Source organism: Sphingomonas naphthae, assembly GCF_028607085.1.
Taxonomy (GTDB): domain Bacteria; phylum Pseudomonadota; class Alphaproteobacteria; order Sphingomonadales; family Sphingomonadaceae; genus Sphingomonas_Q; species Sphingomonas_Q naphthae.
The window spans coordinates 1757455-1813772 of record NZ_CP117411.1; the positions used below are offsets into that span (position 1 = coordinate 1757455).

A 56318-nucleotide genomic window follows, 5' to 3' on the forward strand; every position below is an offset into this window, starting at 1 on the left:
CGATAGCGGCCCCGAGGGCCTTGGGAAACGGACGGGCGGGACGAAAAGCGGCGATCACGGCTCGCCTTTTGGCGACTATGCGGTGGAAATCCAAGTCGCTTGTGGGCTAGGCGGCTGGGCCATGTCGTCAGAGCCCTATACCTACGCCCAGGCGGGCGTCTCCATCGCCGCCGGCAATGCGCTGGTGAAGGCCATCGCCCCACTGGTCCGCGCCACCCGCCGGCCGGGGGCCGATGCCGAGATCGGCGGCTTCGGCGGCTTCTTCGATCTGAAGGCGGCGGGCTTTACCGATCCGCTGCTGGTCGCGGCCAACGACGGGGTCGGCACCAAGCTGAAGCTGGCGATCGACGCCGGCCGGCACGAGGGCGTCGGCATCGATCTGGTCGCGATGTGCGTCAACGATCTGATCGTGCAGGGCGCCGAGCCCCTGTTCTTCCTCGACTATTTCGCGACCGGCAAGCTCGACCAGGGCATCGCCGAAACGGTGATCGCGGGCATCGCCGAGGGGTGCCGCATCGCCGGCTGCGCGCTGATCGGCGGCGAGACGGCCGAGATGCCGGGCATGTACGCGCCGGGCGACTATGACCTCGCCGGCTTCTCGGTCGGCGCAGTCGAGCGCGCGCAGGTGCTGACCGGCGACAAGGTGGCCGAGGGCGACGTGATCCTCGGCCTCGCCTCGTCGGGCGTCCATTCCAACGGCTTCTCGCTGGTGCGCCGCCTTGCCGCCGACAAGGGCTGGAAGCTGGAACGCCCGTCCCTCTTCGATCAGGACGTGCTGCTGATCGACGCGCTGCTGGCGCCGACTCGCATCTATGTGAAGAGCCTGTTGCCGCTGGTGCGCGAAGGCCGGATCGCGGCGATGGCGCACATCACCGGCGGCGGCCTGCTGGAAAATATCCCCCGCGTGCTGCCGCAGGGCCTGCACGCCACGATCGACGCCGACGCATGGCAGCAGCCGCGCCTGATGGCCTTCCTCCAGGCGCAAGGGGCGATCGAGCCGGGCGAGATGGCGCGCACCTTCAACTGCGGGATCGGCATGGCGCTGGTGGTGAAGCCCGACGCGGCGGCCGGCGTGGCGGAGGCGCTGGAGGCGGCGGGCGAGACCGTGTTCACGATCGGCGCGATCGGCGCGGGCGAGAAGGGCTGCACGGTGCGTGGATCGGACGAGACGTGGAGCGCGCGCGGCGCTTGGACCGCAACGTTTCATGGCTGAGACCAGCACGTCATTGCGAGCGCAGCGAAGCAATCCAGTTCCGCCGCTTGTGGTGAGCGCGCGGCTGGATTGCTTCGCTGCGCTCGCAATGACGGATTCGGACCTATGACCAAGGCCAAGCTCGCCATCCTCATCTCCGGGCGCGGCTCGAACATGATCGCCCTCGCCGAAGCGGCGCGCGACCCCGCCTGCCCGTTCGAGATCGTTCGCGTCCTCTCCAACGATCCCGCAGCCGCCGGCCTCGCCGAAGCCGAACGGCGCGGCATCCCGATATGGGCGCACAGCCACAAGGGCCTCAAGCGCGCCGATTATGACGCGCTGCTCGACGCCGAACTGCGCGCCGCCGGGGCCGAATATGTCGCGCTGGCGGGCTATATGCGCCTACTCTCCCCCGGCTTCGTCGCCGGCTGGGCGGGGCGGATGGTGAATATCCACCCCTCGCTGCTGCCCGCCTACAAGGGGCTCGACACCCATAATCGCGTGCTGGCGGCGGGCGATGCCGAGCATGGTTGCACCGTCCACCTCGTCACCGCCGAACTCGACGACGGGCCGATCCTCGGCCAGGCGCGCGTGCCGGTGCTGCCGGGCGACGACGAGGAATCGCTTGCCGCCCGCGTGCTGGCGGAGGAACATCGCCTCTATGCCCGCTGCCTCGCCGATCTCGTGAGCCGATGAGCCCGGACCCGCAAGCCGACCTCGCCCGCATCCGCGCCATCGCGCTCGCCCTCCCCCGCGCCGCCGAGCGGGTGTCGCACGGCCAGCCGGTATTCTTCATCGAGAAGGGCAAGATCTTCGCCTGGTTCCTGCACGATCATCACGGGATCGGCATCACCGCCGTCGCGGTGAAGACCGGCGGCGAGGAGGAGCAGGCGATGCTGATCGAGCAGGATCCCGACCTCTATTACCGCCCCGCCTATCTCGCGCCCTCGGGCTGGATCGGGATGCGGCTCGACGGGGCATCGACCGACTGGGAGCATGTCGCCGACCGGATCGGCCGAAGCTGGGACATGGTGGCGCCCAAGCGCCTGCTGGAGATGGGACGATGACCGACCGCGCGCCCTGGGAAAAGGAGCCGCCCCCGCCGACCCCGGTGCAGCAGGCCGAAGCGCGCGCCGAAAGGGCCGAGACCCGCGCCGAGAAACTCGCCGACAAGGCCGAGGCCGCCGCGATCCGCCGCCGCTGGATCACGCTTGGCGAGGTGCTGGCGGTGCTGGCGGTCGCGATCTCCGGCCTGACGCTCTGGAACAGCTGGTCCGAACGCACCCACAGCGAGGCGGAGAAGAGCGCGGCCGACGCCAAGGCCAGCGCGAAATCGATGCGGCTGGTGCTGAAGGCGGAGCTGGCGAAGGACAAGGCGAGCCTGACCCTGGCGCCGGCCGACATGACCCAGACGATCCAGAGCCAGACGATCTTCTTCCCCACGAAGCTGGACGTTTCGCCCGTGGAGACGACCGGCGACGCGCGGATCGAGGCGGGCTGGTTCGCCAGCGCGGCGAAGAAGGGCGATCCCCCGCACGACCGCAATCTGAAGGTGCCGATCGCGATCACGACCCGCTTCGTCAACGGTGACGGCGCGTTGGGCCAGTTGAGCGCGCTTTACCACCTCGGCTATCGGGTGGAGGGGCGGCTGTTCGGATCGTCGGTGGAGCTGACCGGTCTGTCGCTGATCGGCAGCGTGGTCGAGAAGGACGCGCAGAAGCGGATCGATGCGCTGACGAAGTAAGCGCTTTGTCCGCCGTCACCCCAGACTTGTTCCGGGGTCCACCGGGCGGCGGGGCACGTCTGTGAAATTCCGGCCCAAGCGACTGGGGGCCGGTGGACCCCGGCACGAGGCCGGGGTGACGGATGGGGGTTATGCCTCGGCAGCCCCCACCCTGTCGGTTCAGCCGACAATCTCTTCCGGCTTGAAGAAGTAGGCGATCTCGATCGCCGCATTCTCCGCGCTGTCCGAACCATGGACCGAGTTCGCCTCGATCGATTCGGCATAGGTCTTGCGGATGGTGCCCTCGTCGGCGTTGGCCGGGTTGGTGGCGCCCATCACGGTGCGGTTGGCGAGAACGGCGTCCTCCCCCTCGAGCACCTGCACGACGACCGGGCCGGAGATCATGAAGCTGACCAGATCGTTGAAGAACGGCCGCTCGCTGTGGACGGCGTAGAAGCCCTCGGCCTGTTCCTTGGTCATGTGGATGCGCTTGGACGCGACGATCCGCAGGCCGGCATCCTCCAGCATCTTGGTGACGCCGCCGGTCAGGTTGCGACGGGTCGCATCGGGCTTGATGATCGAAAAGGTGCGTTCGGTCGTCATGGCCGAGCGGTCTCCGTGTTATGGTGTGTGGATGGGCGCGCCACTAGGCGGGGGGCGGCGATTATGCAAGCACGGTGGTGGGTGGCGCTGGGCAAACGAAGCGTCGCCCCGGCGCAGGCCGGGGCCTCAGGTGGCCGCCACGACCGTCGCCCCAAGCCTGCCGAGGCCCCGGCCTGCGCCGGGGCGACCATCAGATTTCACGCCACTTTGACCCACTTACCGCCGTCCTGCCGCCAGAAATTGCGCGTCACCCCCTCGCGATCCTTCAGCGTCCGCCACGCCGCCCGCGCCGCGTCTACGGTGGCTTCATCGAAGAAATGAAAAGCGCGCTCGAAGCCCAGCGCCGCTTCCCGCCAGATGCCGTCGGCCAGCGCGACCGATTTCGCCTCGTTGGTCGGCACCACATCGTCCGCGATCAGGATCGGCTGGCGCGTCTCCCCCGCCCCGCCGGCGCGGCCGTGGGGGACGAAGGCGGCGGGGTCATGATCCCACAGGAAACTGTCGATCCGCCGCGCCAGCGTCTCGTCCGCCGCGACGACGAGCAGCCGTCCGCCCTGCCCGGTCACCCGCTCGGCGATGCGCAGCAGGATGCGTTCGACCGGGTCGCGGGTCAGTTCGTAGAGATCGACCTGCATGGGCGCCCCCCCGCCGCCTCTCGCTTATCGCTCGAAATTGTCGGCGATGAAGCGGTCGAGCAGGCGCACGCCATAGCCCGTCGCGCCCTTTTCGAAGAACGTGCCCGGCTTCGACGACCAGACCATGCCGGCGATGTCGAGATGCGCCCAGCGCACGCCTTCGTCGACGTAGCGCTTGATGAATTGCGCCGCCGTGATCGATCCGCCCTCGCGCGGGCCGACATTCTTCATGTCGGCGATCGGCGAGTCGATCATCTTGTCGAACGCATCCGCCATCGGCATCCGCCACAAGGGCTCGCCCACCGCCGTCGCGGCCGCCGTCAGCTCGGCCGCCAGCGAATCGTCGTTGGAGAAGATGCCGCCGAACTCATGGCCGAGCGAGATGATCATCGCCCCGGTCAAGGTCGCCAGATCGACGATCGTCTTGGGGGCGAAGCGCTTCTGCGTCCAGGTGATCGCGTCGCACAGCACCAGCCGGCCCTCGGCATCGGTGTTGATGACCTCGACGGTCTGGCCCGACATGGTGGTGACCACGTCGCCCGGCCGCTGCGCGCCGCCCGAGGGCATGTTCTCGACCAGGCCGCAGATGCCGACGACATGCGCCTTGGCCTTGCGCCTGGCGAGCGCCAGCATCGTACCGGCGACGGCGCCCGCGCCGCCCATGTCCCACTTCATATCCTCCATGCCGGCGGGCGGCTTGAGCGAGATGCCGCCGGTGTCGAAGGTGACGCCCTTGCCGACCAGCGCGACCGGCTCCCTCGTGCCGCCGCTGCCGTCATATTTCATCACGAGAAGCTGCGCCTCGCGGTCCGATCCCTGCGACACGCCCAAAAGCGCGCCCATGCCGGCTTCGCGCATCTCGGCCTCGCCCAGCACCTCGATCTCGACGCCGGTGCCCTCCAGCGCCGCTTTGGCGCGGGCGACGAAGCTCTCGGGATAGATGATGTTGGCCGGCTCGGCGACCAGCGTGCGGGTGAAGGCGACGCCCTCCGACACGCCCGCGCCATCGGCCCAGGCGGCCTCCGCCCCCTCGCCCGCGCCCACGATCGTCAGCGTCCTGAGCGTCGGCCTGGCCTCTTCGGCCAGCTTGGTGCGATAGACGTCGTGCCGCCACGAGCGCAGCCGCGCCGCCAGCGCCACCCGAGCCGCGAAGGCCGGCTTGTCTTCGATCGCGAGGCCCGACAGATCGACAGCCGCCGCAACCGTGCCCGAGGCGAGCAGCCGGGCCACCAGCGCCGACCCCAATTTGTCCGCCGCCGCCAGATCGCCCTCGCCCACGCCGATCGTCAGCGTGCGCGCGTCACCGGCCAGCGTGTCCAGCATCGTGCCGGGCTTGCCGGCGAAGCGGAACGCCGCGGCGCCCGGAAGGGCGGCGGCGTCGGCGGCCAGGACCGGGCGGATCGCCACGGCGTCCGCGGGAAGGGTATCGGCGAATAGGATGTCGATCAAAGCTCACGGTCCTTTGGGTGAAGGCGAACGACCAATGTAGGACGAGGGGGCGGGAGGATCGACCCCCTTTCGCGTTCCTCCGTTCACCGCCCGCCCGTTGCAGCGCAGCGCGCGCTGGGATAGGCGATGAAGTTCATGGGGGACGGGGCGTTGGCCCCGGCGTGCCGCCGGGAGTGACGTTTGCCGACCAATCCGTTCCTGTTGCTGACGGCGCTCCCCCTCGTGCTGGCGATGGCCGACCCCGCCTTCGCGCAGGCGCCCGCCGCCCCGGCGCTGGGCGAGGCTCGCCCTAACCTTCAGACGCCCGCCATCGCCCTGCCCGAAACGTCCGGCGCGCCCACCCCGGCCAACGACGAGGAGGTCACCTTCTCCTCGGCGACGCTCGATTACGCCAGCGACGACGATATCGTCACCGCCACCGGCGACGTGCGGATGGTGCGCGCCGGCAGCCGGCTGCGCGCCGACAAGGTGGTGTGGAACCGCAAGACCGGCCAGGTCACCGCCAACGGCAATGTCGCGGTGGTGAACCCCGGCGGTGACAAGCTGTATGGCGATTCGATCGAGCTGACCGACACGCTGAAGGACGGCGTGATCGCCAACCTGCTGCTCGTGCTGGACGACGGCGGCCGCCTCGCCGCGCGCAAGGGCACGCGCGCCAACGGCGTCTCGACGCTCCAGAACGCCGCCTACACCGCCTGCCGCGTGGTCGATTCGGATGGCTGCCCCAAGGTGCCGGTGTGGCAGATCACCGCGCTGCGCGTGGTCCACGATCCGACCAAGCATCGCGTGTCCTACAAGGACGCGCGCTTCGTGCTGTTCGGCATGCCGATCCTGTGGCTGCCGACCTTCTCGCACCCGGACGGCAGCGGGCAGCAGGGCAATTCGGGCCTGCTGGTGCCGAACCTTTCCTACAACCGTACCAACGGGTTGGAGGTCGCCCTTCCTTATTATTATAAGTTCGGGCCGAACGGCGACCTGACGGTCACGCCGCACGTCTACACCGCCGTGCTGCCCGCGCTGGAGTTCAAATATCGCCGGCTGACCAGCATCGGTGCCTATCAGATCAGCGGCATCGGCACGCAAAGCTCCAAGCTGCCGATCGGCGCGCCGGCCACGCAGGATTCGGACAAGGCGTTCCGTGGCTATCTCAACGCCAACGGCCGCTTCCAGTTCGGCCCCAACTGGACGGTCACCGCCGTCGGCCGGGTGACGACCGACCGCACCTTCCTGCGCCGCTACGACATCACCGGCGAGGATCGGCTGCGCTCCACCGTGCAGGTCGAGCGGGTCGATGCCGACAGCTATCTGCGGATCGCCGGCTGGGCGGTGCAGACCCTGCGCGCCGTGGGCAGCCAGGGGCAGCAGCCCTTCGCCCTGCCCGCGATCGATTATCGCCGCCGCATCGACGAGACCTTGCTCGGCGGCCACATCGACCTGCAAGGCAACAGCCTCGCCCTGATCCGCACCGAGGGGCAGGATACCCAGCGCGCCTTCGCCGCCGCCATGTGGACCCGCGACATGCTGACCGGCATGGGCCAGATGGTCAGCTTCACCGGCTATGCGCGCGGCGACGTCTATCACACGAGCGACACGCTCTCGACCGCGACGGTCGCCTATCGCGGCGACAAGGGCTGGACGACGCGCGGCATCGCCGCCGCCGCCGCCGACGTGCGCTGGCCCTTCATCGGCACGCTCTTCGGCGGCACGCAGCGCATCACCCCACGCTTCCAGCTGGTCGCGACCCCCGGCACGCCCAATCTGCGCATCCCCAACGAGGACGCCCGCGCGGTCGATCTGGAGGATTCGAACCTCTTCGCGCTCAACCGCTTCAACGGCTATGACCGCTGGGAGGACAGCAGCCGCGCGACATACGGCTTCGAATGGAATTACGACCGGCCCGGCGTCGCCATCCGGGGCGTGATCGGCCAGAGCTATCGCCTTCAGGCGCGGCAGGACATCCTCTCGCAGGGCACCGGCCTGTCGGATCGCTGGTCGGATTATGTCGGCCGCGTCTCCGTCCGCTACGGCACCTTCCTCGAGCTGACCGAGCGGTTCCGGCTCGACAAGAACGGCCTGAAGGTGCGTCGCAACGAGATCGACGCCACGATCGGCTCGCGCGCCACCTATTTCACGGCGGGCTATCTGCGCCTCAACCGCAACATCCTCTCCTCGATCGAGGATCTGCGCGATCATGAGGAAATCCGCGTCGGCGCGCGGGTGAAGGTCGCGCGCTTCTGGTCGATCTTCGGGTCGACGGTGGTCGACCTGACCGGGCGCAACGACGATCCCGTCGCCAACACCGACGGGTTCGAGCCGTTCCGCCATCGCCTCGGCATCCTCTATTCGGACGATTGCCTCGATCTCGGCATCACCTGGAAGCGGGACTATTTCCGCACCGGCGACGCGCGCGGCGGCAACGCCTTCCTGTTGAAGCTGGCGTTCAAGAACATCGGCCGCTAAGCCGGCATTCAGGCGCCCGCGCGTAGCGGGCATTTTCGGAACAGCGATTTGGGCGGGACGAGGGTGACGGCAGGTTTCAGACTGCGCGGGCTGATGGTCGCGGCGGGTACATTGACGGCGGGGATCGCGCTCATCGCCGGTTCGCAGATGGCGATCGCCCAGCAGCAGGCGGTGCCCCGCCAGCCCGGCAACAGCGCCGACGCGCTCGATCTACCGACCGATCTTCAGGTGTTCGGTCCGCGCGATCCCGCGATCCGCAAGGCGACCGCGATCGTCAACGGCACGATCATCACCGATACCGATGTCGATCAGCGCCTCGCGCTCGTGATCGTCGCCAACGGCGGCCAGGTGCCCGACGCGGAGCGTGAGCGGCTGCGCTTGCAGATCCTGCGCAACCTGATCGACGAGACGCTCCAGATTCAGGAGGCCGCCGCCCAGGACCTGAAAGTCAGCGCGGCCGAGATCGACCAGACGTTCAACCGCTTGGCCTCGCAGTTCAAGCGTACGCCAAAGGATTTCGCGACCTATCTCACCTCGGTCGGCTCGTCGGCCGCGTCGCTCAAGCGTCAGGTCGAAGGCGAAACGGCATGGCGCCGCGTGCTGGGCCGCAAGGTCGAGCCCTTCGTCAACGTCGGCGAGGAAGAGGTGAAGGCCATCATGGCGCGCCTCAACGCGTCCAAGGGCGCGCAGGAATATCGGATCGGGGAAATCTATCTCTCCGACACGCCGGCCACCGCCGCGCAGGTGCGCGCCAACGCCGATCGCATCGTCGAACAGGTCCGTCAGGGCGGCGCCTTCGTCGCCTACGCCCGCCAATATTCGGAAGCCTCGACGGCGGCCGTCGGCGGCGATCTCGGCTGGGTGCGGCTGGAACAGCTGCCCGACGAACTCGCCTCCGCCGCGCGCGAGATGAACGCCGGCCAGATCAGCGAGCCGATCCAGCTCGCCGGCGGCTGGTCGATCCTCGCCGTGATCGACAAGCGGCAGGTGCTGACCGCCGATCCGCGCGATTCCGTGCTGAGCCTCAAGCAGGTGTCGATCACCTTCCCCAAGGGCACCAGCCAGACCGCCGCCACCGGCCAGGTCGAGCGCTTCGCCAACATGGCGCGCGAGATCAAGGGCTGTGGCAGCGTCGCCGACGCGGCCGCCAAGGTCGGCGCCGAAGTGGTGTCGAGCGACGGCGTCGCCGTGCGCGATCTGCCCGCGCCGCTTCAGGACATCATGCTCAAGCTGAACATCGGCGAATCCTCGCCGCCGTTCGGCACGGTCGAGGATGGCGTGCGCACGCTCGTGCTGTGCGGCCGTGACGAGCCGGCGGCCGCCAGCGGCCCATCGTTCGACCAGATCTACAGCCAGCTCGAAGAGGAGCGCGTCAATCGCCGGGCGCAGCGTTATCTGCGCGATCTGCGGCGCGACGCGGTGATCGATTACCGCTGATCCGGCCTCGGCCGCGCCGCTGGCTCCGCTGGCGGTCGCGCTGGGGGATCCGGCCGGTATCGGCCCCGAGATCGTCGCCAAGGCGTGGGACGCGCGCGTGGAGCGCGATCTCGCCCCCTTCTTCGCGGTTGGCGATGCCCGCTCGATCGAGGCGGTGTGGACCGGGCCGATCGCGGTCATCTCCGATCCGGCCGAGGCGGTGGGCGTGTTCGCCGATGCGCTGCCGCTGATCCAGATCATCGACACGGGCGAGATCGTGCCCGGCGTGCCCGACATGCAGGGCGCGCGCTGCGCCTTCAACGCGCTGGAAGTGGCGGTCGGCCTCGCCAAATCGGGCGCGGCGGGCGCGCTGGTGACGGGGCCGGTCTCCAAGGCGCAGCTCTATTCGGTCGGTTTCGTCCACCCCGGCCAGACCGAGTTCGTGGCGGAACGCTGCGGCGTGTCGCCGGAAAATGCGGTGATGATGCTCGCCGGCCCATCGCTCAGGACCGTGCCGATCACCGTGCACGTGCCGCTGATCGAGGTGGTCGGCCTGGTCAGCATCGATCTGATCGTCGCCAAGGCGCGCGTCACCGAGCGCGGCCTCGTCCGCAATTTCGGGATCGAGCGGCCCCGCCTCGCCATCGCCGGCTTCAACCCCCATGCCGGCGAAGGCGGCGTGTTCGGGCGCGAGGAGATCGACCTGATCCAGCCCGCGATCGACATATTGCTGGCCGAGGGCATCGACGTGATCGGGCCACTGCCGGCCGACACGATGTTCCACACACGCGCCCGTGCGCAATATGACGCGGCGCTCTGCCTTTACCACGATCAGGCACTTATTCCGATCAAGACCTTGTTTTTCGACGAAGGTGTCAATCTCACACTCGGCCTGCCGATCGTCCGCACCGCGCCCGATCATGGCACCGCCTTCGATATCGCCGGGCAGGGTCTCGCCGATCCGGGCGCGATGATCGCGGCCATCGCGCTCGCCGCCGACTGCGCGCGCCACCGCGCCCGCTGACCCGATGGCCCTCGAAGACCTGCCACCCTTACGCGAGGTGATCGCCGCGCATGGCCTCAGCGCCAGCAAGGCGCTCGGCCAGAATTTCCTGTTCGACGGCCAGTTGCTCGCCCGCATCGCGCGGGTGCCGGGGTCGCTGGCGGGCGAGCGTGTCTATGAAGTCGGCCCCGGCCCCGGTGGGCTGACGCGCGCGCTGCTGGGCGCCGGCGCCGAGGTGGTGGCGGTCGAGCGCGACTCCCGCTGCCTCGCCCCGTTGGCGGCGCTCTCAGAGGCGGTGGACGGGCGCCTGCGGGTGATCTCGGGCGATGCGCTGGAGGTGGACGAACAGGCCGAGGCGGGCGCGGGCGCGCATATCGTCGCCAACCTGCCCTACAATGTCGGCACGGCGCTGCTGGTCCGCTGGCTCACGCTCGACGCCTGGCCGCCGTGGTGGCGCTCGCTGACGCTGATGTTCCAGAAGGAAGTTGCCGAGCGGATCGTGGCGAAGCCCGGCAGCGACGCCTACGGTCGCCTCGCCGTGCTGGCGCAGTGGCGCACGACCCCCTCGATCGCCTTCGCCGTCAACCGCGCCGCCTTCGTGCCACCGCCCAAAGTGACATCGGCGGTGGTGCATATCGTGCCGGGCGAGACGCCCGAGGGGGTATCGCCGAAGCGGCTGGGCGATCTCACGGCGGCCGCCTTCGGCCAGCGGCGCAAGATGCTGCGGCAGAGTTTGAAAGGGTTGCCCGGTGCACTCGATGCGCTGGCGGCGGCGGGGATCGATCCGGCGCGGCGGGCGGAAACGCTGTCGGTGGAGGAATTCGTGACGGTGGCGCGACTTATGGGCACGAGTTAAATTCTTACCGCAGCGTGCTCCTGCGAAAGCAGGAGCCCAGAGCCCCAAACGCTGCCCTCCCATAACCCTGGGCTCCTGCCTGCGCAGGAGCACAAAGCAGATCAGGGCTTCGTCGTCTTACCCTCTTCGCCCTTCGGCGGCACCTTGTCGGTCGCCTGCGCGGCCAGCACGGTCGCGGGCGGGCCCTTGGCGATGGCGGCGGACAATGCCGCCTGCTGCGGGCAGCCGGTCTTGCAGATGCCCTGGATGCGGACGAGGTTGGCGCGGGCGCGCTCGACGGCGCCCTTTTGCACCATCGCCTCACCTTGCCCCGCCAAGGCCTTGAGATCATTTGGATCGAGCGCCAGCGCCTCGCCATACAGGCGGATCGCGCGGCCCGGCAGCGCCTGCTGCTCGGCGACTTCGGCGAGCGCGATATAGGCGCCGCGATTGCGCGGATCGACCGCCAGCGCGGTCTCGAGGATGCCGCTCGCGTCGGTCAGATTGCCCGCCGCCTTCACCTTGGCGGCCTGCTCGACCAGCGCGACGCTCTTCGGATTGATCTGGTCGTCGGGCTTCTGGCCGATCGCGCCGCTCGCGGAAACGGCCAGCGTAAGGGACAGGAACAGGGGCGAAAGACGCATCAGTGTCTCCGAAAATCGGCCAAGAGTGCCGTTTAGCACGAGCGGATCAGGCTCGCGACGAAAAAGCCGTCGGTGCCGTCGCTTGCGGGGTTCAGCAACCGCCCCGCGCCATCGGCCTTGCCGGCGGTGAACGGCAATTCCTCGACAGTCCAGCCAGCATGCGAGGCCAGGAACGCCGCGACCCGATCGCGCCCTTCCTCGGCCAGCACCGAGCAGGTCGCATAGACCAGCCTGCCCCCCAAGCGCACCAAAGGCGCCCCCAGTTCCAGCACGCGCGCCTGCAAGGCGGTCAGCCGGGCCAGCCGCGCCTCGGTCAGCCGCCAGCGCGCCTCGGGGTTACGCCGCCATGTCCCGGTGCCCGAACAGGGCGCGTCGATCAGCACGACATCGGCCGCGCCCGCCAGATCGGCAAGCCTCTCGGCCTCGCGCGCGCCATCCAGCAGGCGCATGTCGAGCGACCCGACCCCGGCGCGATCGGCACGCGCACCCAGCCGCATCAGCCGCCGATCGACGTCGCAGGCGATCAACCGCCCCTCTCCGCCCATCATCGCCGCCAGCGCGAGCGTCTTGCCGCCCGCGCCTGCGCACAGATCGATCACCGTCATCCCCGGCGCGGCACGGCTCGCCAGCGCGATCAACTGGCTTCCCTCGTCCTGCACCTCCACCTTGCCCTCGGCATAGAGCGGTGAGGCTTCGATCGGATGGCCTTCGGGCAGGCGCAGGGCATCGGGCGAGAAGGCGCCGGGCCTCGCCTCGGGCAAAAACGCCAGCACGTCTTCGGGGGTCGCCTTCAGGCGGTTGACTCGCAGATCGAGCGGTGCCCGCTCCAGCAACGCCGGAAGTTCATCGGCGGACAGCGTCGCGGCGACACGATTATCCAGCCATTGCGGGATGATGGAAGCCTCGGCTCCCACTTCGTCCTCACCAATCGGCGCGGGGCAATGCCGCGATCCATCAAACGCCGCCACCAGCTCGGGCCGCTCGCGGGCCAGCCCGACCAGCGCCGCGCGCCCATCCACGGGGCAATCCCCCGCCCGCCGGATCGCGCCATAAACCAGTTCACGGATCGCGCGGCGATCGCCCGAACCGGCATAACGCCGCGTCTTGAAATAGCGGACGATGATCGTATCCGCCGCCGCCCCACCGGCCTTGGCAGCCGCAATGATCTCATCGAGCAGCTCAATCGCCGCCTGCGCCCGCGCGCCGGGCGTCATGAGCCTTGGATCGGTTCAGCGGTGCTGAACCGGAGGCGGCACCAGCCCGCTCGCCCACCCGGCCACCCACAGGATACTGCCGTTGGGTGGCCGGGTGGGGGAGCGGGCTGGTGCCGCGTCAGCGTAGCTGACAAGGAATCAACCCAGCGACGGATAGTTCGGCGCCTCGCGGGTGATCGACACGTCGTGGACATGGCTTTCGCGCAGGCCGGCGTTGGTGATCCGCACGAAGCGGGCGCGCTTCTGAAGCTCGGGGATGGTCGGCGCGCCGACATAGCCCATCGCCGCCTTGATGCCGCCGACGAGCTGGTGGATCACATCCTTGGCCGGGCCCTTGTAGGCCACCTGCCCCTCGATCCCCTCGGGCACGAGCTTGAGCTGATCCTTGATTTCCTGCTGGAAATAGCGGTCCGCCGATCCGCGCGACATCGCGCCGACCGATCCCATGCCGCGATAGCTCTTGTACGCACGCCCTTGATACAGAAAGGTTTCGCCCGGCGCCTCCGCAGTGCCGGCCAGCAGCGAACCGACCATCACAGTCGAAGCGCCCGCCGCCAGCGCCTTGGCGATATCGCCCGAGGTGCGCAGACCGCCATCGGCGATCACCGGCACGCCCGACTTGGCGGCCTCCTCGGCGGATTCGAGGATCGCGGTCAGCTGCGGCACGCCGACGCCGGCGACGATGCGCGTGGTGCAGATCGATCCCGGCCCGATGCCGATCTTGATCCCGTCCGCGCCCGCGTCGATCAGCGCGCGGGTCGCCTCGGCGGTGGCGACGTTGCCGGCGATCACCTGCACCCGGTTCGACAGGCGCTTCACCCGCTCGACGGCGCGCGCCACGTCGCGGTTGTGGCCATGGGCGGTATCGATCACGATCAGGTCGCATTCGGCGTCGACCAGCGCCTGCGTCCGCTCAAACCCCTTGTCGCCCACCGTGGTCGCGGCGGCGACGCGCAGGCGCCCCGACTCGTCCTTGGTGGCCGAGGGATAGTTCACAGCTTTCTCGATATCCTTCACCGTGATGAGGCCGACGCAGCGATAGGCGTCGTCCACCACCAGCAGCTTTTCGATGCGGCGCTGGTGAAGCAGCTTGCGCGCCTCGGCCGAGCTGACGCCGATGCCGACGGTGGCGAGATTCTGGCTCGTCATCAGCTCGGCGACGGGCTGGTTGGGATTGTCGGCGAAGCGGACATCGCGATTGGTGAGGATGCCGACGAGACGCCCGCCCGGCTCCACCACGGGGATGCCCGAGATATGGTGCCGGTCCATCAGCTCGCGCGCATCGGCCAGGGTCTGCGTCGGCGTGACGGTGATCGGATTGACCACCATGCCCGATTCGAAGCGCTTCACCTGCCGCACGGCCGCCGCCTGCTCCTCGACGGAGAGGTTGCGGTGGAGGACGCCCAAGCCGCCGAGCTGCGCCATCACGATCGCCATGTCGGCCTCGGTCACCGTGTCCATCGCCGAGGACAGGACCGGGATGTTGAGCCCGATCTCGCGCGTGACGAAGGTCCGCGTGTCGGCGGAGGTGGGCAGGACATCCGATTCCGCCGGGCGGAGGAGGACGTCGTCGAAGGTGAGTCCGAGCTGTATTTCCATCCTCAGGCCCCCTGCCCCGTTCGTGTGACGGGAGCAAGGCAGGATTTCAGCGTTTGCCCCCCGGAAAGGCCGCGGGATCCGCGATCCTGCGCGCCAGCGCCGCCAGAAAAGGCACATCCTCGGCCGCGCCCCCCAGTTCGAGGCCGCGCGCCTCGTCCGCCGGGCCGTGATAGGCGCCGGCGAGGAAAGTGTTGATGAGCGCCAGATCGCCATAGCTGGTGCCGGCCATCACGGTCGGCACGCCGGTGCGGGCCAGCGCCCAGCCATCCTGCCGGGTGTAGAGCAGATTGCGCTCCGTGCCGGGATCGACGGCGCGGCCAAGCGCGGCGGCGGTCGAGTCGATCAGCGGATCGAGCGGGGTCATGCCGCGCCCGATCACGCCGATCTTCGCCCCCGCCGGCGCTATCGCGACCGTATCCATGTTGAGCCCGGCGACGAGCGGCAGCGGAGGCGCCTCGGCGAAGGCGGTCGCGCCCAGCAGCCCGCTTTCCTCGGCGGTGGTGGCGACGAACAGCAGGCTGCGTGGCGCCGGCCCCCGGGCGACGACGGCACGCGCCACCTCGATCAGTTGCGCGATGCCCGAGGCGTTATCGACCGCGCCGTTGCAGATGCGATCGGGCGCGCCCTCCGGCCGGCAGATGCCGAGATGGTCCCAATGCGCTAGCAGCGCGACCGCCTGCCCCGCAGCGCTGGTGCCGGGCAGCTTGCCGATGACGTTGGCGCTGGCGAAGCGCCGCACCTCGCCCGTGGCCGACAGGCGGGCGGTGCCGAGCGGCGCGCCCTTGAAGCCCGGATCGCGCGCCGCCTTGGCCAGCGCCTCCGGGTCGGCGCCGGCCGCGCGGATCAGCCGCTGCCATGCCGAAGCGGACAGCGCGCCCTGCACCAGGGGCTCGACCTGCGATTCCAGCCCGACCCAGCGTTGATATTGCGCAACGAGATTGGGCCAGGGCGCGCTGGGGGCGATCGGAACCAGCACCGCCGCCGCGCCCGCCCTGGTGAGCGCGCGACGTCGCTCGGCCATCCCGCCGACCGTCATCCCCTTGGGCGGCGCGCCACCCAGCAGGATGACGATCGCGCCTTTCACGTTACGCCCCGCACCGTCGTCATAGCCCAGGAACAGGATCGGCGCGGTCGGCACCGTCACGCTCGGGTCGCGCGGCAGGAGCAGCACGTCGCCCTCGCCCAGCATGAGCTTGCCCGCCGTCAGCGTGCCCGCCCCCGCCTTGCGGCCAATGAGCGCGACCGATTGCAGCCACCCGCCATCCTTCGCGCCGGGGACGAGGCCGATCGTCTTCATCTGATCGACGATATAGCCGATCGTCTTCGTCTCGCCGGGCGTGCCGGGGCGGCGGCCCTCATAGGCATCGCTTGCCAAGATCTCGATATGCCGCCGCATCGCCGCCTCGGGCGCGGGCGGGGCCGCCGCCAGCAAGGGCGCGGCGAGCAGGAAGGGGGCGAAACGGGCGAGGGATGTGATGAAGGTCATCGCCGGCGCTTGCCATGGCGGACGGGCGTTCGTCCATCGCGGGCCGACCGATGGCGCCGATGCGGCGGTGGAACGTCGGGAACGTCCTGTCCCGATAAGGCTTCCATACAGGCGCACTTCCGCGCCCGACCCGAAAGTGACCCCGTGGCGCGATCCTTCCCCGACGACATGAGCCGCGCGACATGAAGGCGGTGCTGCGCGGCATCGGGATCGCCTTGCTGTTCCTCACGGTCGCGCTACTGCTGGCGCCCACGGTGGCGCGGCCGTTCCTCGACCGTATCTATTATCGCGGGCCGGTGAGCGACCATTTCGATGGCGAGCGGTTCCGCAATCCGGAAGGCGAGCAGGGCACCGGCGGATCGCGCACCGCCTCCCCGACGCGCTGGCTGGGATTCCTCGCCGGCGCGGGCCGCCCCGCGTGGCCGACGAGCGTGCCCGTGGTGCCCGCCAAACCCGCCGCGCGGGTCGGCTGCGCCGCCGACGACGACGCGCTGACCGTGACCTGGGTCGGTCATGCCACCGCGCTGATCCAGACGCGCTGCCTCAATATCCTCACCGATCCGGTCTGGTCCGATCGCGCCTCGCCGGTGGGCTTCGCCGGACCGAAGCGGGTGCGCGCGCCAGGCATCGCCTTCGCCGACCTGCCCAGGATCGACGCGGTGCTGCTGAGCCACAATCACTACGACCATTTCGATCTGGCCACGCTGGAGCAGCTCTGGCGCCGTGATCGCCCGACGATCGTCACCAGCCTCGGCAACGACAGCCTGCTGCGCGGTCGCGGCATCCCGGCGATAACGCGGGACTGGGGCGGCAGGGTGCCGCTGCGGCCCGGCATCGACGTGGTGGTCGAGCGGGTCCACCATTGGGGCTCGCGTTACGGCATAGATCGCAACCGCGCTTTATGGTCGGGCTTCAGCGTCACCTTGCCCGGCGGCAATATGCTTTTCGCGGGCGATACCGGCTGGGGCGACGGCGCATGGGTGGCGCAGGCCGCCCGCCACGGCCCCTACCGCCTCGCCATCCTCCCCATCGGCGCCTACCGCCCCCGCGCGCTGATGAGCGGCAACCATATCGATCCGGCGCAGGCGACACAGGTGTTCGCCGGACTCCACGCCCGACACGCGCTGGCGGTGCATTGGGGCACGTTCCAGCTGGCCTATGAGGAGATCGACGAGGCGCCGCGCGATCTCGCCAGGGCTGTGGCGACCCTGCCGGCGGGCAAGCGCGACTTCCGGGTGTTGCCGGTGGGTGGGGTCTGGGCGGTGCCCGAGTAAACGCCCCGGATCAGGCCGCCACCAGTTCCGCAGCCTCGGTTTCCTGGATCCAGCCGCCGCCCAGCACCCGATCGCCGGCATACAGCACCGCCGCCTGCCCCGGCGCGACGCCATATTCGGGGCTGTCGAACAGGATGCGGTCGCCCTCCATCCGCGCCGGAACGGGCTTGGCGAGCGAGCGGACCTTGGCGGTGATCGGCTCGTGCGAAGGGCCGCCGATCCAGTTCATCTCGGACAGGCGCGCGCCGCGCACCGCCAGCGCCGCGCGGCGGCCGACGACGAGGCGGCGCGTCTCGGGTTCGACGCGGATCACGTAAAGCGGCTCGGGGCTGCCGCCGACCTCGATGCCGCGCCGCTGGCCGATGGTGAAGTGGATCAGCCCGCGATGGCGGCCGATCACCCGGCCGGCCAGATCGACGATATCGCCGGGCTCGCCCGCCTCCGGCCTGAGCTTGCGGACGATTCCGGCGTAATCGCCGTCGGGCACGAAGCAGATATCCTGGCTGTCGGGCTTGGCGGCGACGCCCAGGCTCAGCCCGGTGGCGATCTCGCGCACGCGGGGCTTGGGCATATGCCCAAGCGGGAAGCGCAGAAAATCGAGCTGCGCGTCGGTGGTGGCGAACAGGAAATAGCTCTGGTCGCGCGCGGGATCGGCGGCGCGGTGGAGTTCGGGGCCGTGGGCGCCCACCACGCGGCGGACATAATGGCCGGTCGCGAGGCAATCGGCGCCCAGATCGCGCGCCACGCGGAACAGATCGGTGAACTTCACCCCCTGATTGCAGCGTACGCACGGGATCGGCGTGCGGCCGGCGGCATATTCATCGGCGAACTGGTCGATTACCGAGGCGCGGAAGGCGGTCTCGTAATCGAAGACATAATGGGCGATGCCGAGCCGATCGGCGACGGCGCGGGCGTCGCGAATGTCCTGCCCGGCGCAGCAGGCGCCCTTGCGGCCGACCGCCGCGCCATGATCGTAGAGCTGGAGCGTGACGCCGATCGTCTCCGCCCCGCTCGCGGCGGCGAGCGCGGCCACGACCGAGCTATCGACCCCGCCCGACATGGCGACGACGATTCGCGCATCCTTCAGGGGGCGATCAAGCTGGAAATCCGCATCCATCGCCGCCCCTTACGCTGACCCGAGCCCACACGCAAAAGCGGCGAACCGAGCTAAAGCCGCAGCGCCCCCGCCCGTTCTTCAGGGCATGTCCGCGCACCCGTTCACATTCGATCCCGACACCGCCACGCCCGCGCCGCTGGGCTATGCGGAATTGCGGGCGGTGCTGACCGCGCGGCAGGCCGCGAGCACCACCGGCCGGATCGGCCGGCCGGGTGCCGCCACGGCCACCGCGTTCGACGGCAGTTTCAGCCCGTCGTTCGCGGCAGGCGCGGCGGCGGACGGCGCGATCGTAACCAACGGTAAAGGCATGTCACCGGCATTTTTACCTTGGCGTTTCAACCTTCCTTAGACGCCCTTCCACTAGAGAAGAGGAACAGGGCCGCTACGCAAGACGGCCAGGGTAGCCAAAGGGTAACATGATGATCGAGAACCAGAAAATACGGCCGGCTACCGTGATCGGCCCTCTGGGGGAGTCCCTCTCGCTGGACTCGCTGCCGCCCCCCGGCACGACCCGCTGGGTCGTGCGGCGCAAGGCCGAGGTGGTCGCCGCCGTCCGCGGCGGGCTGCTCACCTTCGACGAGGTATGCGACCGTTACGGCCTGACGATCGAGGAATTCGCCGGCTGGCAGCGCGCGATCGACAAATCGGGGATGCCGGGCCTGCGCGTGACGCGCATCCAGCATTATAAATCGCTGTATGAACGCCAGCAGAAGTATTGAACCGCGGAAACGATCCGACGCAAAAGTCAAGTCGGGGCCGGAACCAGTCCATTGCCGATGCGTAATATCCCCAGCACGCCGCCGCCGCACATCGCGCGGCCGGCGGCCTAAGGAGGACGTATCATGGGACTTATTCTCTGGCTCATCATCGGCGGCGTCATCGGCTGGCTCGCCAGCATCATCATGCGCACCGATGCGCAGCAGGGCATCCTGCTTAACGTCGTCGTCGGCATCGTCGGCGCTTTCGTCGGCGGCCTGATCTTCTCGGGCGGCTCGATCAACAATGCCGGCCTTACGCTCTACTCGTTCATCGTGTCGCTTCTGGGTGCGGTCATCCTGCTCGCGATCGTAAACCTGGTTCGTCGCGGCGCAGTGCGCTGATCCGCTGACGAAACGGTAAAGACAAAAAGGGCCGTCCGGGAGACCGGGCGGCCCTTTTTCTATGTGTCTGTACCCTCATCTTTGCCTGTACCGTCATCCCGGCGAAGGCCGGGATCTCAGGAGGCTTGGGGCGACCGCAGTGACAGCCGCCCGAGGCCCCGGCCTTCGCCGGGGCGACGATCCAGTTGTCACGGGTTCAGCTCGAAACTCACCGACACCCGCACCGTCAGCGCCTGCTCGCCCGCCTCGACCGGCGTATCGGCGGCTTCCTTGGACGCGCGCATCGCCATCGCCATCATCGGGCGGGGGCGATCGATCTGTTCCGATTCGGCGATGGTGAGGATGCGGCCGACGCGCAGGCCCGAGGCTTTTGCATAAAGATCGGCGCGCTGGCGGGCGGCGGTGATCGCCTTCACGCGCGCCTCGTCCAGCGCCGCTTCGGGCTTGTCGACCGAAAGCACCGGGCCGCTGATCTGGTTGGCGCCCGCCGCGATCAGCGCGTCGATGGTGGAGCCGGCCTTGCCGATCGAGCGCAGTCGCACCGTCACGCGGTTGCTCGCCTGATAGCCGGTCAGCACCGGCGCCTGCCCGTCGGCGTAGCGATATTGCGGGCTGAGGTCGATCGAGGCGGTCTGGATGTCGCGCGCCTCAATCCCGGCCTGCCTGAGCGCGGCGACCGTGGCGGCCATTCGCTCGGCATTCTTGGCCATGGCGTCGCTGGCGGTGCGCGATTGCGTCACCACGCCCGCGCCGATCTGCGCCACGTCCGGCACGCGCGTCACCTCGCCCTCGGCGGTGATGTCGAGGCGGGTGGCGCCCGGCGCCAGCACCGGCTGCGGCGGTTCGGCCAGCGCCGCGCCCGCCATCAGCCCGCCCAAGAGAATCGCCGTGCCACCAAGGCGCCCGATCATCCGCATCGTCATCTCCATATTCCTTCAGGGTTGTTGCCCGATGGCCACGCATTGCGGCCCCCGCGCTGCATCTGCGCTGAACGGCCCCCGTCGCGCGGTGAAATGCGATCGTGTAAGGGGAGCTTGAGCCAGGTGATATATTGAGCTAATACACACTGGCAGACGGATGGGTGAGGCCCATGCCGGGGGACTTCGGGACGGACAGGATGAACATGGAAGCTTTCTCGCGCTTCGAGGCGGATCAGGACATGGGCGCGCCGCGCCGCCGTCGGCGGATCCTGATCGCCGGAATCGTGGTCGTGCTGCTGGTGCTGGTGATCGGCGCCACGATGATGATGCGCGGCGGCAAGCCGGCCGGCCCCAAGGGCCCTACCCTGCCACATGTCACCGTCACCGTGCCGGGCACCACCACCGTCGCCCGCGTCATCAACGCCACCGGCACCGTCGCCGCGCGCCGCGACATGCCGGTCGGCATCGCCGGCGAGGGCGGGCAGGTCGTCCGCGTGCTGGTCGAGCAGGGGACGTGGGTGAAGCGCGGTCAGGTGCTGGCCGTGATCGATCGATCGGTGCAGACCGAGCAGGCATCCTCGCTCGCCGCGCAGATCGCCGTCGCGCAGGCCGACGCCAAGCTGGCGCAGGCCAATCTGGATCGCGCGATCAAGCTGGTCGATCGTGGTTTCATCTCGCGCGCCGACATCGACGCGCGCACCGCCACCCGCGACCAGACCGTCGCCCGCGTCCGCGTGGCGCAGGCGCAGCTGGCCGAGCAGCGCGCGCGTATCGGCCGGCTCAACATCGTCTCCCCCACCGACGGCCTCGTGCTGACCCGCTCGATCGAGGCCGGCCAGATCGTCGGCGGATCGGGCACGCTCTTTCGCGTCGCCGCCAACGGCAATTTCGAGGTGCTGACCCGCCTGGCCGAAAGCGATCTGGCGACCCTCAAGGTGGGCCTGCCCGCCAAGGTGACCCCGGTGGGCCAGGCCCGCACGATCGACGGGCAGATATGGCAGCTGTCGCCGATCATCGACCCGACGAGCCGGCAGGGCGTCGCCCGCGTCGCGCTCACCTATGATCCGGCGCTGCGCCCCGGCGGCTTCGCGGCGGTCGCCATCACCGGCGGATCGACCACGGCGCCGCTGCTGCCGGAATCGGCGGTGCAGAGCGACGCGAAGGGCAATTACGTCTATCTGATCGACGGCGCCGACAAGGTCGTGCGCCGTGACGTGAAGGTGGGCGGCGTCGACGATCGCGGCGTGACCGTGACGGATGGCCTGACGGGCACCGAGCGCGTCGTCGTCTCGGCCGGCGCCTTCCTCAACATCGGTGACAAGGTCATCCCCGAACTTCTGGCGAAGGGCCGCTGAGGCGCGCGTTGCGCCCTTAGCGACAGCAAGGATTTTTCCATGGGTTTCCGTAACATCTCGGCCTGGGCGATCCGCAACCCGGTGCCGCCCATCGTCCTGTTCCTCGCCCTGACACTGGCCGGGATCGTGTCCTTCATCCGCATGGACGTGAACCAGAATCCGGAGATCACCTTCCCCGGCGTCGTCGTGATGATCTCGCAGCCGGGCGCCGCGCCGTCCGAGCTGGAGACGCAGGTGTCGCAGATCGTCGAATCTTCCATGCGCAATCTGGAGGGCGTCGACGAGATCCAGACGACCATCAACGAAGGCTCGTCGCAGACCTTCGTGCAATTCTCGATCGAGACGCCGATCGACCGCGCCGTGACCGACGTGCGCGACGCCGTCGCGCAGATCCGGGGCCAGTTGCCCGACGGCATCATCGAGCCGCAGGTCATCCGCGCGCAGGTCAACGGCGGGGCGATCGCCAATTTCTCGATCGAAGCCAACGACATGACGATGGAGCAGCTCAGCTGGTTCGCGTCGAACGTCGTCGCGCGCCGCCTGCTCGGCATCGACGGGATGCAGAAGGTGAACGTCAACGGCGGCGTCAACCGCGAGATCCGCGTGATCCTCGATCCGGCGCGGATGCAGGCGCTTGGCGTCACGGCGGTGCAGGTCAACCAGCAGCTCCGCTCGATCAACGTCAACGCCGCCGGCGGCCGCGCCGAGGTGGGCGGCGCCGAACAGGCGGTGCGCGTGGTGGGCAACGCCAACGACGCCTATGATCTCAGCCAGACGCAGATCACCTTCGGCAACGGCCGCTCGGTCAAGCTGGCGGACATCGCCACCGTGCGCGACCTGTATGGCGAGCAACGATCGATGGCGATCATGAACGGCCGCCCGGTCGTGAGCTTCGGCATCTTCCGCGCGCGCGGCGCGTCCGACGTGTCGGTCTATGACGACACGATCAAGATGCTGGAGAAGATCGAGAAGGACAATCCGAACATCCACTTCGTGAAGCGGTTCAACTCGGTCAAATATACCAAGGACAATTACAAGTCGGCGATCCACGCGATGGTCGAGGGCGCCGTGCTGGCGGTGCTGGTGGTGTTCCTGTTCCTGCGCGACTGGCGCGCGACGATCATCTCGGCGCTCGCGATCCCGCTCTCGGCGATCCCGACCTTCTGGATCATGGACCTGATGGGCTTCACGCTCAACTTCATGACGCTGCTGGCGCTGAGCATGGTGGCGGGCGTGCTGGTCGACGACGCGATCGTGGAGATCGAAAATATCGTGCGCCACATGCGCATGGGCAAATCCGCCTATCAGGCCTCGATCGACGCCGCCGACGAGATCGGCCTGGCGGTGGTGGCGACGACCTTCTCGATCGTCGCGGTTTTCCTGCCGGTCGGCATGATGCCGGGCATCGCCGGGCAGTTCTTCAAGAATTTCGGCTTCACCGTGGTCGTCGCGGTGCTGATGTCGCTGGCCGTCGCCCGCATCGTCACGCCGATGATCGCCGCCTATTTCCTGAAATCCCATGGCGAGGCCACCCACGGCGAGGGCAGGCTGATGGACTGGTACATGGCGGTGCTGCGCTGGACGCTGCACCATGAGAAGAGCGGCCCGCGCCGCTGGTATCGGCTGTGGACCCGCGACAATCGCAAGCTGACGGTGTTCCTGGCGGTGCTGGCGTTCGGCGCGACGATCGTGTCGTTCGCCACCCTGCCCTTCACCTTCCAGCCGCCGCTCAACGTGGACACGAGCCGGATCTCGATCACCATGACGCCGGGCACGACGCTGGCGCAGACCAAGGCCGTCGCCGATCGCGTCGCCGGGATCATGCGTCAGCAGCCCGAGGTGGCGACCGCGATCGAGTTCATCGATGTCGGCAGCGCCACCATTTCGATGACGCTGAAGGAAGACCGGCCGCGCACCAGCATCGAATTCGAGCGCGCGATGGCGCCGCAGCTGGCGGACATCGCCGACGCGCGCGTGACCTTCAACTCGCAGAACGGCGGCGGCGGCTCCAACCGCGACATCTCCGTGATGCTGGCCGGTGACGATCCCGCCAAGCTGCAACAGGCCGCCCTGAAGGTGGTCGAGCAGATGAAGGGCCTGCCCGGCATCCGCACCCCGCGCGTCGAAGGCGATCTGCCGCGCCCGGAGATCACCATCAAGCCACACCTCGATCTGGCCGCCGACCTCGGCGTGACGACGCAGGCGCTCAGCCAGACCATCCGCATCGCGACGCTGGGCGACATCGACCAGAATGTCGCCAAATTCTCGCTGTCCGATCGGCAGATCCCGATCCGGGTGGCGCTGGACGAGAACAGCCGGCGCAATCTGGGGACGATCCAGAATCTGCCGGTGCCGACCTCGTCGGGCGGCACGGTGCCGCTGCGCGTGGTGGCCGATGTCGGCTTCGGCGCGGGCCCGTCGCAGATCGTGCGCTACAATCAGGAACGCCGCGTGATCCTCTCGGCCGATCTCGCCCCCGGCGCGGTCTCGGGCGAGCAGCGCGCCAAGATCCTGAAGCTGCCGGCGATGGACGAGCTGCCGGTCGGCGTCCACTACCAGGCCGCCGGCGAGAGCAAGTGGCAGGCCGAGATGATGCAGAACTTCTTCATCGCCCTGTTCGCCGGCGTGCTGCTGGTGCTGGCGGTGCTGGTGCTGCTGTATCGCCGTGTGATGCCGCCGTTCGTGAACCTGTCGTCGCTGCTGCTGGCGCCGCTGGGCGGCACGCTCGCGCTGCACGTCGCGGGCATGCCGATCTCGCTGCCGGTGCTGATCGGCGTGCTGATGCTGTTCGGCATCGTCGCCAAGAATTCGATCCTGCTGATCGATTTCGCGATCGAGGAGATGCGGCTGGGGCGCGATCCCTATGAATCGATCGTCGACGCCGGGCACAAGCGCGCCCAGCCGATCGTGATGACCACCGTGGCGATGGTCGCCGGCATGATGCCGACGGCGCTGTCGATCGGCGGCGACGGTTCGTGGAACCAGCCGATGGCCGTCACCGTGATCGGCGGCCTGATCCTGTCGACGCTGCTCACCCTGCTGCTGATCCCGGCGGGCTTCAGCCTGGCGGACTCGGTCGAGCGCCGCCTCGGGCCGAAGCTGGGCAAGCTCATCACCACCGGCGACGGCGGGACGGCCGCGCAGACCGGGGGACATGCCCACCCGGCGGAGTGACGACTGGCGAAATCCTCCCCTGCAAGGGGAGGTGGCGGCCCGCAGGGCTGACGGAGGGGTATCGCGCCACCGAGAGCGGGTCACCCCTCCACCATCGCTTGCGCGATGGTCCCCCTCCCCTTGCAGGGGAGGAACTTGGGGCACCCCGAGTGAACCAAATCCCCCGCGCGCACATTATGAGGGGATGGCCCTGCCCTCCCCGATGATTTCCCGCCTTGCCACCCCCCGCCCGCTTGCCGCACGGTCATGCCCATGAGCCTGCTCGCGCGCACCGGCCTCGATCGTTTCAATCCGGCGCAGGGGGGCGTCAGGGGGATGCGGGTCGTCGCGACCGGGCTGCTGATCCTGATGGCGGCGATCTACCTGACGGCCCGCGCGCTGGAGGCGCGGCATCCCGACTGGGGCTATCTGCGCGCCTTCGCCGAGGCGGCGATGGTGGGCGGCATGGCGGACTGGTTCGCGGTGACGGCGCTGTTTCGCCATCCGCTGGGCCTGCCGATCCCGCATACCGCGATCATCCCGCGCAACAAGGACAGGATCGGCGACAGCCTCGCCAGCTTCCTGCGCGGCAATTTCCTCACCCCGCGCGTCGTCTCGCGCCGGATGTACCGGCTGGACGCGGCCGGCGCGATCGGCCGCATCCTCACCTCCCCGCCGAAAGGCACGCGCATCGCCGAGGGCGGATCGAAGCTCGCCGTATCGGTGATCGAGGCGATGGACGACGAGCGCATCGGCCAGATGACGCGCGCCTGGGCGCTGGCCCGGATGAAGGGCTTCCACGTCGCGCCGCTGGCCGGCCAGCTGCTGGAACGCGCCATCGCCGACGGGCGGACCAAGCCGATCATCGACGCGATCGTGATGTGGGCCGGCCGTACGCTCGCCGCCAACGAGGCGATCGTGCGGCAGATGATCCACGACCGGGCGGGATCGATCCTGCGCTGGACGGGGCTCGACGAGACGCTGGCGACGGCGATCCTCAACGGCCTGTTCAAGCTGCTGGGCGAGATGATCGACAATCCCGAACACCCCTTGCGCGGCAAGGCCGAGGAGGGCCTCAGGAAGCTCGCCCACGATCTGCGCCATGACCCGGAGATGCAGGCGCGGGTCGAGCGATGGAAGGAGGAGCTGCTCGCGAACCCGGCCGTGACGGGTTACCTCGACACGCTGTGGGCACAGGCGCGCGAGGCGCTGCTGCGGGCGGCGCGCAACCCCGACACGTTGCTGGGCGGCCGCTTCGGCGAGACGCTGCGCGGTTTGGGCGAAAAACTCCAGGCCGATCCCCGCCTCGCCGCCGGGGTCAACCGCACGGTGCGGCGCGCCACGGTGGGCGCGGTGGCGGCCTATGGCGATTCGATCGTGAAGCTGGTGTCGGACACGATCCGCGGCTGGGACGCGGGCACGGTGACGAGCCGGCTGGAAAATGCGGTGGGCCGCGACCTGCAATATATCCGCATCAACGGGACATTGGTGGGCGGGCTGGTGGGGCTGACGATCCATGTGGTGGATCGGTTGGTGTGAACCGACAGTCAGACCGTTCGTGTCGAGCGAAGTCGAGACACCGCAGCGGATCGACTGGGCACGCCCTTCGACTTCGCTCAGGACGAACGGACGTCAGGCCGCCGGTTCATCATGGCTGTCCGTCTGAAAGCGCCCCACTTGCGGACATAGCCGCAGCAACGCAAACTCTGTTGATGCTAAGACGCGCGTTGCTGTCACCATGGCTTCCATTTGGAGCCGCAATCCTGCTTGTAAGCCTGGGTTTTGCCCTCGAGCCTGAGAGGCTGTGGCTGTTCGGGTTAGCCGGAACAGCGGCCGCTTGGGGTTGCGTCGATCCTATCGTTGGTCTGATTGTTGGCAGCATTTTTGGGAGCCGCGATAAGCACTTGGAGACGCACCTCGATACGATAAACAAGCGTGGACCAAACGACAGCTAACCACCAACCCCGGCCATCCGGGCATCTTGCCAATCGGGGTCAGCCATAAGCTCACAAATTGGTCACGTCGCCGACTTCCGCGCCGCCGCGACCTGCTTGATGAAGCCCCATACTTCCATCGGGAAAGGCGGTTTCTGCTCGCCCTGCCACTCGGGCATCCGATCGTAGAGGTTGGCAGCACCCGCCATCATCGCGGGGGTGGCGACCTGGGTGAAAGGCACGAGCAACGCCTGCCATTCCTCGTACAGCGCTTGCGCCTGTGGGGAGGCGGGATCGAGCGGGAGTTGCGCCGCGATGCGGGTGCCGAGATCGGCCCAGCTGCGGTTATAGGCCTCCGCGTCGAAATTGCCGGGCACGGCGGCCATGCGATCGGCCCATTCGGCTTTCTGTTCGGGGGTGAAGTAGCGGTCGGTGACGGTCTTCCAGTTTTCGGGTTCCATGATGCGATCTCCGGTGCGGATCAGCGAGCAGAGGGTCGCGGCATCGAGCGGCTCGCCACGATCGATGCGGGACTTGGCCGACAGGAGCAGGCGCCGCGCCGAGGCCAGTTCGGCGGCGCGCGCGTCGAGCGCCTGGAGTTGCGCCTCGACCAGAGCGGCGAGGTCGATCGTCTTGTGGGCCAGCAGCCGGCCGATATCGGCGAGGCTGAAGCCGGCCGCCTTGAGCGCGACGATCCGCCCCAGCCGCTCGATATCGTCGGGCGCGTAGAGCCGCCGCCCGCTGGCCGAGCGCAGCGGCCGCACGAGCCCGCGCCCCTCGTAGAAGCGCAGCGCGCGGGCGGTGAGGCCGGTGCGGCGGGCGACGTCGGCGATGTCGAGCGAATCAGGCATGACGCCTGTCTAGCGGTTGACGCTAGGGCAGCTTCAAGCGCCGATTTGCCTGATAGCGCATCACCCCGGCCCAGGCCGGGGTGATGGCACGAATCAGCGGTTGGCCAGCGCCGCCTGCGCCGCCGCCAGCCGGGCGATCGGCACGCGGTAGGGCGAGGCGGACACGTAATCCAACCCGGTCTTTTCGCAGAAGGCGATCGAGGCGGGGTCGCCGCCATGTTCGCCGCAGATGCCCAGCTTGATGCCGGGGCGGGTCTTGCGGCCGCGTTCGGCGGCGATCTCGATCAGTTCGCCGACACCCTCGATATCGAGGCTGACGAACGGATCCTTGGGGTAGATGCCCTTGTCGACATAGACGCCAAGGAAGCGCGCCGCGTCGTCGCGGGAAACGCCCAGCGCGGTCTGCGTCAGATCGTTGGTGCCGAAGGAGAAGAATTCGCCCACCTCGGCGATCTCGCCCGCCTTCAGCGCGGCGCGCGGCAGCTCGATCATGGTGCCGACGAGATAGTCGATGGTGATGCCGCTCTCGGCGAACACCGCCTTGGCGGTATCGTCGATCAGCTTCTTCATCAGCTCCAGCTCGCGCCGGGTGGCGACGAGCGGGACCATTACCTCGGGGATCGGCGCCGCGCCGGTGCGCTTCTCGACGGCGATCGCCGCCTCAAAGATGGCGCGGGCCTGCATCTCGTAGATTTCGGGGTAGGTGACGCCCAGGCGGCAGCCGCGATGGCCCAGCATCGGGTTGAATTCGTGCAGTTCGGCCGCGCGGCGCTTGAGCGCCTCCACGCCGACACCGGCGGCATCGGCCACCTCGGCGAACTCCTCCTCTGCGTGCGGCAGGAACTCATGCAGCGGCGGATCGAGCAGGCGGATCGTCACCGGCAGGCCGGCCATGATCTCGAAGATCATCGCGAAATCGTCGCGCTGTTCGGGCAGCAGCTTTTCGAGCGCGACGCGACGGCCCTTCTCGTCCTCCGCCAGGATCATCTGGCGGACGGCGGTGATGCGCGCGGCATCGAAGAACATATGCTCGGTGCGGCAAAGCCCCACGCCTTCCGCGCCGAACTGGCGGGCGGTCTGGCAATCCTTGGGCGTCTCGGCGTTGGCGCGCACCTTCAGGCGGCGGACCTTGTCGGCCCACACCATCAGCGTGCCGAAATCGCCGGCCAGCTCGGGCTCGATCGTGGCGACCTCGCCGATCATCACTTCGCCGGTGGCGCCATCGATCGTGATGATGTCGCCCTCGCGCACCTCGCGGCTGCCGACGCGGAATACCTTCGCCTTGGCATCGATCGCGAGCGTGCCGACACCCGACACGCAGGGGCGGCCCATGCCGCGCGCCACGACGGCGGCGTGGCTGGTCATGCCGCCGCGCGCCGTGAGGATGCCCTTGGCGGCGTGCATGCCGTGAATGTCCTCAGGCGACGTCTCGGTGCGGACGAGGATGACGGCCTCGCCCAGCTCGGCATGATGCTCGGCCGTGTCGGCGTCGAACACCGCCTTGCCGGACGCGGCGCCCGGCGAGGCGGGAAGCCCCTTGGCGATCACGTCGCGCGGCGCCTTGGGATCGAGCGTGGGGTGGAGCAGCTGGTCCAGCGCCGACGGATCGACGCGGGCGACGGCCTCCTCCTCGGTGATGAGGCCCTCGCTCGCCATGTCCACCGCGATCTTCAGCGCCGCCTTGGCGGTGCGCTTGCCGGATCGCGTCTGGAGCATCCAGAGCTTGCCCTCCTGCACGGTGAATTCGATGTCCTGCATGTCGCGATAATGCGTTTCCAGCAGGTCGAACACGCGCGCCAGCTCGCCATAGACGGCGGGCATCGCCTCTTCCATCGAGGGGGCGGTGGCGCCGGCGCCCTCGCGGGCCGCGAGCGTCAGATATTGCGGCGTGCGGATGCCGGCGACGACGTCCTCGCCTTGGGCATTGATGAGGAATTCGCCATAATAGGCCCGGTCGCCCTTGGACGGATCGCGGGTGAAGGCGACGCCCGTGGCCGAGGTGTCGCCCATGTTGCCGAACACCATCGCCTGCACGTTGACGGCGGTGCCCCAGCTCGCGGGGATGTCGTTCAGGCGGCGATAGACCTTGGCGCGATCGCACTGCCACGATCCGAACACCGCGCCCACCGCGCCCCATAATTGTTCGTGCACGTCCTGCGGGAAGGGCTTGCCCCACTGCTCCTCGACGATCGCCTTGTATTTGGCGACCAGCGTCTTCCAGTCGGCGGCGCCCAGATCGGTATCGAGATTGACGCCCAGATCCTCCTTGGCGATCTCCAGCGCCTCCTCGAACGCGCCATGATCCAGTTCGAGCACGACATCCGAATACATCTGGATGAAGCGGCGATAGCTGTCCCACGCGAACCGCTCGTCACCGGACGCGGCGGCGAGGCCGAGCACCGTCTCGTCGTTGAGGCCGAGGTTGAGGACCGTATCCATCATGCCCGGCATCGAGATGCGCGCACCCGAACGGACCGACACCAGCAAGGGATCGGCCTTGTCGCCGAAAGACTTGGCCGTGATCGCCTCGATATGAGTGATGCCGGCGGCGACCTCGGCGCGCACGCTCTCCGGGAAGGATTGGCCTTCCTCGTAATAGCGGGTGCACATGTCGGTCGAGATGGTGAAGCCCGGCGGCACCGGCAGGCCGATCGACGCCATTTCGGCGAGGTTCGCGCCCTTGCCGCCCAGCAGATTCCTGTCGCCCTTGCCGCCATCGGAGACGCCGCCGCCGAAGCGGTAGACGTAACGCTCCGTGCTGGTCGCCTTGGGGTCCGCCAGGGTCGCGCTCGCCATCATCTACCTCGTTCTATGCTGAAACCGGTTGAATCATTGTGCACCGCAACAGGGGCCAGTTCAAGTTCGGCTCCTGTTTTCCGGTCCAAAGCGGCGCTTCGCGCGCCCGATGCCTTGGCCCGGAAGTTCACGAAGTTCGCATCCTACGCCCTTGTTTCGGCGGGCGACTACCCCTCTATGCGGGAGAAATCGGCCACCTGATGCACCGCCGCCCGCACCCGCGCCAGCAGAGCGAGCCGCGCGGCGCGCTTGGCGGGATCGGCGTCGTTCACCGTCACCTGATCGAAGAAACCGTCGATCGGCGCGCGCAGCGAGGCAAGCGCGGCCATCGCCCCCTCGAAATCCTCGGCGGCGACCGCCGCGGCGGCGCGCGGCTCGGCTGAGTCGATCGCGGACATGAGCGCCGTTTCCGCCTTTTCGGGCGTGTAGGACAGCGTTTTTTGCACGCCAAAGCCCTCTCCCCCTCGGGGAGAGGGTTGGGAGAGGGGCGCGAAGGGCGGCACGCCCTGAGCGTCCGCCCCATCGGCCAGTGCGGGACGCTCACCTCCGGTTCGCGCCCCCTCTCCCCGACCCTCTCCCCGCTGGGGAGAGGGAGATTCCGGCGCTTCCTTCTTCAGGATATTCGTCGCGCGCTTGTAGCCCGCGAGCAGATTGGCCCCATCCTCGGTGCCGACGAACCCCTGCAACGCCTTCACGCGGGCGAGCAACCGGACGAGATCATCCTCCCCACCCAACGCGAACACCGCGTCGATCAGATCGTGGCGAACCCCGGCTTCCTTCTGCTGGACCTTGAGGCGGTCGGCGAAGAAGTCGAGAGCCTCGTCAGCAATCGCGTATAGCTTTTTGGTGTTGCTCGCAGCGCGTTCGATAGCTTTATCGTCTGCTTGGCCACGCAGTTGAGCGTACATATCTGCCGCAACATCGCGTCCCATTCGTATATAGCGGGAAAACTCACCAAACATTTTGTTCGCTTCGAGTGTAGCGTCCTTTGGACGAGCGAATGGCTGACTCCAAGCAGCCTCTACCAAAGATCTGCGAAGATCGAGCGTCAGGTGATTCTCAACAATCAGCCTAATAATCGCGAGAGCTGCGCGCCGCAGCGCAAACGGATCTTTAGAGCCCGTTGGCTTTTCATTGATCGAGAAGAACGCTGCGATTGCATCCAGCTTGTCCGCCAGCGACACCGCCACCGTCACCGGCGCGGTCGGCACCGCGTCACCCTGCCCGACCGGCTTGTAGTGATCGCGGATCGCGTCGGCGACTTGCGGCGCGAGGCCCTCGGCCCGCGCATAATAGCCGCCCATCACGCCCTGAAGCTCGGGGAATTCGCCGACCATGCCGGTGACGAGATCGGCCTTGCATAGCTCGGCCGCCTTCTGGGCCATGTCGGCGAGTTGTTTCTTGTCGTGCTCCTGCGAAGGCAGGAGCCCAGGGTTAGGTTGCGCTTCCCCACCCTGGGCTCCTGCCTTCGCAGGAGCACGGGGTTTCACGATATCGGACTCCACCAGCCACCGCGCCAGCTTCGCCACGCGCTCGACCTTGTCGGCCACCGTGCCCAGCTTCTCGTGGAACACGATCTGCCCCAGCTTCTTCGCGCTCTCCGCGAGCGGAACCTTCAGATCCTGCTCCCAGAAGAATTTCGCGTCCGACAGCCGCGCGGCCAGCACCTTGCGGTTGCCGGCGACGATCGCCTCGCCGCCATCGGCCGCCTCGATATTGGCGGTGCAGATGAAGGTCGGCGCCAGTTCGCCGGCCGCGTCCAGACAGGCGAAATATTTCTGGTTGGTCCGCATGGTGAGCTGGATCACCTCGCGCGGCACCGCCAGGAACGCCGGATCGAAATCGCCCAGCAGCGGCACCGGCCATTCGGTGAGGCCGGCATTCTCGGCCACCAGCCCCTCGTCCGGCGCGACCGTCAGCCCGCGCGCCGCGGCGGCCCTCGCGGCGCCCTCGCGGATGATCGCCTGCCGCTCGGCGGGGTCGAGGATGACGTGGCAGGCGCGCAGCTTGGCGGCATAATCGTCCGCGCCGCCGATGGTGATGATGCCGGGGTGGTGGAAGCGATGCCCCACCGTCTCCGCGCCCGAGGTGACGCCCTCGACCTCGATCGGCACGACATCCTGCCCCAGCAGCGCGACGATGCCCTTCAACGGCCGCACCCAGCGCAGCGACGACGTGCTGGCGGACGCCGCCCCCCAGCGCATCGATTTCGGCCAGGGGAAGCCGCGCACGATCGCGGGCACGGCCTCGGCCAGCACCTCGGCGGTGGCACGGCCCGGCTTCTCGATCACCGCGAACAGCACCCCGCCGCGATCGACGAGCTGGTCGGCGCTGAGCCCGGTCTTGCGCAGGAACCCCTCCAGCGCCTGCGGCGGCGCGCCGGCGCGCGGGCCTTTCAGCTCCTCTCTGACGGCCTGCGTGGCAAGCGGCAACCCGCGCGCGATCAGGGCGAGGCGGCGCGGGGTGGCGTAAGTCTCGAGTCCGGTGGCGGTCAGCCCCGCCTTGCCGATCTCGGCCGCGAACAGCCGCGCCAGATCGGCGCACGCCTTCTCCTGCATCCGCGCGGGAATTTCCTCGGAGAGGAGTTCGAGGAGGAAGTCGGTCATGGCTTGGGGTTCCTCCCCTGCAAGGGGAGGGGGACCAGCCGCAGGCTGGTGGAGGGGTGACCCACCATCGAGAGGGTATCACCCCTCCGTCGCGCTGTCGCGCGCCACCTCCCCTTGCAGGGGAGGATCGAAAGGAGGTTCGTCACCCCGGCGCAGGCCGGGGTCTCGGCAGGCTTGGGGCGACGGGTGTGGCAGCCGCCGGAGGCCCCGGCCTGCGCCGGGGCGACGATATCCGCGCTTACCATCATCCCTCCCACCCGTTATGCGCCATCCACGCGGCGCAACACCCCTTCGTCAGATCGCGCACGCGGCCGATATAGGCCTGCCGCTCCGCGACCGAGATCACGCCGCGCGCCTGGAGGGTGTTGAAGATGTGGCTCGCCTTGATCGCCTGATCGTAGGCCGGCAGCGGCAGCGGCGCCTCCCGATCGAGCAGCGCGCGGCATTCGTCGGCCGCCTGGGTGAATTGCCTGAACAGCACCTCGGTGTTCGCCGCCTCGAAATTATAGGCGGAGAATTGCTTCTCGTTTTCGAGGAACACGTCGCCGTAGCTGACGCCCTCGTCGTTGAAGGCGAGGTCGTAGACGTTGTCGACGCCCTGGATATACATCGCCAGCCGCTCGAGCCCGTAGGTGATCTCGCCCGCGACGGGCTTGCAGTCGAAGCCGCCGACCTGCTGGAAATAGGTGAATTGCGTCACCTCCATGCCGTCGCACCACACTTCCCAGCCGAGGCCCCACGCGCCGAGCGTCGGGCTCTCCCAATCGTCCTCGACGAAGCGGATGTCGTGCTTCAGCGGATCGATGCCGATTTCGGCCAGGCTGCCGAGGTAGAGCGCCTGCAAGTCGGCCGGGCTGGGCTTCAGGATCACCTGATATTGGTAATAATGGCCGAGGCGGTTGGGGTTCTCGCCATAACGCCCATCGGTCGGCCGGCGCGAGGGCTGCACATAGGCCGCCTTCCAGGGCTTCGGGCCGAGGGCGCGCAGCGTGGTGTAGGGGTGGAAGGTGCCAGCGCCCATTTCCATGTCATAGGGTTGCAGGATCACGCAGCCCTGCCGGCTCCAGTACGCATGGAGGGTGAGGATCAGCCCCTGGAAGCTGAGCGGTGCGGCGGGCGCGGTCATGGCCGCCGCCGGTAGCGGGGCGGCGGTGGGGGGGTCAAGGTATTGTGGGGCGGATCAGATCGACGCGATCGGCACGCGCAGCTTCACCTTGTTGAGCTTCCAGCGGAATTTCGCGCGCTGACGGGACGGCTCGTCCACCTCCGGCAGCAGGAACCGGGAGCGGCCGCGTGGGCCGCGTACCACCACGTCCCTTTCGCTCGGCCGCACGTCGGCCAGATCGAAATTCGCAACGTCGCCGCCACTCGCGCCGATGGGCATCGCGCCCGCCATGACACCCATGATCATCGCGGTGAGTGGCATCGGGCGGCATCCTCCGGGCTGGCTATCGCCCGGAAAAAGCCTTCAAAAGCCGCGAAGTTCCGCGATCAATAGCCCATCAGCGCCAGAACCTCTCGGCGCGAGCGTTCGTCGTCGCGGAACACGCCCATCATCCGGCTCGTCGTCATCGCGACGCCCGGCGTGCGGACACCGCGCGCGGTCATGCAGCCGTGGCTCGCCTCGACCACCACCGCCACGCCGAGCGGATGCAGGCCGTTCCAGATGGCGTCGGCCACCTCGGCCGTCAGCCGCTCCTGCACCTGCAAGCGCCGGGCATAGCCGTGCAGCACGCGCGCCAGTTTCGATATGCCGACCACCTTGTCTTTCGGCAGATAGGCGATCGAGGCGGTGCCGAGGATCGGCGCCATGTGATGTTCGCAATGCGACTGGAAGGGGATGCCCTTCAGCAGCACGATCTCGTCATAGCCGCCCACCTCCTCGAAGGTACGGGCAAGGTGGATCTGCGGGTCCTCGCCATAGCCGCTGCAATATTCCTTCCACGCCCGCGCCACGCGCAGCGGCGTATCGACCAGCCCCTCGCGCGTGGGGTCGTCGCCGGTCCAGCGGATCAGCGTGCGGATCGCGTCGGCAACCTCGTCCGGCACGGGGATTTTCGGCGGCGGGGCGACGATGTCGCCGTCGTCGGGCTCGTGATGATCGTGGGTCAATGCCTCGGCCTTCCTCACCGCCATGGGCCGGCGCCGCGCGGCCCTTGCACCGGCGCCGTCATCGGCTACCGCTGGTGCGTTAAATGGCGCTAAGGCGAAGCGCAATGCCGTAGCCCGGATCGGCGGGCGGCGGATCGGGAGAGGCATGTGCCGCAGGCCGACGCAAAGGGAAAGGCGAAAAGGGCCGGCGGCGGCATGTGGACGCCGCTGGCCACACCGCTGTTCCGCCGCATCTGGATCGGCACGCTGCTCTCAAATCTGGGCATGATGATCCAGACGGTGGGCGCCGCGTGGGACATGACCCTGATGACGCCGGCAGCCGACATGGTCGCGCTGGTGCAGACGGCGATGATGCTGCCGATCATGCTGATCGCCGTGCCCGCCGGGGCGATCGCCGACATGCACGATCGTCGCAAGGTCGGCCTCGCCGCGCTGCTGCTGGCCCTCGTCAGCGCGGTCGTCTTTTCGATCGTCAGCTTCGCCGGGTTGATGTCGCCGTGGATGCTGCTGGCCTATTGCTTCATGGTCGGCACCGGTTGGGCGGTGATGAGCCCCGCGCTGCAATCGGCGGTGGGCGAGCAGGTGCCCGCCGCCGTATTGCCGCAGGGCATCGCGCTCAATTCGATCGCGTTCAACATGGCGCGCAGCCTGGGCCCGGCGATCGGCGGCGTGATCGTGGCCACGGCGGGCGCCATCGCGGCTTTCTTCGTCAACGCGCTGATGTATCTGCCGCTGATCGCGGTGCTGCTGCTGTGGCGGCGGGTGCAGAAACCATCACGACTGCCGCCCGAGCGGCTCGGCTGGGCGATCCGATCGGGCGTGCGCTACGCGATCCATACGCCCGCCATCCGCACGATGCTGTCGCGCAGCTTCCTCACCGGTTTCGCGGGCGGTTCTGTGGCGTCGCTGATGCCGCTGATCGCGCGCGATCTGATCGGCGGCGGCGCGCAGGTTTACGGCGTCCTGCTCGGCGCGTTCGGGGTGGGCGCCGTGCTGGGCGGGCTGATGGTCGGCCCCCTCACCCGCCGATTCGACAGCGAGGCGGCGGTGCGCTGGACGACGATCCTGTTCGGTATCGCCGTGGCGATCGTGGCGGTCAGCGGGAATATGGCGGTGAGCGCGCTCGCGCTGATCGTGGCTGGGGCGATGTGGATCGCGCCGGTCACCATCTTCAACATCGGTGTGCAGCTTTCGGCGCCACGCTGGGTGTCGGGGCGGACGCTGGCGGCGTTCCAGGCGTCGGTGTGCGGCGGCATCGCCATCGGCAGCTGGGCCTGGGGCCATGTCGCGGAGGAAGGTGGCGTGCGGCTGGCGCTGCTCTGCTCGGCGGGTGCGCTGGGCCTCACCGCCCTTGTCGGCCGCCTCCTGCCGATGCCCGACCTTCAGCATGGCGACAAGGAAACGGTCGTTCTCGACGATCCCGAGATCGCGCTGGCCATCACCGGCCGCTCCGGGCCGATCCTTGTCGAGGTGGAGTATCGCGTGCGGGCCGATCAGGCGCGCGCGTTTTACGATGCGATGCAGGCGCTTCGCCGCATCCGCCAGCGGAACGGCGCGGTCGATTGGCAGGTCGCCCGCGATCTGGCCGACGATCAGCTGTGGATCGAGCGTTACAATTGCCCGACATGGCATGATTATCTGCGCCAGCGCAGCCGCATGACGGCCGCCGACGTCGCCGTCACCGACCACGCCATTTCCTTCCACATCGGAGACGATGTCCGGCGCGTGCGCCGGCTGCTCGATCGACCGTTCGGTTCGGTCCGCTGGCGCGATGACACGCCCGATCCCGGCACGCCCGCCGTGTTACCCGCAGCCGGCGGCACAGGCGCGGCGTGACCAAGTCCTCCCCGCGCGCCGCTTTCCTGGCCCTCACCATCGCCGGCGTTTTCTGGGGTCTCGGCTTCCCGCTCGGCAAGCTGGCGCTGCGCGAGATCGCGCCGCCGCACATGGTGCTGCTGCGCTTCGCAGTGGCGGCGCTGGTGGCCCTGCCCTTCGCCATCCGCACGCCGGCGATGCGCGCGATGTTCCGATCCGGGCCGGTGCTGGCGGCGGGCATCCTCTACGGCATCGCCTTCCTCGTCCAGTTCGAGGGGCTGGCGCGGGTGTCGGTGACGCTGGCGGCGCTTCTGGTCGGCGCGATGCCCGCGCTGATCGCCATCAGCGCGCGGATCATGGGCGAGCGGGTGACCCGCCTGTCGTGGGCCGGGGTCGCCGCCTCGACGCTCGGCGCCGGGCTGATCGCGGGCAAGCCGGGCGGCGCGGGATCGGTGCTGGGCGTGATCCTGTCGCTCGCCTCGCTGCTGATCTTCCTCGCCTGGCTGATCGTGCTGCGCCGCGCGCCGAAGGGGCCGTCCAGCCTCACCATTCCCGCCGTCACCGTGATCGTCGCCGGGTTGACGGTGCTGCCGATCGCGGTGGCGATGCACGGTTTGCCCCCGCTCGCGCTCAGCGCCGGGGCGTGGGCCGGGATCGTCGGCCAGGGCATCCTCTCCACCTTCCTCGCCACCGCCGCCTGGGCCTATGGCGCGTCGCGGGTCGATGCGGCGAGCGCGGGCGTGTTCATCAATATCGAGCCGCTGATGGGCGCGATCCTGGGCGTGGCGCTGTTCGGCGACCGTCTGACGGCGGCGCTGGCGATCGGCGGCCTGCTGATCCTGATCGGCAGCCTCGCCGTGGTGCGCGGCGAGAAGGGCGAACCGACACCGCCATCGCCAGCCTGAGCGGGCACGTCCTCTCACTCTCCGTTCGCCCTGAGCATAGTCGAAGGGCGTGCGATGGAACGTGGCGCGTGGGGCATGTCCTTCGACCATGCTCAGGACGAGCGGTTCGAGTTCTCGGGAGCCAATTCGCCGCCATGGCGTTGACCCCGCGATGCGGAGGCGAAACGATCATGCAGAGCGAACCGCCGCGCCCTGACGGCTTCGAGCGCGGCGACGGTGCTTCCTCGCGCGCGGTGGCGAGCGAGATGGAGCGTCTGTTCGCCGGCCTGCCCACGCCCGAACCCGAAGCGCCCGCCGATCCGACGCCCCCCCTGCCCGCGCCGCCCGCAAGACGCGGCCGCCGGCTGACGCTGGCGCTCGTCACCGGCGCGATCGCCGCCGTCGCCGCCACGCTCGCCACCAACGCGCGTCTCGGCGAGCGGCTGACGCCCGCCCCCCGTCAACCAGCCGTCGCCGCCCGGCCAGCCCCGCCCCCGCCCGCCGCCGAACCGCCACGGATGAAGGTCGTCGATGCCGAGGCGATCGCGGCCGAGCCGATCGAAAAACCCGCACCCGCCAAGCCGGTGTCCAAACCCCGCATCGCGACCAGCACCCCAGAGCGCGACACGCCCCGCACCCTCTACCGCCCCGCCCCCAGCGCCGACTGTGCCAGGCTCGACCGGCGCGAGCGGGCGTGGTGCCTGCATCCCGAGATCCTCGCCGCCGATCGCCGCCTGCGCGACGCCTATTCCGCCGCCGAGCGCGCCGGCGTGCCCGCCGACAAGTTGCGCCGGGATCGCCGCGAATGGGATCGCCTCCGCCGCCTCTCCGACGACGATCCCGCCCGCCTGCTCGCCGGCTATGAGGCGCTGGCCGAGGATCTGCGCTGGTACGCCCGCCAATGACGCCGCCGCCTGCCCTCGAAACCGATCGCACGGTCGATGGGAAGATCGTCTACGCCGTCGGCGACATCCACGGCCGCTACGATCTGCTGCGCCAGATGCTCGGCCTCATCGTCGAGGATTACGGCACGCAGGCGCGCGGGCGGCGGCTGACGCTCATCCTGTGCGGCGACTATATCGATCGCGGGCCGGAGAGCGCCGACGTGCTGGAGGCGCTCGTCTGGCTCACCCGCCGGCCGGAATTTCACGTCCGGCTGCTCAAGGGCAATCACGAACAGGGCCTGCTCGACTTCCTCGACCGGCCCGAGGACGGCGGCCCATGGCTGCGCTACGGCGGCACCCGCACCCTCGCCTCCTACCGCATCGATCCCCCCGCCCCCGACGCGAAGGCCGCCAAGCTGGTGAAGGCGCGGGATGCCTTGCTCGATCGGATGCCGGCCTCCCACCTCCATCTGCTAGGCGCGCTCGAACTGTCGGTCACGATCGGCGACTATCTGTTCGTCCATGCCGGCATCCGCCCCGGCGTGGCGCTGGCCGATCAGGCCGAGGACGATCTCCTCTGGATTCGCGACGAGTTCCTCGAAAAGGACATGCGCCACGACCATTTCGTGATCCACGGCCACAGCTGGATCGACGACCAGCCCAGCATCCGCCCCCACCGCATCGGCATCGACACCGGCGCCTACGCCACCGGCGTGCTGACGGCGGTGCGGCTGGAGGATGGCTCGGCGACGATCCTCCGCGCGGCGGGCACGCCCGATCCGGCGGCGGATGATCGGCACGGGGCGGAGGCGGCGGAAGGCTGAGCCCTCACCCCTGACGGGCCGTTCGTGCTGAGCGAAGTCGAAGCACGGGAAACGAAGCGCAGCGTTTGGGGCACGTCCTTCGACTTCGCTCAGGACGAACGGGTTTACGGGGCGCGATGCCCCTCAGCTCGCCCGATACTCCCCCTGCCGCGCCAGCATCCAGCCGGGATATTCCGGCGCCAGCTTCGTCACCGCATCGATCGCCGCCAGTTCGGCGGCCGACAAGGTCACCCCCGTCGCCGCGATATTGTCGGTCAGCTGGTCCACTTTCTTCGCACCGACGATCACGCTGGTAACCGCTTTCTGGTGGAGCAGCCACGCCAGCGCGATGCGCGCCACCGATGCGCCATGGGCGTGCGCGATCGGGCGCATCACGTCGATCGCGGCATAGCCCCGTTCGCGATCGACCGGCGGGAAATCGAAGGTGGCGCGGCGGCCGTCGCCCGCCGCCTCGTCGCGCCGGTCATATTTGCCCGACAGCAGCCCGCCGGCGAGCGGGCTCCACACCATCAGCCCGACCCCCTCGCTCTCCAGCATCGGCACGATCTCCCGCTCCAGATCGCGTCCGGCGACGGTGTAATAGGCCTGGAGGCTGGCGAAGCGGGCAAGGCCCAGCCGCTCGGAAATGCCCAGCGCCTTGGCGATCTGCCACGCCGCCCAGTTCGACACGCCGATGTAGCGCACCCGCCCCTGCCGCACGAGGATGTCGAGCGCGGCCAGCGTTTCCTCGATCGGCGTGACCGGATCGAAGCCGTGGATCTGATAGAGATCGACATGGTCGAGCTGGAGCCGCTTGAGGCTCGCCTCGATCCCGGCGAGGATATGGTAACGCGAGGCGCCCGTGGCGTTCGGCCCCGGCCCGGTCGGCCCGAGCACCTTGGTCGCCACCACCACCTCGTCGCGCCGCACGCCGAGATTGCGGAGCGCTTGCCCGGTCATCTCTTCCGATCGGCCGACCGAATAGACGTCCGCCGTGTCGATGAAGTTCATGCCCGCATCCAGCGCCGTCCTGACGAGCGCATCGACGGCATCCTGCTCCAGCCGGCCGATCTGCCCCCAGAACCCCTCGTCACCGCCACCGAAGGTCATCGTGCCGAGGCACAGTTCGGACACGAGCAGGCCGGTTCGGCCGAGGCGATTGTAGCGCATCGATGGCTCCCGCTGGGGCCGGATCACGGGGGCGACCCGGAATTGCCCGGCCCATCTGGGTTCCGTACCGATCGTTACAACCCCGGATCGCCGATCCCCGTCGCTTTTGCGCGGCCAAGCGAGACTGCGCCCGGCCGATAGTTTTTCCATGTTTGCGCCGGCGGGCAACGCCCGTAGCAATCTCTACCAGAACAGTAAGAAAAAGCGCCGCGACTGGATTCGTCTCTAACGGGCCGAAAAAGGATCGTGGACTAGGGGATCGAAAACCGCGTCCGTTCGGACGGCGGACCACATTCCCGGCGCGCGCCTCTTTTCTCTGCCGTTTTAATAGAGATATACAGTGGAGGTCCCCCCGATGTTTGCTCCATTCCGTCGCCAGACGCCTCGCCGCGCCCTGTGGGTGGCCCTTGCCGGCACCAGCCTGCTCGCGCTCCCCGCTACCGCCTACGCCGCCGACGCGCCCGCCGAGGCGGAAGCCGAACAGGCCCAGCCATCGGGCGGACACGACATCGTCATCACCGCGCGCCGCCGCGAGGAGAATATCCAGAACGTGCCGATCGCCGTGTCGGTGGTGAGCGCGGCGACGCTCGACGCGCAGGGCACCTACAATATCTCGCGCCTGACGCAGCTCACGCCGACCCTGCAATTCTATTCGCAGAATCCGCGCAACACCTTCGTCAACATTCGCGGCATCGGCGCGCCGTTCGGCCTCACCAACGACGGCTTCGAACAGGGCGTCGGCGTCTATATCGACGATGTCTATTACAACCGCATCGCCTCGGCGACGCTCGACTTCGTCGATGTCGAGCGGATCGAGACGCTGCGCGGGCCGCAGGGCACGCTGTACGGCAAGAACACCACGGCCGGCGCGATCAACATCACCACCCGCGCGCCGAGCTTCGATTTCGAGGGCAAGGCCGAGGTGACCCTGGGCAACCTCAACTTCAAGCAGGGCAAGGCGTCGGTCTCCGGCCCGCTCTCCGACACGCTCGCCGCCCGCATCAGCGTGACGACCACCGACCGTCGCGGCACGCTCTACAACACGACCACCAGCAGCTACATCCAGTCGCAGGACAGCGTGGGCGTGCGCGGATCGCTGTTGTGGAAGCCGAGCGAGGATCTGCGCGTCACCCTTTCGGGCGACTGGGCCCTTCAGGATCCGAATTGCTGCGCCTTCGCCTACGGCAGCTACGGCCCCACCCAGCGCGCCGCCAACCGCCAGTATCCGGCGCTCGTCTCCTATTTCCCCGGCTATACGGTGCCCAGCACCAATCCCTATGACCGGGTGACCGACGCAGACGCCGCGCTCGCCGCCCGCAACGAGATCGGCGGCCTCTCGGCGCGCGCCGTGTGGGATGTCAGCGACAGCAACACGATCACCTCGATCAGCGCATGGCGCTTCTGGGACTGGAGCCCCGCCAACGACCGCGACTACACCGGCCTGCCGATCTACACCAAGGTCAACAACCCCACGAAGCAGAACCAGTACTCGCAGGAATTCCGCTTCAACCACGAGGGCAACGGCTTCGATTTCGTCGCCGGCCTGTTCGGTTTCTATCAGGAAATCCGCACCAGCGGCATCCAGCAGACCGGCACCGCCGCCAGCAAGTGGCTGCTCGCCCCGACCAGCGCCTTGTCGAACAATCCGGCGGTGCTGAACAATGTCGTCGCGATCAACGACATCCGGCTCGATAACACCAGTCTCGCCGCCTACGCCAAGGTGAATTGGGAGCTGACCGACCGCTTCACCGTCTCGCCCGGCATCCGCGTCAATTACGACAAGAAGAAGGGCCTGTACGATTCGGTCGTCACCGGCACCGCGTCGGACGGGACGCGGCAGATCGTGTCGCCGGTCCCCGGCTCGCCTTATTACAACGACGCCTGGATCGCGGCGCAGCGCGGCGTTCAGGCCTCGCAATTCTTCGAGCCGAGCTTCAGCGCGTGGAACCTCTCCTACGACGTCAACCTGCGCTATCAGGCGACGCGCGACATCAATTTCTACGCGACCTATGCGCGCTCCTTCAAGACGGGCGGCATCAACCTGAATGGCGTGCCGGCCGACAATAACGGCGCCCCGATCCAGGCCGCCGCGACGATCAAGCCCGAAAAGGTCAATCACTTCGAGGTCGGCATCAAGACGCAATTCTGGGATCGCCGCGCGACCTTCAACCTGACCGGTTTCTGGACCGACATCCGCGATTTCCAGGCCAATGTGAGCAACGGCCAGTTCGGCACGGTGCGCGGCTATCTCGCCAATGCCGAGAAGGTCCGCACGCGCGGCATCGAGACCGATTTCTCGATCCGCCCGACCGAACGCTTCAACGCCTACGTCAGCGGTGCCTATACCGACGCCAAATATGTGAGCTTCTGCGACGCGCCGCCGCCGCCGGAATTGTCGGGCGGCAATACCCTGCCCGCCACCGGCGCCTGCACCTACAGCGGCACGGTCAGCGCGCCGGGCACGCCGGGCGGCAACAGCCCGCCGTTCGTCGATGCCTCCGGCCAGGTTCTGCCGGGCGTGTCGAAATGGGCCTTCTCCTGGGGTGGCGAGGCCAATGTGCCGGGCAAATTGTTCGGCGAGGACGGCCAATTCTATCTGGGCTACGACGCCAGCTTCCGTTCGGACTGGTCGTCCAACCCAACGCCCTCGATCTACACCAACGTCAACGGCTATTTGATCCACAACTTCCGCACCGGCTTCCGCACCGGCCGGTTCGATGTGTTCGCGTGGGTCCGCAACGCCTTCGATCGCAACTATATCGATCTGCTGCTCGCCGGCACCGGCGGCAACACCGGCCTGATCGCGGCGCAGACCGGCGATCCGCGCACCTGGGGCGGCACGGTGAAATTCTCGTTCTGATCGAGATCGTCTCGGAACACAAAAAAATGGCGGGCGCCGGGGGGATGGCGCCCGCCACAGGTCTCGACCGGTTCCGCCCTTATTGGGCGGTGGCGGTGAGGACGTACGGCTCGTTGCTGGCCAGTTCCGAACGCGGGCCGTGCCGCTCGGCGTCGAGCGCGCGGACCATTTCCTGTTCGTCCAGCGCGGTGCGGGCGAAGTAGATCCACATCTGCACCGGCCGGTCGGCGCGCAGCGTGGACGGCATCGGCGACAGCGTGTCCAGCTGTGCCACGGCCTTCAGCGCGGCGCGATCGAGATCGGCCTTGTTCGAGCTTTCGACGATGGCGACGTTGGTCGGGGTGCCGGCGGCCGTCGGCACGAACTGCACCTTCACGACGCCCTGATGATAATCCTGCTTGAACGGGCGCGGATATTTCAGCTTGGTGCCGAGATCCTCGGTCACGCGGTTGGACCAGTTGGTGATGGTCTCCCGCTTGGAAACGTCGATCGTCTCGACGGTAGGGTCATTACTCTGGCCGGCGGCGACGGCCGCCCCGGCCAGCATGGTCGTGGACGCGATCGCCAGCGCCCAACCCAGATTACGCATCTCATTCTCCTACGAACTCTCGCCTTCTTCGGCATCGGCGACCGGGCAATGATATAATATATCTTTTCGCCCGTTCAACCCCTGCCGCGAGGCCTGTCCGCTGCGCTAGGCCTGTCACAACCGCCACGCAACGGGCCGGTAGAGCGAGTTTTTCGATCAATTGTTCCCGATGCGCGGCGAAAAATTATCGTCCATTTTTCCGCAGTTGCGCGCGGTTTTTCGCGGAAACGTCACAATGGCTGCTATAGCCGTCGCTCCCTTTCGCGGTGCAGCAAGGCCCATGACGATCGATCGCCGAACCCTGCTGAACCTCGCCGCGCTGCCCCTGGTGGCGGGCGCGGCACGCGCCTTCGCCGCCGCCCCCGCATCGTGCGACGAAGCCTATTGGCGAGGTGTGGCGGCGCATTACGATCGGCCCGACGATGCCATTCAGCTGGAGAATGGAAACTGGGGCGCGATGGCGCGACCGGTATTGGAAACCTATCAGTCGATGATCGCGCGGGTGAACCGCGACACCAGTTATTATGCGCGGCGCAGCATGGGGCCGGACATGCGTGCGATGCACCAGAAACTGGCGGGCGCGATGGGGGTCGAGCCCGAGGAACTGGTCCTCACGCGCAACGCGACCGAGGCGCTGATGGCGCTCATCACCGGATACAATCGGCTGAAAGCGGGCGATTCGGTGCTGTATGCCGACCTCGACTATGATTCGATGCAGGCGGGGTTCGACTCGCTGGCGGCGCGGCGCGGTGTGCAGGTGGTGCGGATCACCCTGCCCGAACCCGCCACGCGGGCCGCTCTGATCGAGGCCTATGCCGCCGCCTTCGCCGCCAACACGCGTTTGCGACTGGTGCTGCTCACCCATGTCAGCCACCGCACCGGGCTGGTGCTGCCCGTCGCCGAGATCGCGGCGCTGGCGCGGGCCAGGGGCATCGACTGCATCGTCGACGCGGCGCACAGCTTCGGCCAGATCGATTACCGCCTGCCCGATCTGGGCGCGGACTTCATCGGGGTGAACGTCCACAAATGGGTCGGCGCGCCGCTGGGCGTGGGGGCGATGATCATCCGCAAGGGCCGGGTCGATGCGATCGACCGCGCCCCCGCCGAGCCCGAGGACGCCACCGGCGCGAAATCGCGGGTCCACACCGGCACGGTCGATTTCGCGGCACTGTTGACGGTGCCCGCCGCGCTCGATTTCCAGGCGTCGATCGGCGCGGCGGCGCGCGAGGCGCGGCTGCGGGCGCTGCGCGATCGCTGGGTGACGGCGGTGCGCGACGTGGACGGGCTGGACATCCTCACGCCCGACGATCCCACGCTCCACTGCGCGATCACCTCCTTCCGCATCCGGGGGCGGACATCGGTTGCGGACAATATGGCGGTGGCGCAGCATCTGCTCGACAGGCACCGCATCTTCACCGTCCACCGCACCGGCCCGGCCAAAGGGGCCTGCGTGCGGGTCACCCCGGCGCTGATGAACGACATGGCCGAGGTGGATCGCTTCGCCGTCGCGCTGCGCGAGACAGTGGCCGCGTTCAGGGCCTGAACGGCCGCGACACATAGCGCGAGCCCGCCAGCCCGAAGCGCCACGGCTGCTCGACCGCCTTGCTGATGCCGATGCGCGGGCCGGTGAGGATATCGGCAGGCCCATCGGCGGGGATCAGCGCGAAGGGCGGCGCCTCCAGCGGCGCGCCATCGAGCGCGGCGGTGATGCCCAGCGCCTGCGCCAGCTTGCCGGGGCCGCTGCACAGCAGCCGGGGGTCGCCCGTGCCGCGCCGTTCGGCCATGCGATCGAGGCCATGGGTCGGCTCCAGCGCGCGGATCAGCACGGCGCCGCCGGGCGCCTCGCCGCCGACGATGTTGAGGCACCAGTGCAGCCCGTAGATGCGATAGACATAGGCATGGCCGACCGGCCCGAACATCGCGGCGGTGCGGGCGCGGGGGCCGGCGAAGCTGTGCGAGGCGGGATCGTCGGCGCGGTAGGCCTCGGTCTCGACGATGATCCCGCCGACGCCGTCGAGCAGCAGGGTCGCGCCGATGAGGTCGCGGGCGAGATCGACGATCGGGCGGTTGTAATCGATCATGCCCGTCCCCCCGACCTCGTGCCGGGGTCCACCATGCCCCGAGCGATTCCGCAGCCCTTAGCATGGTGCGCGCGGAGAGGTGGACCCCGGCACGAGGCCGGGGTGACTACCCCTCCGGGAAGCTCTCGTGCCCCGCGTTCGGCCACAGGAAATTGGTGTAGGTCAGCATCACGCTGAAGCTCAGCGATCGCACCTGATGCCACCAGCCGATCGGGATGTAGAGCAGGTCGCCCGCCGCCAGATCGACCGTGAAATGCCGCACCGCCTTGGCCGAGGGATAGTTCGCCAGCCGCGCCGGGTCCGCCAGATCGTGGACGTCGCTGAAGACGTGGCGGCGGTTGTGGAGCCGGCCCGTCTCGCTCGGCGGGGCGAGCAGGATGCGCTTGGTGCCGACGATCTGCGCCAGCAGATTGTTGGTGAGATCGAAATGGAGCGGGGTGAAGGTATCGGCCGGGCCGATCCACATCATGCCGGACGCCGGCGTCAGGTAGCGCGGCAGATCGCCCAAGTCGGCCATCAGCGGGGCGAGCGCGGCGCTGTTGCCGGCATTGTTGTAGGCGGTGATGTAGGCGTCGTTGCCGGGCTCGCGCGCGATCATCGCCATGTAGCGATCGAACGGCATCCGCTGGCGGTGGCGATCCTTGGCCAGCTCGAAATCCGCCGCCCCGCTGCGCCCGCCCTGATATTCGATCTCCGCCGCGCCGACCGTCTCGGCGAGATAGGCGGGCGTCCATTTCGCCAGCGCCGGCCAGCCCGCCATCGCGCCCCGGATCACGACCGGGCGGCCGGGAGCGTAGAAATGGTCGAGGAAATCGTCCGACGAGAGGCTTTCGACCACGGGCACGCCGCCGGTGCGGGGCGAGAGGGCGCGCTGGCGTTCGGCGACGTCCAGCGCCCATTCGCGCCGCCTGAGGGCCAGCGCGATCGCGGGATCGGGGCGCGGCGGCGGGGCGATCGGCGCGACGACGGGCGCGCCCGAGGGGCGACCGTCGAAGCCGAGCCCGCCCAGGGTCATCCGCATCCGCGCGTCGGCGAACTGGCCGGTGGTAAGGCGGGGCGGCTTGCTCATGTCGGGCGGCATGGGGGCCGAGTGTGACGGATCGATGACATCTTCCTTCGCCGGCCCGGCGATGCTCTAACCGCGCCATGCCGCTTTCCTCCGCTGTCGCGCTCGCCCTCCTCCTCGCCGCCCCCTCCCCTGCCACACCGCCGACGATCGCGGCGGTCGATCCGTTCATCGGCACGGGGGGCGAAGGGCACACCTTTCCCGGCGCGGTGGCGCCGTTCGGGATGGTGCAGTTGAGCCCGGATACCGACACCGGCTGCACGATCCGCGAATGTTACGGCCATGCGGCGGGCTATCGCTACGACGATCCGACCATCCAGGGTTTCAGCCACACGCATTTCTCCGGCGCGGGGCATAGCGATCTGGGCGACGTGCTGGTGATGCCGGTGGCGGGCGACGCCGTGCCGCTGGAGCCGGGCGACCCGAAGGTGGCGGGATCGGGCTATCGATCGCGCTTCCGGCACGCCGAAGAGACGGCGCGACCGGGCTATTATGCGGTGACGCTGGACGCTTCCGGCATCCGCGCCGAGATGACGGCAGGCACGCGGACGGGCGTGCATCGCTACGCCTTTCCGGCGGGCAAGGCGGCGCATCTGGTGCTCGACCTGCGATCGTCGCTCTACAATTATCCGGGCAAGATATTGTGGTCATCGCTGCGGCTGCGGCCGGACGGCACCCTGACCGGATCGCGCCAGACGCGCGGCTGGGCACCCGATCGGCAACTCTTCTTCGCCATGCGCTTCTCCGCGCCGCTGAAGGATCATGCCTTCGTCAGCACCGAGAAGGATGTGACGTACAAGGGCTTCCAGGGGCCGGGCCGCGGCAGCGAGGCGCTGGCCGAGAAACAGGGGCGGGCGCTGGTGGCGCGGCTCGATTTCGGGACGCTGGCGGCGCCGCTGGAGGTGAAGGTCGCGATCTCGTCGGTGGACGAGGCGGGCGCCATCGCCAATCTCGACAGCGAGCCGGGCGACTTCGCCGCCACCCTCGCCCGCACCACCGCCGCGTGGACCGAAGCGCTCGGCCGGGTCGAGATCGAGGCGGCGCCCGCGATGCGCGCGTCGGTCGCGACCGCGCTCTACCACAGCCTGATCGCGCCATCGGTCGCGGGCGATGTGGACGGGCGGTATCGCGGGCCGGACAACGCCGTCCACAAGGCGGAGGGCTATGATTTCCGCTCGACCTTCTCGCTGTGGGACACGTTCCGCGCCGAGCATCCGCTGCTCACCCTCGTCCAGCCAGAGGCGACCAACAGCGCGATCGTCCGCTCGCTGATCGATTCCGCCAGGGCGAGCCCCGACGGCATCCTGCCCGTCTGGCAATTCCACGGCCGCGAGACATGGACGATGATCGGCTATCATGCCGTCCCGGTGATCGCCGACGCCTACCTGAAAGGCATTGGTGGTTTCGACGCGGCGGCGGCGCTCGACGCGATGGTCGCGAGCGCGCGCTATGCCCCCTATGGCGGGCTCGGCGACTATATGAAGCTGGGTTACGTGCCGATCGATCGCGAGCCCGAGGCGGCGTCCAAGACGGTCGAATATGCCTATGACGACTGGACCATCGCGCGGATGGCCGGGGCGATGGGCAAGGCCGATGTGGCCGCCGATTTCACGAAGCGCGCGGGCTATTGGCGCAACAGCTTCGATGCCAGGACCGGCTTCGTCCGGGCGCGCAAGGCGGACGGCGCGTTCCGCACCCCGTTCGATCCGACCGCGATCAATTACGGATCGGATTATACCGAGGGCAATGCCTGGCAATATAGCTGGTTCGTGCCGCAGGATCAGGCCGGGCTGTTCCGGGCGATGGGCGGCGACAGGGCCGCCATCGCCAAGCTCGACGCGATGTTCGATTACGACAACAGCAAGATCGACTACAGCCATGCCGAGGATATCGCCGGGCTGATCGGCCAATATATCCACGGCAACGAGCCGAGCCATCACGTCGCCTATCTCTACAACCACGCCGGCGCGCCATGGCGGACGCAGGCGCGGCTGAAGCAGATCGTGGAGAGCCAGTATAAGCCCACCCCCGATGGCCTGTCGGGCAATGACGATCTCGGGCAGATGTCGGCGTGGCTGGTGTTCACCGCGCTCGGTTTCTACCCCGTGACGCCGGGTAGCCTGGAATATGCGATCGGGCGACCGTTCGTCGATCGGGCGAGCCTGACCCTGCCCAACGGCAAACGCTTCACGATCGTGGCCGAGGGGCTGGGCGAGGCGCGGCCCTATGTGGGCGCGGTGACGCTCAACGGCCGCCCCCTGCCCCGCAGCGTGATCCGGCATGAGGAGATCATGGCGGGTGGCGAACTGCGCTTCACCATGGCGGCCACCCCCAACAAGAGCTGGGCCAGCGCGCCGTCCGCGCGGCCGATGTCGATGAGCGGAGCGAAGTGATGATGGACCGGCGATTGTTTCTGGCAGGCGGGCTGCTCGCCGGCCCTGCCCTCGCCCGCAGCGTCACCCTGACCGATCCGGCGCTGGCCGCGCTGGAGGCGAAATCGGGCGGGCGGCTCGGCGTCGCGCTGCTGGATACCGGCAGCGGACGGATGACCGGCTATCGTCGGGACGAGCGCTTTCCGATGTGCAGCACGTTCAAGGCGCTGCTGGCGGCGGTGGTGCTGTCGCGGGTCGATCGCGGCGAGGAGCTGCTCGACCGGCAGGTGATGTACGGGCCGGCCGATCTGGTGACCTATTCGCCCGGCACCGCGCCGAACGCCGGCAAGGGCATGGCGATGGGCGACATCTGCGCGGCGGCGGTGACCTTGAGCGACAACAGCGCCGCCAATCTGATGCTGGCGAGCCTGGGCGGGCCGGAGGGCTTCACCCGTTTCGCCCGATCCCTGGGGGACACGGTGACCCGGCTCGACCGGATCGAGACGGCGCTCAACTCGGCGATCCCCGGCGATCCGCGCGACACCACCTCGCCGGCGGCGATGGCGCGGAGCCTGCGCGCGGTGCTGACCGGCCCGGCGCTGAAGCCGGCCAGCCGCGAGCAACTGGCCAAATGGATGATCGCCAACACCACCGGCGACGCCCGCATCCGCGCGGCGGCGCCGGCCGGCTGGCGGGTGGGCGACAAGACCGGCACGGGTGCCGTCGGCAGCACCGGCGACGTCGCGATCCTGTGGCCGCCCAAGGGCGCGCCGCTGGTGCTGGCGGTGTATGTGCATCAGGGGCCGGAGGGGACGGCCGAGCGCAACGCCTTGATCGCCGAGGCGGCGCGGATCATGTTGCCCGGCTGACCATTCCTCGTATTCTCCATCCGTCATCCCAGCGGCGCGTCGATCGTTTTCGGCGGTGTCGAGAACCATTTCGGGCCGGCGTCGGTCATGTGGAAGCAATCCTCGATGCGGACGCCGAAGCTGCCGGGGATGTAGAGGCCGGGCTCGTTGGAGAAGCACATGCCCGCCGCCAGCGGAGTCGCCTCGCCGTGGACGAGGTTGACCGGCTCGTGGCCGTCGAGGCCGATGCCATGGCCGGTGCGGTGCGACAGGCCGGGCCAGGCATAGCCGGGGCCGTAACCGAGGCTCTCGTAATAGCGGCGCACCTGATCGTCGACGGTGCCGGCGGGGGCGCCGATGCGGGCGGCCTCGAAGGCGATGTGCTGGCCATGGGCGACCTGCGCGAACACCTCGCGCTGGCGGGCGGTGGCGCCGCCGGGCACGAAGGTGCGCGACACGTCCGACTGATAGCCCTCGACCGCACAGCCGCAGTCCATCAGCACCACCTCGCCGGCCTTGGCGACCTGCGGCTCGCGCGACCCGTGGGGCAGCGCCGAGGCGGCGCCCATCAGCACCAGTGAGAACATCGTCTCACCGCCAAGCGCGCGGTTGGCGGCATCCATCATCTTCGTGACGTCGGCGGGGCTCATGCCGGGCGCGACGCGCGGGACGACATGGGCGTAGGCGGCGATGGTGATGTCGGTGGCGTGCTGCATCAGCGCGATCTCGGCCGGCGACTTCACCATGCGGCAGCCGCGCACGACCGGCGCGCCGGGGACGATGCGGGCATCGGGCAGCGCACGGGCGAGGCCGTCGCTGGCGAAGAAGCGCACCCGCTCCTCCATCGCCACCGGCTTCGTCGCCACGCCCCGGTCACGCAGGATGGCGGCGACGAGCTTCAGCGGATCCTCATCCTCCTGCCAGGTGCGGATTTCGGCGGGAATGACGAGCGTCTGGCGGACGGACGGCGCCTCGAAGAAGGGGGTGACGATCGCCGCATCACCCTCGGCCGGGATCACCACGGCGGTCAGCCGCTCGCTCAGCCCCCAGCGGACGCCGGTGAAATAGACCATGCTCGCCCCCGGCTCGATCAGCAGCGCGCCGATGCCGGCCGCGCGCATCAACCTTTGCGCCTTGGCGACGCGGGCGAGGCGTTCGGCGGGCGTGATTGCGGGCGGGCGGCCGGGCAGCGGGGCGAGATCGGTGGCGGGGGCGAGCGCGGCGGCGGGAAGCGCGAGGCCGGCGGCGGCGGCGGCGGCCGAGGCGATCAGGGTGCGGCGGGTGAGAGACGAGGGATGGATCATGCGGCTTTGTCGATCAACGATCACCGCGCGTCCAGTGGGTGGGGCTCGGCGGCGCCACCACCCCAATTGCGCTCCTGCCTCCGCAGGAGCACCGAACGCAAATCAGCCCGGATAATCCTCCGCCAGATCGCTGAACTTGGTGATCCGGTTCTCGAACTTCAGCTTCACCTTGCCGGTGGCGCCGTGGCGCTGCTTGGCGACAACCACCTCGGCCAGGCCGAAGGCGCGTTCCATGTCGCGCGCCCATTGGTCGTGCGCGTCGAAGGTCTTGGCGTCGTCGCCCTCCACCGGCCGCTTCGGCTCGCGCGAGGCGACGTAATAATCCTCGCGGTACACGAACAGCACGATATCCGCGTCCTGCTCGATCGATCCCGATTCGCGCAGATCGGACAGCTGCGGGCGCTTGTCCTCGCGCTGCTCCACCGCGCGGCTCAGCTGCGACAGCGCCATCACCGGCACGTTCAATTCCTTGGCGAGCTGCTTCAGGCCCCGGCTGATCTCCGAAATCTCCTGCACGCGATTGGATTCGCTCGATCCCTTGCCCGATCCCGACAGCAGCTGGAGATAATCGACCACGATGAAGCCGATGCCGCGCTGTCGCTTCAATCGGCGCGCGCGGGTGCGCAGCGCCGCGATCGAGAGGCCGGGGGTGTCGTCGATATAGAGCGGCAGCGATTCCAGCTCGGCGGCGGCGCGGGCGAGGTTGCGGAAATCCTGCTGGCTGATCTTGCCCATGCGCAGGTTTTCGGAGCTGATGTTCGATTGTTCGGACAGGATACGCGTCGCCAGCTGGTCGGCCGACATTTCGAGGCTGAAGAAGGCGACCCCCGCCCCCACCGACTTGGCGTCGTCGATCCCGTCCTCGCGGTCGCGGGTCAGGCGGCGGGCGGCGTTGAAGGCGATGTTGGTGGCAAGCGCCGTCTTGCCCATGCCGGGGCGGCCGGCGAGGATCAGAAGGTCCGAATGGTGCAGGCCGCCGATCTTGGCGTTGAGCGCGTCGAGCCCCGTGGTGATGCCCGAGACATGCCCGCCAGAATTGAGCGCGCGCTCGGCCGCCTCCACCGCGATGCGCGTCGCCTGGCCGAAGCTCTTGACCGATCCCTGCTCGCCGCCCTCTTCGGCCACGCGATACAACGCGATTTCGGCCTGCTCGATCTGGCCCTTGGGATCGACCTCGGCCGACGTGTCGATCGCCTTCTCGACCATGCCGCGGCCGACCCCGATCAGCTCGCGCAGCAGCGCCAGATCGTAGATCTGCTGGGCAAAGTCGCGCGCGCCGATCAGCGCCGCGCCGGAACCGGTCAGCTTGGCCAGATAGGCCGGGCCGCCCAGCTCCTTCATCTCCACGTCCGCTTCGAACAACGGGCGCAAAGTCACGGGATTGGCGACCATATTCTTGTCCACCATCCGCAGCACCGCTTCGTAGACGCGGCCATGCAGCGGCACATGGAAATGATCGGGCCGCAGCTTCACCTGCACATCCTCGGCTAGGCGATTGTCCACCATCAGCGCGCCCAGCAGCGCCGCCTCGGCCTCGACATTGTGGGGGAGCGCCTGCGGTTCTGCGGCGGCGGCGGGGACGGGAATGCGGATCGGTTCGGCCATGCGGGCCTCGTACCCCAATCGGCGGCGCGATGGGGGTGATTTGAGACGAACGCCGCAGATGGGGATGATGCTGTGGATAGTCGGGTATAGACCGGTGCACGCCCGCCTAGCCCCACGGCCCGGCTTGCGCTAACCCGTTGCCGTCATGGCCGATCCCCGCATCATCTCCGTCGATCTCGACGAGGGCACGATCCTGTGGCGCAACGCGGATGTCGAACAGGAACGGCGCATCGCCATCTTCGATCTGCTGGAGGGCAATCACTTCGCCCCGCAGCGCGCCTATCCGCAGGGCTATGCCGGCCCCTACCGCCTGTCGCTCCGCGTCGAGGAAGGGCGGCTGGCGATCGACATCTCGGCCGAGAGCGGCGAGCGGCTGGAGACCCTGGTCCTCGGCCTCGCCCGCTTCCGGCGGCCGATCAAGGATTATTTCGCGATCTGCGACAGCTACTTCCAGGCGATACGTCAGGCGACGGCGCAACAGATCGAGACGATCGACATGGCCCGGCGGGGCATCCACAACGAGGCGGCGGAGCTGCTCAAGGAACGGCTGGAGGGCAAGATCGACGTCGATTTCGCCACCGCGCGCCGCCTCTTCACGCTGATCTGCGTGCTGCACATTCGGGGATAGGGCGGGGATAGAGATGGTCGAAGTCGATCTGAACCACATGGCCGGGCGCGTCCTGATCGACCATGCCCGCGAGGCGGCGGCCAACGCCCATGCGCCTTACTCAAAATTCGCGGTCGGCGCCGCGCTGCTGATGGCCGACGGATCGATCGTGACCGGCACCAATTTCGAGAATGCCAGCTACGGGCTCAGCCTGTGCGCCGAAACGGTCGCGCTGGCCTCGGCCAATGTGCAGGGCAAGCTGCGCGAGGTGGTGGCGATCGGCATCATCGGCGGCGTGATGGACGGGCGCGGCGGCATCACCGGCCACGACCCGATCCGCCCCTGCGGCCGCTGCCGCCAGATCCTCAACGAAGCCGCCAGCCTCGCCGGCCGTGACCTGCCCGTCCATTGCGGCTCGGCCGACGGCGAGGTGGTCGAGCATCACATGCTATCCGCCCTCCTCCCCTACGCCTTCGGGCCGGGCGATCTGGGTATCGGTTAGGCCCACCCCCTCGCGCTCGGCCTCCCGGCATCGTCGAAGGAGGAACGGGATGGGCGGGATGCGATCGGAGAAGCCCTACGCCATCCCCGCCAGATGCCGCTGCCGCATCGCGTCGATCGGCACCAGCGCGCCCATTTCCTCGGCGTGCCAGAAGGTCCAGCCGTTGCACGAGGGCGCGCCTTGCAGGATCGCGCCCAGTTTGTGGATCGAGCCCTGCGATCCCTCGCCCGAAAGCGAGCCATCCACCTGCACCCGCACCCGCCAGCGCCGCTTGGCATCCGTCAGGATCGTGCCCGGCGGCACCATGCCGCTTTCCACCAGCAGGCCGAAGGCCACGCGCGGCTCGCTGCGCTTCTCGGGCATCACCGCCATCGCACTTTCGTCGAGCGGCAGGGTCGCGGCGATCCGCGCGCGTGCCGCCTTCACATAGGCGTCCTCGCGCTCGATGCCGATCCAGCGGCGGCCCAGCCGGCGCGCCACAGCACCCGTCGTGCCCGTGCCGAAGAAGGGATCGAGCACCACGTCGCCCGGCTTCGTCGCCGCCAGCAGCACGCGATAGAGCAGGGATTCGGGCTTCTGCGTCGGGTGGGTCTTGTGCCCCTCCTCGTCCTTCAGCCGCTCGCCGCCTGAACAGATCGGCAGGCTCCAGTCGGAGCGCATCTGCACATCGTCGTTCAGCCCCTTCATCGCGCGATAGTTGAAGGTGTAGCGCGCCTTCTCCGCCTTCGACGCCCAGATCAGCGTCTCATGGGCGTTGGTGAAGCGGGTGCCCTTGAAATTGGGCATCGGATTGGCCTTGCGCCAGATGATGTCGTTGAGGATCCAGAAGCCGGCGTCCTGGATCTGCGTGCCGACGCGGAAGATGTTGTGATAGCTGCCGATCACCCAGATCGTGCCGTCGTCCTTCAGGATGCGGCGCGCTTCCTTCAGCCAGGCGCGGGTGAAGCGATCGTAGATCTCGAACGTGTCGAACCGGTCCCACGCATCGGTCACCGCATCGACGCGCCCGCCCTCGGGCCGAAACAGGTCGCCGCCGAGTTGGAGATTATAGGGCGGATCGGCGAAGATCATGTCGATCGACTTGTCGGGCAGGCGCGCCATCGCCGCGACGCAATCCTCCTGGATGATCGTGTCGAGCGGCAGGGTCGCCAGTTTCGCCGGCTTCGCGGGCTTGGCGCGCGCGGTGCCGACCCTCTCCAATACGCCCATGTCGATCCCCTCCGCTGACTGCCTGACGCGCGGTGTGAATCCCCACGACTCGGCGGTCAAGCGCGCTTTTCGGGCGCGCGGACCTTGGGACAGCCCTGTGGATAAGTCCGGGAATCACCCCGACACATCATGTTGAGTCCGGCGATTCGCGCGGACTCAACGGGTGGTGGTGTGGCCCCCGGGACTCACCATCACAAACTATAGCCGCCATCGATCGAAAAGGTCGCGCCGGTCACCGTCGC

49 protein-coding genes (2 of these 49 only partly in view) are annotated in these 56318 nt (G+C 68.5%); 25 read left to right on the forward strand and 24 right to left on the reverse strand.

Features of this window, described 5'->3' with window-relative positions; genetic code table 11:
* Window positions 1-58, reverse strand: partial view of a heavy-metal-associated domain-containing protein gene (locus tag PQ455_RS08325; protein WP_273690865.1) — the beginning only. The gene continues 1220 nt to the left of window position 1, outside the view; 58 of the gene's 1278 nt are visible here — the first part of the coding sequence; its start codon is at window positions 56-58; the stop codon falls past the left edge of the window.
* A 63-nt stretch (window positions 59-121) separates the two neighbouring features.
* Between PQ455_RS08325 and purM the strand changes: the two genes are divergently transcribed.
* From purM to PQ455_RS08345, 4 genes are all read left to right on the forward strand, one after another.
* The gene (gene purM, locus PQ455_RS08330) at window positions 122-1213 is read left to right on the forward strand and encodes a phosphoribosylformylglycinamidine cyclo-ligase (RefSeq protein WP_273690867.1); all 1092 of its coding nucleotides are present in this window, start codon (window positions 122-124) and stop codon (window positions 1211-1213) included.
* 105 nt (window positions 1214-1318) lie between these two features.
* Window positions 1319-1888: a phosphoribosylglycinamide formyltransferase gene (gene purN / locus PQ455_RS08335; protein WP_273690868.1), complete on the forward strand. Its 570-nt coding sequence runs from the start codon at window positions 1319-1321 to the stop codon at window positions 1886-1888.
* Window positions 1885-2259 (forward strand): MmcQ/YjbR family DNA-binding protein, encoded by a 375-nt coding sequence (locus tag PQ455_RS08340; protein WP_273690870.1) that lies wholly within the window; start codon window positions 1885-1887, stop codon window positions 2257-2259. The genes purN and PQ455_RS08340 overlap by 4 nt, the downstream gene beginning before the upstream one ends.
* Window positions 2256-2936 (forward strand): hypothetical protein, encoded by a 681-nt coding sequence (locus PQ455_RS08345; RefSeq protein ID WP_273690871.1) that lies wholly within the window; start codon window positions 2256-2258, stop codon window positions 2934-2936. Before PQ455_RS08340 ends, PQ455_RS08345 begins: the two co-directional genes overlap by 4 nt.
* A 159-nt stretch (window positions 2937-3095) precedes the next feature.
* Here the strand turns inward: PQ455_RS08345 and ndk are convergent, their stop codons facing one another.
* The 3 genes from ndk to PQ455_RS08360 form a co-directional block, all read right to left on the reverse strand.
* Window positions 3096-3518 carry a nucleoside-diphosphate kinase gene (gene ndk / locus PQ455_RS08350; protein ID WP_273690873.1) on the reverse strand — a complete coding sequence of 141 codons (423 nt, stop codon included), beginning with the start codon at window positions 3516-3518 and terminating at the stop codon, window positions 3096-3098.
* Between the two features lie 197 nt (window positions 3519-3715).
* Complete coding sequence (locus tag PQ455_RS08355; protein ID WP_273690875.1) at window positions 3716-4153, reverse strand: DNA polymerase III subunit chi; 438 nt, start codon at window positions 4151-4153, stop codon at window positions 3716-3718.
* Between the two features lie 24 nt (window positions 4154-4177).
* A complete protein-coding gene (locus tag PQ455_RS08360; protein ID WP_273691309.1) occupies window positions 4178-5599 on the reverse strand; it encodes a leucyl aminopeptidase in 1422 nt (473 codons plus the stop codon).
* A 234-nt stretch (window positions 5600-5833) separates the two neighbouring features.
* On the opposite strand from PQ455_RS08360, the gene PQ455_RS08365 reads away from it, so the two are divergent.
* The 4 genes from PQ455_RS08365 (at window position 5834) to rsmA (ending at window position 11337) form a co-directional block, all read left to right on the forward strand.
* Window positions 5834-8062, forward strand: a complete 2229-nt coding sequence (locus tag PQ455_RS08365; protein ID WP_273691311.1) for an LPS-assembly protein LptD — start codon at window positions 5834-5836, stop codon at window positions 8060-8062.
* A 93-nt stretch (window positions 8063-8155) separates the two neighbouring features.
* Window positions 8156-9499 carry a peptidylprolyl isomerase gene (locus PQ455_RS08370; protein WP_420542863.1) on the forward strand — a complete coding sequence of 448 codons (1344 nt, stop codon included), beginning with the start codon at window positions 8156-8158 and terminating at the stop codon, window positions 9497-9499.
* A complete protein-coding gene (pdxA, locus tag PQ455_RS08375) occupies window positions 9489-10502 on the forward strand; it encodes a 4-hydroxythreonine-4-phosphate dehydrogenase PdxA (RefSeq protein WP_273691314.1) in 1014 nt (337 codons plus the stop codon). The genes PQ455_RS08370 and pdxA overlap by 11 nt, the downstream gene beginning before the upstream one ends.
* A gap of 4 nt (window positions 10503-10506) precedes the next feature.
* Window positions 10507-11337 (forward strand): 16S rRNA (adenine(1518)-N(6)/adenine(1519)-N(6))-dimethyltransferase RsmA, encoded by an 831-nt coding sequence (rsmA, locus tag PQ455_RS08380; protein ID WP_273690877.1) that lies wholly within the window; start codon window positions 10507-10509, stop codon window positions 11335-11337.
* A 101-nt stretch (window positions 11338-11438) separates the two neighbouring features.
* Here rsmA and PQ455_RS08385 read toward each other — a convergent pair whose 3' ends face one another.
* The 4 genes from PQ455_RS08385 to PQ455_RS08400 form a co-directional block, all read right to left on the reverse strand.
* Window positions 11439-11960: a hypothetical protein gene (locus tag PQ455_RS08385; protein ID WP_273690878.1), complete on the reverse strand. Its 522-nt coding sequence runs from the start codon at window positions 11958-11960 to the stop codon at window positions 11439-11441.
* Between the two features lie 32 nt (window positions 11961-11992).
* Window positions 11993-13174, reverse strand: a complete 1182-nt coding sequence (locus PQ455_RS08390) for an RsmB/NOP family class I SAM-dependent RNA methyltransferase (RefSeq protein ID WP_273690880.1) — start codon at window positions 13172-13174, stop codon at window positions 11993-11995.
* 138 nt (window positions 13175-13312) lie between these two features.
* Window positions 13313-14773: an IMP dehydrogenase gene (gene guaB, locus PQ455_RS08395; RefSeq protein WP_273690882.1), complete on the reverse strand. Its 1461-nt coding sequence runs from the start codon at window positions 14771-14773 to the stop codon at window positions 13313-13315.
* Between the two features lie 46 nt (window positions 14774-14819).
* Window positions 14820-16259 carry a M28 family peptidase gene (locus PQ455_RS08400; protein WP_273690884.1) on the reverse strand — a complete coding sequence of 480 codons (1440 nt, stop codon included), beginning with the start codon at window positions 16257-16259 and terminating at the stop codon, window positions 14820-14822.
* A 182-nt stretch (window positions 16260-16441) separates the two neighbouring features.
* On the opposite strand from PQ455_RS08400, the gene PQ455_RS08405 reads away from it, so the two are divergent.
* A complete protein-coding gene (locus tag PQ455_RS08405; RefSeq protein ID WP_273690887.1) occupies window positions 16442-17533 on the forward strand; it encodes an MBL fold metallo-hydrolase in 1092 nt (363 codons plus the stop codon).
* Window positions 17534-17543: 10 nt separating this feature from the next.
* On the opposite strand, the gene mnmA is transcribed toward PQ455_RS08405, so the two are convergent.
* Window positions 17544-18650, reverse strand: coding sequence for a tRNA 2-thiouridine(34) synthase MnmA (mnmA, locus tag PQ455_RS08410; RefSeq protein ID WP_273690889.1), 1107 nt, complete (start codon window positions 18648-18650; stop codon window positions 17544-17546).
* An 85-nt stretch (window positions 18651-18735) separates the two neighbouring features.
* Between mnmA and PQ455_RS08415 the strand changes: the two genes are divergently transcribed.
* The 3 genes from PQ455_RS08415 (at window position 18736) to PQ455_RS08425 (ending at window position 19750) form a co-directional block, all read left to right on the forward strand.
* The gene (locus PQ455_RS08415) at window positions 18736-18999 is read left to right on the forward strand and encodes a hypothetical protein (protein ID WP_273690891.1); all 264 of its coding nucleotides are present in this window, start codon (window positions 18736-18738) and stop codon (window positions 18997-18999) included.
* Window positions 19000-19069: 70 nt separating this feature from the next.
* Window positions 19070-19369 carry a CtrA inhibitor SciP gene (sciP, locus tag PQ455_RS08420; protein WP_273690894.1) on the forward strand — a complete coding sequence of 100 codons (300 nt, stop codon included), beginning with the start codon at window positions 19070-19072 and terminating at the stop codon, window positions 19367-19369.
* A gap of 123 nt (window positions 19370-19492) precedes the next feature.
* Entirely contained in the window at window positions 19493-19750 is a 258-nt protein-coding gene (locus PQ455_RS08425) for a GlsB/YeaQ/YmgE family stress response membrane protein (protein WP_273690896.1), read from the forward strand.
* Window positions 19751-19938: 188 nt separating this feature from the next.
* Here the strand turns inward: PQ455_RS08425 and PQ455_RS08430 are convergent, their stop codons facing one another.
* Window positions 19939-20673, reverse strand: coding sequence for an SIMPL domain-containing protein (locus PQ455_RS08430; protein ID WP_273690899.1), 735 nt, complete (start codon window positions 20671-20673; stop codon window positions 19939-19941).
* A gap of 194 nt (window positions 20674-20867) precedes the next feature.
* Here PQ455_RS08430 and PQ455_RS08435 point away from each other — a divergent pair, with 194 nt between their 5' ends.
* The 3 genes from PQ455_RS08435 to PQ455_RS08445 all read left to right on the forward strand — a co-directional run bounded on the left by PQ455_RS08435 (window position 20868) and on the right by PQ455_RS08445 (window position 26717).
* A complete protein-coding gene (locus PQ455_RS08435) occupies window positions 20868-22025 on the forward strand; it encodes an efflux RND transporter periplasmic adaptor subunit (protein WP_273690900.1) in 1158 nt (385 codons plus the stop codon).
* Window positions 22026-22064: 39 nt separating this feature from the next.
* A complete protein-coding gene (locus PQ455_RS08440) occupies window positions 22065-25199 on the forward strand; it encodes an efflux RND transporter permease subunit (protein WP_273690901.1) in 3135 nt (1044 codons plus the stop codon).
* A 252-nt stretch (window positions 25200-25451) separates the two neighbouring features.
* Window positions 25452-26717: a DUF445 domain-containing protein gene (locus tag PQ455_RS08445; protein WP_273690904.1), complete on the forward strand. Its 1266-nt coding sequence runs from the start codon at window positions 25452-25454 to the stop codon at window positions 26715-26717.
* Window positions 26718-27195: 478 nt separating this feature from the next.
* Here PQ455_RS08445 and PQ455_RS08450 read toward each other — a convergent pair whose 3' ends face one another.
* The 6 genes from PQ455_RS08450 to folE form a co-directional block, all read right to left on the reverse strand.
* Entirely contained in the window at window positions 27196-27963 is a 768-nt protein-coding gene (locus tag PQ455_RS08450) for a MerR family transcriptional regulator (RefSeq protein ID WP_273690906.1), read from the reverse strand.
* 93 nt (window positions 27964-28056) lie between these two features.
* Window positions 28057-30759 (reverse strand): pyruvate, phosphate dikinase, encoded by a 2703-nt coding sequence (gene ppdK / locus PQ455_RS08455; RefSeq protein ID WP_273690908.1) that lies wholly within the window; start codon window positions 30757-30759, stop codon window positions 28057-28059.
* Window positions 30760-30926: 167 nt separating this feature from the next.
* Entirely contained in the window at window positions 30927-33365 is a 2439-nt protein-coding gene (glyS, locus tag PQ455_RS08460; protein WP_273690911.1) for a glycine--tRNA ligase subunit beta, read from the reverse strand.
* Between the two features lie 244 nt (window positions 33366-33609).
* Entirely contained in the window at window positions 33610-34491 is an 882-nt protein-coding gene (locus PQ455_RS08465; RefSeq protein ID WP_273690914.1) for a glycine--tRNA ligase subunit alpha, read from the reverse strand.
* Between the two features lie 54 nt (window positions 34492-34545).
* The gene (locus tag PQ455_RS08470) at window positions 34546-34791 is read right to left on the reverse strand and encodes a hypothetical protein (protein WP_273690917.1); all 246 of its coding nucleotides are present in this window, start codon (window positions 34789-34791) and stop codon (window positions 34546-34548) included.
* A 65-nt stretch (window positions 34792-34856) separates the two neighbouring features.
* A complete protein-coding gene (gene folE, locus PQ455_RS08475) occupies window positions 34857-35501 on the reverse strand; it encodes a GTP cyclohydrolase I FolE (protein ID WP_273690920.1) in 645 nt (214 codons plus the stop codon).
* Window positions 35502-35624: 123 nt separating this feature from the next.
* Here folE and PQ455_RS08480 point away from each other — a divergent pair, with 123 nt between their 5' ends.
* From PQ455_RS08480 to PQ455_RS08495, 4 genes are all read left to right on the forward strand, one after another.
* Window positions 35625-37313, forward strand: coding sequence for an MFS transporter (locus tag PQ455_RS08480; protein WP_273690923.1), 1689 nt, complete (start codon window positions 35625-35627; stop codon window positions 37311-37313).
* A complete protein-coding gene (locus PQ455_RS08485; protein ID WP_273690924.1) occupies window positions 37310-38197 on the forward strand; it encodes a DMT family transporter in 888 nt (295 codons plus the stop codon). The genes PQ455_RS08480 and PQ455_RS08485 overlap by 4 nt, the downstream gene beginning before the upstream one ends.
* 170 nt (window positions 38198-38367) lie before the next feature.
* Complete coding sequence (locus tag PQ455_RS08490) at window positions 38368-39081, forward strand: hypothetical protein (RefSeq protein WP_273690926.1); 714 nt, start codon at window positions 38368-38370, stop codon at window positions 39079-39081.
* Window positions 39078-39884 carry a metallophosphoesterase family protein gene (locus tag PQ455_RS08495; protein ID WP_273690928.1) on the forward strand — a complete coding sequence of 269 codons (807 nt, stop codon included), beginning with the start codon at window positions 39078-39080 and terminating at the stop codon, window positions 39882-39884. Before PQ455_RS08490 ends, PQ455_RS08495 begins: the two co-directional genes overlap by 4 nt.
* Before the next feature lie 123 nt (window positions 39885-40007).
* Here PQ455_RS08495 and PQ455_RS08500 read toward each other — a convergent pair whose 3' ends face one another.
* Entirely contained in the window at window positions 40008-41033 is a 1026-nt protein-coding gene (locus PQ455_RS08500; protein WP_273690930.1) for an aldo/keto reductase, read from the reverse strand.
* Window positions 41034-41388: 355 nt separating this feature from the next.
* Between PQ455_RS08500 and PQ455_RS08505 the strand changes: the two genes are divergently transcribed.
* Window positions 41389-43893, forward strand: coding sequence for a TonB-dependent receptor (locus tag PQ455_RS08505; protein ID WP_273690934.1), 2505 nt, complete (start codon window positions 41389-41391; stop codon window positions 43891-43893).
* 79 nt (window positions 43894-43972) lie between these two features.
* Here the strand turns inward: PQ455_RS08505 and PQ455_RS08510 are convergent, their stop codons facing one another.
* Window positions 43973-44482 carry an energy transducer TonB family protein gene (locus tag PQ455_RS08510; RefSeq protein ID WP_273690937.1) on the reverse strand — a complete coding sequence of 170 codons (510 nt, stop codon included), beginning with the start codon at window positions 44480-44482 and terminating at the stop codon, window positions 43973-43975.
* Between the two features lie 280 nt (window positions 44483-44762).
* Between PQ455_RS08510 and PQ455_RS08515 the strand changes: the two genes are divergently transcribed.
* Window positions 44763-46025, forward strand: a complete 1263-nt coding sequence (locus PQ455_RS08515; RefSeq protein ID WP_273690940.1) for an aminotransferase class V-fold PLP-dependent enzyme — start codon at window positions 44763-44765, stop codon at window positions 46023-46025.
* Here the strand turns inward: PQ455_RS08515 and PQ455_RS08520 are convergent.
* Both PQ455_RS08520 and PQ455_RS08525 read right to left on the reverse strand, forming a co-directional pair.
* Window positions 46015-46563 carry a DNA-3-methyladenine glycosylase gene (locus tag PQ455_RS08520; protein ID WP_273690942.1) on the reverse strand — a complete coding sequence of 183 codons (549 nt, stop codon included), beginning with the start codon at window positions 46561-46563 and terminating at the stop codon, window positions 46015-46017. The genes PQ455_RS08515 and PQ455_RS08520 overlap by 11 nt on opposite strands.
* Window positions 46564-46669: 106 nt before the next feature.
* Complete coding sequence (locus tag PQ455_RS08525; protein WP_273690943.1) at window positions 46670-47632, reverse strand: cupin-like domain-containing protein; 963 nt, start codon at window positions 47630-47632, stop codon at window positions 46670-46672.
* A 77-nt stretch (window positions 47633-47709) separates the two neighbouring features.
* On the opposite strand from PQ455_RS08525, the gene PQ455_RS08530 reads away from it, so the two are divergent.
* Together PQ455_RS08530 and bla are read left to right on the forward strand one after the other, a co-directional pair.
* Window positions 47710-50022, forward strand: a complete 2313-nt coding sequence (locus PQ455_RS08530) for a GH92 family glycosyl hydrolase (RefSeq protein WP_273690945.1) — start codon at window positions 47710-47712, stop codon at window positions 50020-50022.
* Between the two features lie 2 nt (window positions 50023-50024).
* Window positions 50025-50870: a class A beta-lactamase gene (gene bla / locus PQ455_RS08535; protein ID WP_273690946.1), complete on the forward strand. Its 846-nt coding sequence runs from the start codon at window positions 50025-50027 to the stop codon at window positions 50868-50870.
* A gap of 23 nt (window positions 50871-50893) precedes the next feature.
* Here the strand turns inward: bla and PQ455_RS08540 are convergent, their stop codons facing one another.
* Window positions 50894-52153, reverse strand: a complete 1260-nt coding sequence (locus PQ455_RS08540) for a M24 family metallopeptidase (RefSeq protein WP_273690947.1) — start codon at window positions 52151-52153, stop codon at window positions 50894-50896.
* A gap of 102 nt (window positions 52154-52255) precedes the next feature.
* A complete protein-coding gene (locus PQ455_RS08545; RefSeq protein WP_273690949.1) occupies window positions 52256-53758 on the reverse strand; it encodes a replicative DNA helicase in 1503 nt (500 codons plus the stop codon).
* Between the two features lie 145 nt (window positions 53759-53903).
* On the opposite strand from PQ455_RS08545, the gene PQ455_RS08550 reads away from it, so the two are divergent.
* Window positions 53904-54386 (forward strand): UPF0262 family protein, encoded by a 483-nt coding sequence (locus PQ455_RS08550; protein WP_273690950.1) that lies wholly within the window; start codon window positions 53904-53906, stop codon window positions 54384-54386.
* Between the two features lie 13 nt (window positions 54387-54399).
* On the forward strand, window positions 54400-54867 hold the full coding sequence (locus tag PQ455_RS08555; RefSeq protein WP_273690953.1) for a cytidine deaminase: 468 nt from the start codon (window positions 54400-54402) through the stop codon (window positions 54865-54867).
* 75 nt (window positions 54868-54942) lie between these two features.
* On the opposite strand, the gene PQ455_RS08560 is transcribed toward PQ455_RS08555, so the two are convergent.
* Together PQ455_RS08560 and PQ455_RS08565 are read right to left on the reverse strand one after the other, a co-directional pair.
* The gene (locus PQ455_RS08560; RefSeq protein ID WP_273690954.1) at window positions 54943-56076 is read right to left on the reverse strand and encodes a site-specific DNA-methyltransferase; all 1134 of its coding nucleotides are present in this window, start codon (window positions 56074-56076) and stop codon (window positions 54943-54945) included.
* 191 nt (window positions 56077-56267) lie between these two features.
* Window positions 56268-56318, reverse strand: the end of a protein-coding gene (locus PQ455_RS08565; RefSeq protein WP_273690956.1) for an SDR family oxidoreductase. 114 nt of this gene lie beyond the right edge of the window; the window shows 51 of its 165 coding nt (coding positions 115-165); its start codon lies off the right edge, out of view; the stop codon is at window positions 56268-56270.

Bases quoted from the DNA above. Each gene is read 5' to 3' on its own strand.
- purM (WP_273690867.1), top strand. From the start codon at position 122: ATGTCGTCAGAGCCCTATACCTACGCCCAGGCGGGCGTCTCCATCGCC.
- purN (WP_273690868.1), top strand. From the start codon at position 1,319: ATGACCAAGGCCAAGCTCGCCATCCTCATCTCCGGGCGCGGCTCGAAC.
- PQ455_RS08340 (WP_273690870.1), top strand. From the start codon at position 1,885: ATGAGCCCGGACCCGCAAGCCGACCTCGCCCGCATCCGCGCCATCGCG.
- PQ455_RS08345 (WP_273690871.1), top strand. From the start codon at position 2,256: ATGACCGACCGCGCGCCCTGGGAAAAGGAGCCGCCCCCGCCGACCCCG.
- ndk (WP_273690873.1), bottom strand. From the start codon at position 3,518: ATGACGACCGAACGCACCTTTTCGATCATCAAGCCCGATGCGACCCGT.
- PQ455_RS08355 (WP_273690875.1), bottom strand. From the start codon at position 4,153: ATGCAGGTCGATCTCTACGAACTGACCCGCGACCCGGTCGAACGCATC.
- PQ455_RS08365 (WP_273691311.1), top strand. From the start codon at position 5,834: ATGGCCGACCCCGCCTTCGCGCAGGCGCCCGCCGCCCCGGCGCTGGGC.
- PQ455_RS08370 (WP_420542863.1), top strand. From the start codon at position 8,156: ATGGTCGCGGCGGGTACATTGACGGCGGGGATCGCGCTCATCGCCGGT.
- rsmA (WP_273690877.1), top strand. From the start codon at position 10,507: ATGGCCCTCGAAGACCTGCCACCCTTACGCGAGGTGATCGCCGCGCAT.
- PQ455_RS08385 (WP_273690878.1), bottom strand. From the start codon at position 11,960: ATGCGTCTTTCGCCCCTGTTCCTGTCCCTTACGCTGGCCGTTTCCGCG.
- PQ455_RS08390 (WP_273690880.1), bottom strand. From the start codon at position 13,174: ATGACGCCCGGCGCGCGGGCGCAGGCGGCGATTGAGCTGCTCGATGAG.
- guaB (WP_273690882.1), bottom strand. From the start codon at position 14,773: ATGGAAATACAGCTCGGACTCACCTTCGACGACGTCCTCCTCCGCCCG.
- PQ455_RS08400 (WP_273690884.1), bottom strand. From the start codon at position 16,259: ATGACCTTCATCACATCCCTCGCCCGTTTCGCCCCCTTCCTGCTCGCC.
- PQ455_RS08405 (WP_273690887.1), top strand. From the start codon at position 16,442: ATGAAGGCGGTGCTGCGCGGCATCGGGATCGCCTTGCTGTTCCTCACG.
- mnmA (WP_273690889.1), bottom strand. From the start codon at position 18,650: ATGGATGCGGATTTCCAGCTTGATCGCCCCCTGAAGGATGCGCGAATC.
- PQ455_RS08415 (WP_273690891.1), top strand. From the start codon at position 18,736: ATGTCCGCGCACCCGTTCACATTCGATCCCGACACCGCCACGCCCGCG.
- sciP (WP_273690894.1), top strand. From the start codon at position 19,070: ATGATCGAGAACCAGAAAATACGGCCGGCTACCGTGATCGGCCCTCTG.
- PQ455_RS08425 (WP_273690896.1), top strand. From the start codon at position 19,493: ATGGGACTTATTCTCTGGCTCATCATCGGCGGCGTCATCGGCTGGCTC.
- PQ455_RS08430 (WP_273690899.1), bottom strand. From the start codon at position 20,673: ATGACGATGCGGATGATCGGGCGCCTTGGTGGCACGGCGATTCTCTTG.
- PQ455_RS08435 (WP_273690900.1), top strand. From the start codon at position 20,868: ATGAACATGGAAGCTTTCTCGCGCTTCGAGGCGGATCAGGACATGGGC.
- PQ455_RS08440 (WP_273690901.1), top strand. From the start codon at position 22,065: ATGGGTTTCCGTAACATCTCGGCCTGGGCGATCCGCAACCCGGTGCCG.
- PQ455_RS08445 (WP_273690904.1), top strand. From the start codon at position 25,452: ATGAGCCTGCTCGCGCGCACCGGCCTCGATCGTTTCAATCCGGCGCAG.
- PQ455_RS08450 (WP_273690906.1), bottom strand. From the start codon at position 27,963: ATGCCTGATTCGCTCGACATCGCCGACGTCGCCCGCCGCACCGGCCTC.
- ppdK (WP_273690908.1), bottom strand. From the start codon at position 30,759: ATGGCGAGCGCGACCCTGGCGGACCCCAAGGCGACCAGCACGGAGCGT.
- glyS (WP_273690911.1), bottom strand. From the start codon at position 33,365: ATGACCGACTTCCTCCTCGAACTCCTCTCCGAGGAAATTCCCGCGCGG.
- PQ455_RS08465 (WP_273690914.1), bottom strand. From the start codon at position 34,491: ATGACCGCGCCCGCCGCACCGCTCAGCTTCCAGGGGCTGATCCTCACC.
- PQ455_RS08470 (WP_273690917.1), bottom strand. From the start codon at position 34,791: ATGCCACTCACCGCGATGATCATGGGTGTCATGGCGGGCGCGATGCCC.
- folE (WP_273690920.1), bottom strand. From the start codon at position 35,501: ATGGCGGTGAGGAAGGCCGAGGCATTGACCCACGATCATCACGAGCCC.
- PQ455_RS08490 (WP_273690926.1), top strand. From the start codon at position 38,368: ATGCAGAGCGAACCGCCGCGCCCTGACGGCTTCGAGCGCGGCGACGGT.
- PQ455_RS08495 (WP_273690928.1), top strand. From the start codon at position 39,078: ATGACGCCGCCGCCTGCCCTCGAAACCGATCGCACGGTCGATGGGAAG.
- PQ455_RS08500 (WP_273690930.1), bottom strand. From the start codon at position 41,033: ATGCGCTACAATCGCCTCGGCCGAACCGGCCTGCTCGTGTCCGAACTG.
- PQ455_RS08505 (WP_273690934.1), top strand. From the start codon at position 41,389: ATGTTTGCTCCATTCCGTCGCCAGACGCCTCGCCGCGCCCTGTGGGTG.
- PQ455_RS08510 (WP_273690937.1), bottom strand. From the start codon at position 44,482: ATGCGTAATCTGGGTTGGGCGCTGGCGATCGCGTCCACGACCATGCTG.
- PQ455_RS08515 (WP_273690940.1), top strand. From the start codon at position 44,763: ATGACGATCGATCGCCGAACCCTGCTGAACCTCGCCGCGCTGCCCCTG.
- PQ455_RS08520 (WP_273690942.1), bottom strand. From the start codon at position 46,563: ATGATCGATTACAACCGCCCGATCGTCGATCTCGCCCGCGACCTCATC.
- PQ455_RS08525 (WP_273690943.1), bottom strand. From the start codon at position 47,632: ATGAGCAAGCCGCCCCGCCTTACCACCGGCCAGTTCGCCGACGCGCGG.
- PQ455_RS08530 (WP_273690945.1), top strand. From the start codon at position 47,710: ATGCCGCTTTCCTCCGCTGTCGCGCTCGCCCTCCTCCTCGCCGCCCCC.
- bla (WP_273690946.1), top strand. From the start codon at position 50,025: ATGGACCGGCGATTGTTTCTGGCAGGCGGGCTGCTCGCCGGCCCTGCC.
- PQ455_RS08540 (WP_273690947.1), bottom strand. From the start codon at position 52,153: ATGATCCATCCCTCGTCTCTCACCCGCCGCACCCTGATCGCCTCGGCC.
- PQ455_RS08545 (WP_273690949.1), bottom strand. From the start codon at position 53,758: ATGGCCGAACCGATCCGCATTCCCGTCCCCGCCGCCGCCGCAGAACCG.
- PQ455_RS08550 (WP_273690950.1), top strand. From the start codon at position 53,904: ATGGCCGATCCCCGCATCATCTCCGTCGATCTCGACGAGGGCACGATC.
- PQ455_RS08555 (WP_273690953.1), top strand. From the start codon at position 54,400: ATGGTCGAAGTCGATCTGAACCACATGGCCGGGCGCGTCCTGATCGAC.
- PQ455_RS08560 (WP_273690954.1), bottom strand. From the start codon at position 56,076: ATGGGCGTATTGGAGAGGGTCGGCACCGCGCGCGCCAAGCCCGCGAAG.